This window comes from Micromonospora sp. HNM0581 (assembly GCF_012726175.1).
Taxonomy (GTDB): Bacteria; Actinomycetota; Actinomycetes; order Mycobacteriales; family Micromonosporaceae; genus Micromonospora.
In genome coordinates this window covers 57,672-113,273 of sequence record NZ_JAASAD010000006.1, presented here as the reverse complement: position 1 = coordinate 113,273, position 55,602 = coordinate 57,672, and the positions used below count along the sequence as shown (strand labels likewise).

Sequence of the window (55,602 nt, the reverse complement as noted above, 5' to 3'; positions counted from 1 at the left end):
TGATCGGCGACGACCCGATCCTCGACATCGCCGGCGGGCGCCTCGCCGGGTTGCGCACCATCTGGCTGCAACGCGAGTCGACGTTGTGGCCGGAGGACCAACCAGCACCCGACAACACCGTCGCGACTGTCGCGGACGCCGTCGAAATCCTCCTCCACGCATCGCAACCGGCATGACCAGCCAACCCCTCTCCGATCACGACACACCCGGCGGACATCCGACCACGACAGCGAATAATGCCCTGATGTCACGGCCAACCATCAGGATCCGGCGAGTAACGGACCTGGACCAGTGCATTCAAGCTTTGCAAGCAGTACACGAAACCGATGCATACCCCCTGAACTGGCCGGCAGACCCGCACAACTGGCTCAAGCCACCACGGTTGCTCCAAGCATGGATCGCCGAAGGGGCTCAGGGCGGCGTCGACGGTCACGTCGCGGTCCAACGCCCACACAGCGAAATGCCCCCTCGCCACGTCGAACTTTCCCGGCTCTTCGTCGCCCCGGCCGCCCGCCGCCGTTCACTCGCCAGCGCACTCATCGACCACGTCCGAACCTGGGCCGCTAAGCATGGATACGACCTCACGCTGAACGTCACGGACGAACACCGCTCGGCAGCTGTCGCCTTCTACGAAGCCACCGGCTGGCAGCACACCCACACCACGGACGCGGACTGGACCAACCCCGACGGCAGGCCCGTCAAGCTGCGCCACTACATCCTCACCAGCAGAACGTCCGACCCCGGCAGAGCCCCGCAAACACTGCCAAGCACCAGAACCACAAAGTAGCCCCGGACACTCTCGCCCGACGCCGTCCGGACCTACTCTGCGAGTCGCAGGTCGGTGCCTTGATCATCCGCAACCTGGAACTGGACGCGACAGGGCCGCCCGGGGCATCTCGGACGGCCCCTTCCGACGAAATTTCAGAGCTGACCGACGTCGGTGACCCGTACGACGGCAGTGCCCGCCTCGTCGGAGGCGGCCAGGTCGACCTCGGCGCTGATGCCCCAGTCGTGGTCGCCCTCCGGATCGTCCAGGATCTGCCGCACCGTCCAACGTTCCCGACCCTGCTCGATCATCAGCAGCGCCGGGCCGCGGGCGTCCGGGCCGGTGCCGATGCCGTCGTACGACTCGAAGTAGGGCTCCAGCGCCTCGGCCCACGCGTCGGCCGGCCAACCGGAGTCCGCGTCCAACTCGCCCAGCGTGTGCCACTGCCGCAGTGCGGCCAACTCGACCCGCCGGAACAGGGCGTTGCGCACGAGTACCCGCAACGCCCGCGGGTTGCGGGTCACCGCAGCCGGCCGGTCGTCCAGAGCGGCGGCCACTTCGGGCAGGTCCGTCGGGTTGCGCAGCCGTTCCCACTCGTCGATGAGGCTGGAGTCGACCTGGCGGACCAACTCACCCAGCCACTCGATGAGGTCGACCAGTTCCTCGGTCTTGGCCTCCTCCGGCACTGTCTGCCGCAACGTCTTGTACGCGTCGGCGAGATAGCGCAGCACCAGTCCCTCCGAGCGGGACAGTCCGTAGAACTGCACGTACTCCGTGAAGGTCATCGCCCGCTCGTACATGTCCCGCACCACGGACTTGGGGGAGAGCTGGTGGTCGACCACCCAGGGATGCCCCCGCCGGTACATCTCGTAGGCGTCGTCGAGCAGTTCGGCCAGGGGCTTGGGCCAGGTCACCTCGTCGAGCAGTTCCAGCCGGGCCTCGTACTCGATGCCCTCGGCCTTCATCGCGGCGACCGCCTCGCCGCGGGCCTTGAACTGCTGGGCGGAGAGCACCTGGCGGGGGTCGTCGAGGATCGACTCGATCACCGACAACACGTCCAGGGCATACGCCGGGGACTCGCGGTCCAGCAACTCGATAGTGGCCAGCGCCAGAGGTGACAGCGGCTGGTTGAGCGCGAAGTCGAGTTGCAGGTCGACGGTGAGGCGGACCCGCCGCCCGGTCTCGTCCGGCTCGGGCAGCTCCTCGACCACCCCGCCGGCCCGCAACGCCCGGTAGATCGCGATAGCCCGGCGGATGTGCCGGCGCTGAGCGGCGGCGTCCTCGTGGTTGTCGGTCAGCAGGTGCCGCATGGCCGCGAACGCGTCCCCGGGGCGGCCGATGACGTTGAGCAGCATCGAGTGGCTGACCTGGAAGCTGGAGGTGAGCGGCTCCGGTTCGGCCTCCACCAGCCGGTCGAAGGTGGGCTTGCCCCAGCCGATGGAGCCCTCCGGTGGCTTCTTGCGTACCACCTTGCGTCGCTTCTTCGGGTCGTCACCGGCCTTGGCGAGGGCCTTCTCGTTGTCGATGACGTGTTCGGGTGCCTGCACGACGACCCGGCCGATCGTGTCGAAACCAGCGCGTCCGGCCCGACCGGCGATCTGGTGGAACTCCCGCGCCTTGAGCAGTCGGGTACGTACGCCGTCGTACTTGGACAGCCCGGTGAACAGCACCGTGCGGATGGGCACGTTGATGCCGACGCCGAGGGTGTCGGTGCCACAGATGACCTTCAGCAGTCCGGCCTGGGCGAGGGTCTCCACCAGCCGGCGGTACTTGGGCAGCATCCCGGCGTGGTGTACACCGATGCCGTGCCGGACCAGCCGGGACAGGGTCCTGCCGAAACCTGAGGTGAACCGGAACCCGCCGATCGCAGTCGCGATCGCGTCCTTCTCGGCCCGGGTGCAGACGTTCACGCTCATCAGCGCCTGGGCGCGCTCCAGGGCGGCGGCCTGAGTGAAGTGCACCACGTACACCGGGGCCTGCCTGGTCTCCAGCAGTTCTTCGAGGGTCTCGTGCAGCGGCGTCGTCGCGTACGAGAAGAGCAGCGGGACCGGCCGCTCCGCCGAGCGGACGACGGCGGTCGCCCGGCCGGTACGTCGAGTCAGGTCGTCGACGAACCGGGTGGTGTCGCCGAGGGTGGCTGACATCAGCACGAACTGCGCCTGCGGTAGTTCGATCAGCGGCACCTGCCAGGCCCAGCCCCGATCCGGTTCGGCGTAGAAGTGGAACTCATCCATGATCACTTGGCCGACGTCGGCCCGGCCGCCCTCACGTAACGCCAGGTTGGCCAGGATCTCGGCGGTGCAGCAGATGATCGGGGCGTCGGCGTTGACGCTGGCGTCGCCGGTGAGCATGCCGACGTTCTCGGCGCCGAAGACCTCGCAGAGCGCAAAGAACTTCTCCGACACCAGCGCCTTGATCGGCGCGGTGTAGAAGGTCGTCCGGTCGTCGGCCAGCGCGGCGAAGTGCGCGGCGACGGCGACCAGGCTCTTGCCCGAGCCGGTCGGCGTATTCATGATCACGTTGGCCCCGGAGACGATCTCGATGACCGCCTCGTCCTGATGGGGATAGAGGTTCAGGCCGCGCTCGGACGCCCAACTGGCGAACGCGTCGTAGAGGGTGTCGGGGTCAGCGGTCTTCGGCAGCGCGGCGGTGAGTGTCATGGCCGGTCCATGGTGCCTGGACGAACTGCCCGCACGCCAACCGGGCGGCCGGATCGGACGCTGGGCTCAGCTGTTGGGAAGTGCCCTTCACACACCAGGTGTCAGCGAGGTGCCCTTCTTACCGCTCAGCGGCGGCGGTAGATCAGGTCGGCGATCGGGCGGCCGGCACGCAACGCCCGCCGCTCGAACCGGGTCACCGGCCGGTGATCGGGCCGGGGCGCGTAGCCGTCGTACGCGTTGACCAGGCCCGGGTCGGCGTCCAGGGTCGCTCGCATCGACACGGCGTACTCCGCCCAGTCGGTGGCGCAGTGCAACGTGCCGCCGGCCGCCAACCGGGAACGTAACCTGGCCACGTGCGTCGGCTGGATCAGCCGTCGCTTGTGGTGACGGGACTTCGGCCACGGATCCGGGAAGAAGACATGCACGGCGTCCAGCGACGCGGGCGGCAGCAGTTCCATCAGCTCCACCGCGTCCCCCTCGACGATCCGGACATTGCCCAGCCCACGAAGGTGGACCAGGTCCAGCAGGTTCGCGATTCCCGGGGTGTGCACGTCGACCGCCAGATAATCTCGATCCGGGTCGGCGGCGGCCATGTGAGCGGTCGTGTCGCCCATGCCGGATCCGATCTCGATCACCAGGGGTGCCCGTCGGCCGAACAGGGCGACGTGGTCGAACGGGTCGACGTCGGCGAGGCGCAGCCCGTACCGCGGCCAGAGTTCTTCGAGCGCCGTCACCTGCCGGCCGCTCATCCGGCCGCGACGCGGGTGGTAGGTACGGATCGCCCGCGCCGCACGTGGTGCGGCGACGGCGGGAGTCGGGTCGGTGGGGGTCACAACTCACCGAGCCTACGCGAGCACCCCGCCGGACCGGATGTGATGTACGCCCGGTGGTGGGACCATCATCGGGAGACGGCAGTACCGGGTGCCCGGCGACCGCCCGGCGTACCGGGAGGGGGCAGCGTGTCAACAGTGACCGCCACTCGTGCGGCGCGATTCGCCGCTGCTCTGCGCACCGTCGCGCCGCTGTTCGTGTTCGCCCTGTTCACCCTGTCGCTGACGGCGGTGCCGGCCGGGGCGTCACCCGTTCGGAGCGCCGTCGCGCCGGTCTTCGCCAGGCAACCGACGGGGCAGCCCGGCGCACCGGATACCTCGTCGCAGCCGGGCCCGACCGTGTTCGTGGAGGTATCGCCGAGCATGGTGGAACCGGGCCACCTGGTCGGGCTCCGGGCCAGCTGCCACGACAACTCGGTGGGCGCCATCGTCGTCTCGGACGCGTTCGGCCGGGTCGCCGTGCAGCCGCAGCGCGGGTTGCTGACCGGTACGGCCATGATCAAAGAACGGGTGCTTCCCGGCAACTACCGGGCCAAGCTGGAGTGCCGGGGCGGCGAGACCGCCTCCACCATGATCCAGGTGGTACGCCAGGTGAAGCCCAGCCGTGGGCCGGCAACCGGCTTCGGTGGCGGCGCCCGCGACATCACCGCCAATCTGCTGCTTCCCGGCGGTCTGGCGCTGACCGTCACCGGCATGGTCCTCTGGATCACCGCGACCCGCCGTCGCGGCAGCCCACGGTGAGCCGGCCATGACGATCGCCCGCCCACCCGGCCCGACCGGTAACTCACCCCGGCCCGGCCACCAATCCGACCTGTTCGTGCCGCCGGCCGGCCGCTCCGGCCCGCTGCCACTGTCCACCGATCGGCGGCGCGCACCCAGGAACACCGGAAGAGCAGCCCGAACGGTGCGCTCCGGGCGCAGCCCGTGGTCGTTGCCGCTCGCGGTGCTGCTCGTACTGGCCGGCGTGTTCGCCACCGGTGCCGGGCTCGGGCACACCGTCGGCGGGCCACTCGACTGGACCGCCGTCGCCGGTGGTGAACGCACCACCGGAGCGCCGGTGCCCGCCGGACGTACCGCGGCGAGGCCGGTGAGCCTGTCCATCCCGTCGATCGACGTGTCGGCGTCGGTACGGCCGGTCGGCGACGCACCCGACGGCTCGATCGCCGTGCCACCGCTGAGCCGCCACGAGGAAACCGGGTGGTACGACCGTGGTCCGGTGCCGGGAGACCCGGGGCCGGCGGTCATTGTCGGGCACGTGGACACCAGGAGTGGCCCGTCGGTCTTCTACCACCTGGGGAAAATGAAGGTGGGCGACACCGTCGAGGTTGCTCGGGATGACGACTCGGTGGCCGTCTTCACCGTCGACTCGGTGGAACACTTCCCGAAGGAGCGCCTGCCGGCCGACCGGGTCTACGGCCACGAGGGACCAAGGGGCCTGCGGCTGATCACCTGCGGTGGCGAGTGGCTCGGTGGTGGCACCGGCTACGCCGACAACGTCATCGTCTTCGCCAGCCTCACCACGACCCGCCCTTCCTGACGGACCGGTCGTTGAGGCGGATGCCGGTCGGGCCGCACGGACCTCGGCCCGACCGGAGTCACCGGCACCCCCGTGACCGATGCGCCGTACACGGCGGTGAGGTGGTGACCGGGTAGCCCGTCAGGGGACCCGCTGTACGACCTCGAACTCCAGGAGGGTCGCACCCGTGGCGACCGGTGGCCGCTGCTCGGCGCCGGGCGGGGCGGCGTGCGCGGCGCGGGCCGGACCGGCGGCCCAGTCCTGGTACGCCTGCTCGGTCTCCCACCGGGTGTAGACGAAGTAGCGGTCGTCGCCGGCCACCGGGCGCAGCAGTTCGAAGCCGAGGAAGCCGGGGGAATTCTCCACCGCCCGGGCCCGGGCGGCGAACCGCTTCTCCAACTCCTCGCCGCCACCGGGCGGAACCTCGATCGCGTTGATCTTCACGACTGGCATGGCCTCACCCTAGCCGGGTGGGAGCGGGCGCGGGCCGCGGTTCGAAGTCGACGACGACGGGAGCGTGGTCGGAGGGGCCCTTACCCTTGCGGGCCTCCCGGTCCACGTACGCCGACCGGACAGCGCGGGCCAGCGGGGCCGAAGCGTACACCAGGTCGATGCGCATGCCCTTGTTCTGGTGGAACATGCCAGCCCGGTAGTCCCAGTAGGTGAACGGGTGCGGCCCCTTCATCGCCGTGGGCACCACATCGGTGAGACCGAGATCGCGCAGTGCCGCAAGTGCGGCCCGTTCGGGCGGCGTGACGTGGGTGGAGTTGACGAACAGCGTCGGATCCCACACGTCGTCGTCGGCGGGTGCCACGTTGAAGTCCCCACAGACAGCGAGCGGCGTCGGGTTGGCCAGTTCGGCGTCGAGCACGTCCCGCAGCGCCGCCAACCAGGCCAACTTGTACGCATAGTGGGGGTCGTCGGGCGCGCGGCCGTTCGGTACGTACACCGACCAGACCCGCAGCCCGCCGCAGGTGGCCGAGATCGCCCGGGCCTCCGGTGCGGGGAAGCCGGGCTCGCCGGGGAACCCGACGGTGACGTCGGCGAGCCCGGCCCGGGACAGAATGGCGACCCCGTTCCACCGGCCGTCGCTGTGACTGGCCACCGTGTAACCCAGCTCGCCCACTTCCGCGGCCGGAAAGGCGCCGTCTGGACACTTGGTCTCCTGCAGGCAGACCACGTCCGGCTCGGTGCCGGCCAGCCAGTCGAGCAGCCGGGGCAGGCGGGCCTTCACCGAGTTCACGTTCCACGTCGCCAGGCGCATGATGCCAGCCTGCCCCATCCGGCATCGACCCGCGCGGTAGGCACGCTGCCCGTCAGCGGCCAGTGAACCGGTGCCGGGCCGAACGCCGCCCTTCCCGCGGATCAGGGAGTGTCGTTGTTCGGGCGGGACTGCTCGGCGAGGAACCGTTCCAACTCGGCGCCGAGCTCCTCGGCCGTGGGCAGCGGACCGTTCTCCGTGGCGAGCAGGTTCTTCTCCCCCCGGCCCCGGGCGTACGCGTCGAACTGTTCCTCGAGGGCCTGGACCAGGGTGGTGGCCTCATCGCTCTGGGCGACCTGCCGGTCGATCTCCACCCGTACCACTTCGGCGGCGGAACGCAGCCCGTCGCGGGGCAGGAGCAGCCCGGTGCTGCGGGACACCGACGCCAGCAGCACCTCGGCGGCAGCCGGGTACTCGGCCTGTGCCACGTAGTGCGGCACGTGCGCGGCGAAGCCCAGCGCGTCGCGGCCGGCCTCGCCGAGGCGGAACTCCAACAGGTGACCAACGTTGCCGGGCACCTGCACCCGCTGCAACCACGGTTCGTAGCCGGCGATCAGCTCACGCCGGGTGGCGTGCGCGGTCACGCCGGTCGGCCGGGTGTGCGGCACGGCCATCGGGATCGCGTTGAGCCCGACGGTGAGCCGTACGTCCAGCCGGGCGGCCAGCCCGGTGACAGCGGCGGTGAACCGTTCCCACTGCAGGTCGGGCTCCGGCCCGGTGAGCAGGAGGAAGGGTGTCTCGTCGTCGTCGTGGAGCAGGTGCAGCCCCAACTCCGGGGCGTCGTAACTCTCCCAGTGGTCCTCGACGAAGGTCATCATCGGGCGGCGGGAACGGTAGTCGAAGAGCTGGTCCAGGTCGAACCGGGCGATCGGGCGGGACTCCAGCGATGTCAGCAGCTGCTCGCGGGCGAGTCGGCTCGCGTTGCCGGCGTCGACGAAGCCGGTGAGCGTCTGGATCAGTACCGGCTGACCGAGGTCGGGCAGATCGTCGGTGAGTTCGTAGAGCTCGTGTGGGTCGAGCACCGGTGCGGCCTCCCTGCAGGTGCGTAGCGGGCCACCGGATTGACGGCACCCCGATCGCCAGAACGTACCCGCCATCCTTGTGCATTCCTGTCGCGTCGGTCCGCCCGGCCCGGCGTCACCGTCCCGACGCCCGGCGGTACCCCGTTGCTGCCGCGGGGTACACATGGATGGGCGCCACCGAAAGGAGAGGTGATGAGTGACCCCGTACCCGCAGAGGGCCGACCCGTCGCCCCCGTCCCGCCGCCGGGCGGCCGGGTCGTCGAGGCGCCGCCGGCCACCCTCTGGGACCGGATGCGCCAGGACCCGCAGTACGCTCCCGAACACCTTGCGCTCGAGGCGGTGCGTCGGCTCGGCCCCGAGGCGGCGCAGTGGGCGCAGCGGGTCCGGGCCGAGCAACCCGGGATCAGCGCCGAGACCCTCGCGGAGCAGGCGGTACGCCGGTTCGTCAATCAGGCTCGGCTCTCCGGCGCGGTCTCCGGTGTCGCCGGACTGCCCGGTGCGGTGATCGACGTCGGCGTGCTGGCCTGGACCCAGTCCCGTATGGTCCTGCACGTCGCCGCCGCCTACGGTGCCGACCCGACGCATCCCGACCGCGCCACCGACCTGCTGGTGCTGCAGAGGGTGCACAAGGTCGCGGCGAGCGCCCGAGTGGCGCTGGGGGTGGCGGCCGGACGCGAGCGGGCGGGCGCGCTGTTCGGCGGTGGTGGGCAGGGACAGCTGGGCCGGGTGATGCTGCACCTCGGGGTCAGGCTGGCCCAGATGGCCGGGGTACGCGCGGCGAAACGGCTCTTCGCCAAAGCGGTCCCCGCAGCGGCGATCATCCTCGGCACCTGGGCGAACTCGTCGGCTACCAAGAAGCTGGCCGAGCGTTCCCGGGTGCTCTACCGGAAGCACGCCACCCCCCGGATCCCGTCGCCCCGTCGCCCCGACGACATGGGTGGTCAGTCGGCGTAGCCGGCGGAGCGCCAGGTCACTTCGGCAAGGCGGGACTGACCGGCGGTGTTGGGGTGGAAGTAGTCCAGCCGGTTGACCAGATCCAGATCGAAGCGGACCTGGTGCGCGGCGCCGCCGTCGTAGCGGCAGCGGGAACCGTAGGCCCGGCAGGCCGCTCTCAGCTGACTGTTGTAGGCGGTGATGCGCTCCCGGAAAGCCGCGCGGCGGCTACGGTCGGCCGGAGCGGTCGACGTGGCATCGGCCAGCAGCGCCGGACACACACCCCGCCGCCAGGCGCGCACCGCCCGGGGCTCGTCGTGGCCGACCTCCCAGAGCCGGTACAGGTCAGGGATGCTGACGACCAGAACCCGGGCTTTCGGCCGCCCCTCCCGCAGCACCCGCAACCCTCGGTTGACCTCGGCCCGGAAGTCGGCCACCGGGGTCATCGCGTCGATCGTTGCGCGGCAGGCGTCGTTGGCGCCCACCAGCACCGTCACATAGTCGGCGCGGTCGCGTACCGCCGCTTCCGCCTGACCGGCCAGCGCCGTGGCACGGGCCCCCGCCCGCGCGTGGTTGTGCGCCTTCCCGCGCAGCCCCGGGTTCCGGTCGAGCAGCCGCCGGTAGTGGCTGTCGACCCGCAGCCCGTCCCCCGTGGACCAGGAGTTGCGCTGGCACGAGTTGAGGAAAAGACAGGAACCGAAGCCCGTGGTGATCGAGTCGCCGAGGGCGGCGACGACGCGGGGTGACCCGGGCTGGGTCGTGCCACCCGAAGGGCGCGGTGCCGCGTCCCCACCCGCTTCACAGGCCAACGCGACGAGTGCGAGCAGGCATACGGCGGCGGTGGTCCAGCGTCCAGGCATGATGTCCTAGCCTCACAGCGCAGAGCGACAGCACGGTGACTCTACGCGGGTGAGGTCGGCAGGTCACGCGCTGTCGGGGATGCGGCAGTGCCCTGTCGACTCTCCGGACATCGTGCTAAGAACGCGGCCGTCGGGGCGCGTGCTGCGTACGCCACGGGGCTGGCCGGCCGTGCAGCCACCAGTGCAACGCCCCGGTGATCCGGGGGAGGACCAGATAGGTCATCAGCGGGGTCAGGGTCAACGTCATGACCAGCACCCGCGCCGCAGTCGGCAGCCCCGGCAGGAACTGGCCGGTCAGCAGCGTGGCGGTCAGACTGAGCGGGAAGAACGCCAGCCAGATCGTCACCGCCTGCTTCCAGCGTGGCGGCGACGGTGACACGGCCGGCTCGGCGTCGAGCGGCTCGACGCTCGTCGCTCGCGGTGGGTCGAACCACCCCTCGATTCCGGTCCGCCGCTCGACATGGGTGTGCTCGACGATGCCCTGCGCCGACGTCAACCACCAGTGCCGCTGCGGCGATTCCTCCCAGCGACGCAAAGTGTCCGGGTCGGCGAAACGGTAGAGCATGTGCCATTCACCGGATCCGGGGGCACGGCGAACCCAACCCGCGCCCAGGAAACCCGGAAACACCTCGGCGAGCGCCGTTCCGGCCCGCATCCACGCCACCATCTCGTCGGTACGGGCAGGGTCGGTGCGTCGGGCGACGGCGACGGTCACCGGCTCGGCCTGGCTCACGGTCATACGTCCATGGTCCCCGCCGCCACCGGGAAAGGCAGGGTCCGGCCGGGCCGGTGTAACGCAACGCACGCTGCGACGACGTGGCCGTCAGGAGCTTCGGCGACGGTCCGGGTCCCGTTTGGTCGGGCACGTGGGTCGGGCGGGGCGGGGAAAGCATCCGGGTGACGCTTACCTCTGGCGGGGCGGGGTAGGTGGAGGTGATGACGAGATCACAACCCCGGCGCGCCCGCGGCACGGTCGGTCACGCGTACAGCGCGTTGAACCTGCGGCTGGCGCTGGCCAGCTTCGGGCTCGTCACCATGACCGTTTTCGCGGTGTTGGCGTTTCGTGCCGACGTGGCCTGGTTGGGCGTCGTCTGCGCCGTCCTCGCGTTGATCGCCGTCGTCGACCTGATCATCATCCAACGTCGTCGCGCCGCCCGCCGCCGGGAGGAACCCGGAGCGCGGCACTCACTCTTCGAGTGACGGGAGAAGCCATGATGACCATCGCCACCACCAATCCGGTCAACGGCCAGGTGCTCAAGACGTACGAGGCGATGTCCGACGAACAGGTCGACGATGCGATCGAGCGGACCCACCTGGCGTACCGGCAGCTGCGCGGCACCACGATCGAGCAGCGTGGGCGGTGGCTGACCGCGGCGGCCGACCTGCTGGAGGCGGAGCGGGACGAGACGGCCCGGTTGATGACCACCGAGATGGGCAAGACGCTCGCCGCCGCCAAGGCCGAGGTCACCAAGTGCGCCACCGCCTGCCGCTTCTACGCCGACCGGGCGGCCGGGTTCCTCGCCGACGAGCCGGCCGACGCCGCAGCGGTCGCGGCGACCCGGGCGTTCGTCCGCTACCAACCGATCGGGCCGGTGCTGGCGGTCATGCCGTGGAACTTTCCCCTCTGGCAGGTGCTGCGCTTCGCCGCACCGGCCCTGATGGCCGGCAACACCGGCCTGCTCAAGCACGCGTCCAACGTTCCGCAGACCGCGCTGCTGCTCGAGGGCCTGTTCCGGCGAGCCGGCTTCCCCGAGGGCGCCTTCACCACGTTGCTGGTCGGCTCCGAGGCGGTGGACCGGATCCTGAGCGACCCCCGGGTACGAGCCGCCACGTTGACCGGTAGTGAGGTCGCTGGCCGCTCGATCGCGCAGATCGCCGGTCGGGAGTTGAAGAAGACCGTGCTGGAACTGGGCGGCAGTGACCCGTTCGTGGTGATGCCTTCCGCCGATGTGGAACTGGCGGCCCAGGTGGCCGCCACGGCCCGCTGCCAGAACAACGGCCAGTCCTGCATCGCGGCCAAGCGTTTCATCGTGCACAACGACGTCTACGACGCCTTCGCCGAGGCGTTCGCACACCGGATGGCGGCCCTGCGGCTCGGCGACCCGATGGACGACGACACCGACGTCGGACCGCTGGCCTCCGAGCGGGGCCGCAACGAGATCGACGCGCAGGTGCGTGACGCGGTCGACAAGGGGGCCACCGTGCTCTGCGGCGGGGAGAAGCCGACCGGGGCAGGCTGGTTCTACCCACCGACGGTGGTGACGGACCTCGACCCGGGCATGCGCATGTGGTCGGAGGAGGTGTTCGGCCCGGTGGCCGGGTTGTACCGGGCCGCGTCGTACGAGGAGGCGATCGAGTTGGCCAACGGGACCGCCTTCGGGCTCGGCTCCAACGCCTGGACCCGCGACCCGGAGGAACAGCAGCGGTTCGCCGCCGACCTGGACGCCGGGGCGGTCTTCGTCAACGGGATGACCACGTCCTACCCCGAGCTGCCGTTCGGCGGGGTGAAGAACTCCGGCTACGGCCGGGAACTCTCCGCCCAGGGCATGCGCGAGTTCTGCAACATCAAGACGGTCTGGGTCGGTGAGGGTACGGCCGGCGTCGGTGCCGGCGCCCACTCCGAGTAGTCCCGGCAGAGTCGGCGCGTGGCCGGGCAAGGAAGAGTCTCCTTGCTTACAGCTGTGGCCCGGTGGGTAGTGAAGCGCGGCATGACGGCGATCGCGTTTCACGCTTCCCATGAGCAGATCCACCCGCGTGAGCTGCTGGCGGCGGTGATCCACGCCGAGCAGGTCGGTTTCGATGCCGCCATGTGCTCGGACCACTTCGCACCCTGGAGCGAACGCCAGGGCCACTCCGGCTTCGCCTGGTCCTGGCTCGGGTCGGCGTTGCAGGCCACCGATCTGTCGTTCGGGGTGGTGAACGCTCCCGGGCAGCGTTACCACCCGGCGATCGTCGCGCAGGCGATCGGGACTCTCGCCGCCATGTATCCCGGCCGGTTCTGGGCGGCGCTCGGCTCCGGTGAGGCCGCCAACGAGCACATCACCGGCGATGTGTGGCCACGCAAGGAGATCCGCAACGCCCGGCTTCGTGAGTGCGTCGACGTCATCCGGGCCCTGCTGGCCGGCGAGGAGGTCAGCTACGACGGTCTGGTCCGGGTGGACCGGGCGAAGCTGTGGAGCCGCCCCGAGCAGCAGCCGGCACTCGTCGGCGCCGCGGTGAGCGTCGCCACCGCCCGCTGGTGCGCCGAGTGGGCGGACGGCCTGATCACGGTGAACGCGCCAACCGACCACCTGCGTCGCATGATCGACGCGTATCGGGAGGCCGGGGGGCGCGGGCCGGTGCACCTCCAGGTGCATCTGAGCTGGGCGCCCACCCAGGACGAGGCCGAGGCGACCGCCTACGACCAGTGGCGCAGCAACATCTTCGCCCCGCCGGTCTGTTGGGACCTGGCCACACCGGAGCATTTCGACGTGGTCTCCGCCGACGTGCCGATGAGTCGGCTCGCGGAGGTGGTCAACATCTCTGCCGACCTCGGGCAGCACGTCGGCTGGTTGGAGGAGTACGTCGACCTTGGCTTCGACCAGATCGCGCTCCACCACGTGGGCCAGGACCAACGCCCCTTCCTGGACACCTTCGCCGACCAGGTCCTCCCGAAACTGCGCCCCTGACCGACCCACCCCATCGGCTCGTGTAGACCAGCAGTCGGCGACAGCAGTCGATTGTCACGTTGCCGGCATCTCATGTCGACGTGGACAGGGTGGGTCGGACGGGGCGGGTCAAGAGTTGGCCGGGCCAGGGGGGACGGTCAGGGAGGTTGACCGTGAACGGGTCGGTGGGGGTGAAGCCCTGACGCTGGTAGTAGCGCACCAGAGCGCCATCGTCACCGGCGTAGCAGTCCACCCGTAGCAGCCCGACGCCGCGTTCCCGTGCCAGGTCGGCAGCGTGTGTCAGCAGCTGGCCGCCGAGGCCACGGCCGGCGTACGCCCGGTCGGTGACCAGCAGGTTGACGTACAGCTCCGGTTCGGTCGGGGGCGGGACGTACTCGGTGGCCGTACCCACCACCAACGCGCCGACCGGGCAGTCACCGATCTGGGCCAGCCACAGCCCACCGCTGGTGGCCCACGCGTCGGCCTGGGTGATGCGACGGGCGTCCGTCGAGGCCGGTCGGGTGCCCCACTGTCCGGTCCGGCCCCGCGCGGCCAGCCAGGCGGTCGCGTCGTCGAGCAGTCGCAGAACCTCAGCGGCGTCCATCGGCCCACCGGCGCGTAGCACCACGTCGTCATCGCTCACCGGCTCATGCTGCAACATGCCGGCTGGTAGTGGCCAGGCCCGAAGCGGCAGGACGGTCCGGCCCGGAGGTCTGTCGGATCCGGGCCGGACCGGTCTGTGTTCGTGCCGGCCGGGTGGGGTGCCGGTCGCCGACGGCACCCCACCCGGGCTTCAGGACACGGTGCAGGCCGTGCCGTTGACCGTGACCAGACCGGGCGAGGGGTTCGCGCCGCCGCCGGTGGTGGCGTTGAATCCGAACATCACCGAGGCGCCCGGGTCGATCCGCGAGTTGTACGAGTCGCTCTTCGCGGTCACCGTGGCGCCGGACTGCGTCACCTTGGCCATCCACGCCTCGCGTACCTTGGCGTCGCCGGTGAAGGCGAACCTGGCGGTCCAACCGTTGACCGTGGTGGTGCCGGTGTTGCGGATGTCCACCTGGGCGGTGAAGCCGGTGCCGCCCTGCCACGAGCCGTAGTTGGTGTACGAGACGGTGCAGGTCGGTGGCGGGAGCGCACCGGCGTCGCCCTGGTCGGCCAGGAACGAGGCGATCCAGGCCAGCGCCGAGTTCCAGTTGATCGCGACCTCGTTGGTGGAGTACGAGGCGATGTCGTCGACGTAGCAGAACATCGGCGCGCAGCCGGCGAGCAGCTGCTCCACGAACGGATTTTGGAGCGCGGCGTTCGGCCCCCCGGCGATCGAACCGGCGGGCGGCTTCGGCATCGTCGGGTCGAGTTGGAAGCCGAATATTCGGCTGTGCTGGTTCTGCGCGGTGTGCTCGCCCCATCCGGTCACGTACGAGACGTTCAACGCGTTGCGGCCGAGGATGTAGTCCATCGTCTGTACCGCGCCGTCGCGGTACTTCGCCGCCCCGGTCAGGTCGAACGCGGTGGCCAGCACCACCGCGTTGTTGATGATGGCACCGTTGCCGCCCCAGAAGTAGCTGTTCGGGTCGCCGGGCATGGGCAGCCCGTACGCCTGCCGGCCGATCTCGGTGAGGTAGCTGTCGGCGGCGATCACCACGGAGTCACGGATCCGGGCCCGTTCGGCGGCTGGAAGTCCGTTCGGCACGGTGGCCAGATCGAGGCGACCCAGTGCGGCCACGCTCTGCCAGCCGAAGCCACGGGCGTCGAAGACGTCGCCGGTGTGGTGCGGTGAGGCGGTCAGGTCGGTCAGGTAGGTGCGTTCGCCGGTGGTCAGGTACAGCTCGGCGGCTGCCCAGTAGAACTCGTCGGTGACGTTGGTGTCGTCGTACGGGCCACCGCCGTTACCGGTCGACGGGGCGTACCGGGCCGGGTTGGCCTTGGCCGCCGTGTACGCGGTTTTCGCCGCACCGCCGCAGCGCTGTGCGAACGCCCTGTCGTACGGGGCGAACAGTCGGGCGCACTGGGCGGCGACGGCGGCCAGGTTCAGGGTCGCGGCGGTGGACGGCGGGTGCAGCTCGCGCGGCTCCGGGTCGTCCTCCGGCCGCATCGGCAGGCCGGTCCAGTTCCGGTCGTGGATCTTGTGGTGGGCCATCCCGGCGAGTGGCTTACCGGCCGGCACCTGCATCCGCAGCAGGAACTCCAGCTCCCAGCGGGCTTCGTCGAGGATGTCCGGCACCCCGTTGTCCCGCTCGGGCAGCCGCAGCGTGCCGTCTGCGAGTTCGGCGCCGAAACCGGCGGTGGCGGCGTTCTTGGTCCGTTCGAAGGCGCTCAGCAGCTGGTAGGTGGCGATACCACCGTTGACCACGTACTTGCCGTGGTCACCCGCGTCGTACCAGCCACCGCGTACGTCGAGACGGTAGTCGCAGGCTTCGGCGGCGCAGGGCACGCTGGTGTCGCCCTGGTTGGGGGCGACGTCGAGATGACCGGCGGGGCGGGCGTACTCCTCGCCGACGAGGTCACCGTCGATGGCGATACCGCTGCGCTGGATGTAGAAGAACTGCAGCGCGTCTGACCGGAGCTGGTCGTAGAGCGTGCCGGAGATGTCGAACGGGTGGCTCACCTCGCCGTCCACGGCGAGCGTCAGCCCCTGACCCGGGGTGCGGTACGACGAGAAGTCGACCGAGTGCACGTGTTGCGCCGACGCCTGGTCGACCCCGCGGACAGTGGTGCTGCCGCTGGCCAACACGGCTCCGGAGGCGGAGTGCAACTGCCAGGGCAGTGCTTCGGTGGCCTCGGTGACCACGGTGGCGTTCTTCGGGCCGCCCGGCAGGTAGCCGACCTGGTTCACCCGGACCCTCGGGCCGGTGTCCGGTTCGTACGGCTCGGGTGGTTCGCCGCCGCGCAGCGACACGTTGTCCAGGCAGACGGTGCGTGCCTCGGCACTGCCGCCGATCTGGAAGATCAGCTGGGCGCGACTGTCGTCGTTCGGGGCGACGAAGGTGCGCTCGACGCGCTGTTGGGTGGGCGTCGCGGCAGCGGTGACCGAGTAGTAGCCGGTGTACGGCTCGCTGCCGAGTTGCAGCACCGCGGCGACCGGGTGACCGGGAGCGGAGCTGACGTCGAAGGCGAGGGTGTACTCGGCGCCGGCAACCAGCGGGAGCGCGTCGTGGCCGATCCCGGCGTCCCACGGGTTGGCCAGGCCACCGGCCACGGCGGCGCAGAGCTGGCCGTCGACCACGCCGAGGGTGTTGGTGCCGTAGGAGAACCAGGGCGACGATCCGTCGCTGAAGTCGCCGTTGCGGATCTGTTCGGGTGCGTCGGCCGGAGGGTCGGCGAAAGCGGTGCCGGCGCTGACGCCGACAAGCGCCACGGCGGTCGCTGCGGCGAGCACCGCGAGACGACGTCGGGATGGCGTCACGGGGGAGTCCTTCCGACGAGCGGGACGGAACGGGCGGGGTGGGTGTGACCTGGGAGCGCTCCCAGGTATCGGGCATGTTTCCAGGACAGGCAGGACATGTCAATCGATCGCATCCGATGCATTTTGGTGTTCACCGTCCGTGAGATTTGCCGCGCCACGCCGAGCGGCCCTGATCTCCTAGAGACAACCGAGCCCTACTCCTGGCAGGCTGCGTGCCATGACCCTGAAGCTGCGTTCCGCCGGGACGAGCGACCGTGGGCTGATCCGCAGCGGAAACCAGGACGCGTTGCACTCCGGCACCTGGCTGGTCGCCGTCGCGGACGGCATGGGCGGCATGGCTGCCGGAGACCTGGCCAGCGCCATCGCCGTCGGGGCGATCGCACCACTGGATGTGGAGACGCCGGAGGACGTCCTGGTCGCCGCGTTGCAGAACGGCATTCAACTGGCCACCGACCGGATCCGTCAGGCGGTCGCAGAGGATCCCCAACGGCAGGGGATGGGCACCACGCTGACCGCGCTGCTGTTCGCGCGTACCGGCAGCTGCCTGGCGCTGGCCCACGTGGGTGACTCCCGGGCGTACCTGTTCCGCGACGGTGTGCTCAAGCAGATCACCCGGGACGACACCTTCGTGCAGATGCTCGTCGACCAGGGCCTGATCACCGCCGACCAGGCCGGCAGTCACCCCCGCCGTGCCGTGGTGACCCAGGCGTTGCAGGGCGAGGAGGTCTCCCCGGCGTACGCGACGATGGTGCCCCGGGCCGGCGACCGCTGGCTGCTGTGCAGCGACGGGCTGTCGAACGTGGTACCCGCCGACACCCTGGCCGAGGTGCTGGCCAGCCAGCCGGAACGCGACGCCTGCACGCGGCAGCTCATCGACCTAGCGTTGCAGGGCGGCGGGCCGGACAACATCACCGTCGTGATCGCCGACGTGGTCGACGAACCGTGAGTGTTCAGCCGCTCCGCCCGGTCCGCCGGGTCGGCGTGGCCGCGTTCGGGTCCTCCGGCCAGTGATGGCGCGGATAGCGTCCGCGTAGTTCGGCGCGGACCTGGCGGTAGCCGGAGGCCCAGAACGACGGGAGGTCGGTGGTGACCGCCACCGGCCGACCGGCGGGGGAGAGCAGGTGCAGCAGTACCGGCACCCGACCGCCACCGATCTGGGGCGCCGTGGACCAACCGAAGGTCTCCTGGATCCGCACCGCGAGGACCGGCGCGGCCGGGTCGGCGTAGTCGACCCGGATCCGCGAACCACTGGGCACCGCGATCCGCTCCGGCGCCAGTTCGTCCAGCCGTCCCGCGAGCGGCCAGGGCAGCAGCCGGCGTAACGCGCCGACCACCTCGATGCGGGTCAGGTCGGCCCGGCGGCGGGCGTCTGCCAGCTCCGGCCCGAGCCAGTGCGGTGCGTCGGCCAGCAGCGCCTCGTCGGAGACGTCAGGCCAGTCGCCGTCCAGCGCGTACCGGCAGAACGCCAGCCGTTCGCGCAGTGACCTGGCCGCCGCCGTCCAGGTCAACATGTCCAGTCCGGTCTCGCGTAGTCCGGTCAGCAGGGCGGCGGTCACCTCGTCCCGGTCGGGCCGGGTCACGGGACGGTCGACCAGCCCGATGGCGCCCAACCGCAGCACCTCCCTGGCCACCACGTCCCCATCCGACCAGCCGACCTCCCGTTCGGTACGCAGCAGCGGGCCAGCCGCCGCACGGGCGGTCGCCTCGTCGAGGACGGCAGCCAGCCGGACCCGGGCGGACGGTGCGCCGGGAGCACGGTCGGCCACCGCGACGGCCAACCAGTCGACGCCTACCAGCCCCGACCCGGGTGCCAGCTCCGCCGCGGTCCCACCGCTCATCAGGTACGCCGAACCACCCGGCCGCCTCACCTGTGCCAACCGTTCCGGGTACGCCAACCCGACCAGCAGCCCGGCGGCGAGCTCGTCGGGTAACCATCCCGACCGCGTATCCGCCACCCCGCCGTGCCCTGCCCGCTCGGCGTCTGCCTGGCCCACCGCCCCGCTGTCCGCTCGGTCGTGCGTGTCGCTGCCGGCAGTCCGGTTCGCACACGCCCGGTCCGGCGCCGCGGGTGGCAGGGCGGCACGTAGCCGGCGTACCTCCGCACGCCAGCGGGCGGTGACGGCCCGGTCGGTGCCGGCGCGTAACCGACGCCACGTGGCGCCGAGGTCGTCGCCGGGACCGAAGACGGTCGGCTCGGCGAGCAGCGCCACCACCTGCGCGGCACGGTCGGCGCCGACCCGGTCGGCCCCGTCGAGCAGTGCCCGGGCCAGCCGGGGATGAGCGCCGACGGCGGCGACGGCCCGACCTCGCTCGGTGATCCGTCCGTTCGGGTCGATCGCACCGAGCGCGGTCAGCGTCTCACGGGCAACCGCCATCGCCGCCGCCGGAGGCTGGTCGGGTAGCGCGAGCCCGGTTCCGCCGGGCGTGCCCCAGGCGGCCAGTTCGAGGGCGAACCCGGTCAGGTCGGCGGTGGCGATCTCCGGTTCCGGCTGCGCGGGCAACCGTTCGTGCATCCCCGACGACCAGCAACGGTAGACCTGGCCGGGCGCCTGACGACCGGCCCGGCCGGCGCGTTGGGTCGCCGCCGCGCGGGACACCGGCACGGTGACCAGGGCGCCCAGCCCTCGGGCCAGGTCCAGCCGGGCGACCCGGGACAGGCCCGAGTCCACCACGGTTCGCACGCCGGGCACGGTCAGGCTGCTCTCCGCCACCGCCGTGGCCAACACCACCCGCCGGCGGTCTCCCGCCCGCAGGGCGGCGTCCTGCTCGATGCCGCTCTGACTGCCGTGCAGGCGTAGCACGTCGACGTTGCCGCGCAGGTCGCTGAGCCGCCCGGCCACAGCGGCGATCTCGCCCACGCCGGGCAGGAACACCAGCAGATCGCCTTCCTGCTCGTGAAGGGCCCTCCGTACGGTGTTCGACACGTGGTCGAGCAGTGCCCGGTCCACCGGCCCCGCACCGGGCGGCGCCACGGGCCGGGGCGGCGGCGCCCAGATGCGGGTCACCGGATGCAGCGCCGACGCGGCCCGGACCACAGGAGCCGGCCCGCTGCCGCCGAGCAGAGCGGCGAAGCGGTCCGCCTCCGGGGTCGCCGACATCGCCAGCAGCCACAGCTCCGGCCGTAGGGTCGCCCGGGACTCGATGCTGAAGGCGAGCGCCAGGTCGGCGTCGAGTTGGCGCTCGTGGATCTCGTCGAGCAGCACCGCGTCGACACCGGCCAGCTCGGGGTCGTGGTGCAATCGGCGGACCAGTAACCCGGTGGTGACCACCTCCACCCGGGTACGTGGTCCGGCCCGCCGTTCACCGCGGACCGCATAGCCGACCCGGTCGCCTACCGGCTCGCCGAGCAGCGCCGCCATCCGACGGGCGGCGGCGCGGGCGGCCACTCGACGCGGCTGGGCGACGATCACTCGCCCGGCCACCGCACCGGCCACGGCGAGTGGGGCGAGGCTGGTCTTTCCGGTGCCCGGCGGGGCGACCAGGACCGCGCTGCCGGTCGAGCCCAGCGCCGCCACCAGCTCCGGCAGCACCGGCCGTACCGGCAGGTCGACTGACACCTCGGAGAGCACGGTTCAGTCTCTCAGGGCGAACGACGCTGCCGGGTCCGGCCGGGCGGTGATCGTAGTCGGGGGGCGGGGTGCGCTGGGGTGGGTCAGACGGTGTGCACGCTCGCGACGAAGGCGCACCAGGCGGACGACTCGAAGGTCAGCACTGGCCCGTGGCGGTCCTTGCTGTCCCGGATCGCCACTCCGCGTCCGACGGTGGCCACCTCGACGCAGTTACCGTTGCCCACGCTGCGTGTGCTGGTACGCCACTGCTGTCGGGGCAGGTCGAGCGCGGTCATCGCGATCCCTTCGTCGATACCGACAGTGACCGCGATGCGGCGGTCACGTAAAGTAACGAGAAGCTTCCTTCAGGCGGATCAGGGACGCCGCTGGATCGAGTGCCAGAGTGCACAGCCTCTCGTGCACAAGGCTATACGAGCGCACCTGGTCGACCTCTTCCAGTGCCAGCCCTATCGAGAGATTGTCCAGGTAGACGACGGCCGCGTCGGCCGCGTCGGCGAACGTGAGGATCACGTACGGTGAGTTCATCGCAGGGTGTCCGCCGGCTTCGAAAGGCAGCACCTGGATTGTTACGTTGGGTAGTTGAGCCAGGGCTTCCAGGTGGTCCGTCTGGCCTGCCATGACGGCGCGATTGCTGACAGGGCGTAACAGTATCGCCTCGTTGATTACCACCGACAGCTCCACCGGTGAGTCCCCGCGCAGTACCTCCTGTCGCCGTAGCCGGGCAGCCACCTTGCGGTCCAGGTCTTCCTCGCCGGCGGTCAGCCGGTAGACCTCGCGGGCGTACGCCTCGGTCTGCAGCAGGCCGGGTACGGCTTCGGCCTCGTACGTGCGCAGCGTGGCGGCCTCGGCTTCCAGCCCGACGTAGAACTCGAACCATTCCGGGAGGACGTCGCTGTAGTGCTGCCACCAGCCCCGTTGCTGGGCGCCCCGGGCGATCTCGATGAGCGCTTCGGCGTCGCTGCCGGTGACCTGGTACAGCGCGAGGGCTGCCCGGACATCACGCGGCTTGATGCCGATCTGCGCGTTTTCGATGCGCGACAGGTTGCTCTTTGACATGTCCAGCTGCCGGGCGGCGACATCCAAGGTCATTCCGGCGCGTTCGCGCAGGTGGCGTAGTTCCCGGGCGATGCGGCGGCGTCGAACGGTGGGGCTCACGGTCACCCTCCGAGTCTGTCACGCGAAAAGGTGCAGGTCGCTTCACCACGGAGTGCAACTGGCGAAAACGGGAGTTGCATCGCCGTCGAGGCCGGTGCATCATGTGCCGGTTAGCGATCACTGTGGACAGCCGGCCCGGGAGGACGTGTGCTCACCGCCGACGAGTTCTTTCTGATCGCGCACAACGACACCCGGGGCCGGGCGAAGCTGCACCCCGCGGCGACCGGCCTCGGCCTGGCCGGCGGGCTGCTCGGCGAGTTGATCCTGCATGGACACATCACGGTGTCCGCCGGTCAGGTCGGTGTGCTGGACCGTCGGCCACCGGCTGACGCGTTGGCGCACACCGTGCTGGACCAACTGGTGGGGGAGGCGCAGCACCAGTCGGTGCGTACCTGGCTCAGCTTTCTCGCCCAGACGGCGGTGACCGCGGTGGGTGAGCGACTGTCCCGGGCAGGTGTGCTGCGCCGGCAGGAGAGCCGACGGCTGCTGCGGACCAGCGTGACCTACCAGCCGATCGATCTCAACACCGTGGCCTGGCCAGCCACCCGCCTACGGGCACTGCTGGAGCGGGTCGAGCCACCCAGCGTGCCCGACGCGACGCTGCTCGGGCTGGTCGCCGCCGCCGGCCTGACCCGGGAGGTGCTGTGGAGCGCCGGTCCGCGCGCACACCACCGGCTCAGTCTGATCATCCCGGCCCTGCCGGATCCGCTCAAGGAACTCGTGGCGCACACCGAGGCAGCCGTAGGCGCGGCAGTGCTGCGCGGCGCCCCCTGACCCGGTACACCCCTTCCCTTCACACCGGAGCGGTACATGTCCTCGACAGCGACAACCGAACGACCGAGCAACGTCTCCGAGGCGCTCGCTCGTGGTCGGCTCGGTGTCCCCTCAGTGATCTTCTTCGTTCTCTCGGCGGCGGCACCGCTGACCGTGGTCGCCGGTGTGGTCACCACCGGCTATGGCGTCATCGGCGTGCTCGGTATCCCGCTGGCCTTCCTGGTGGTGGCAGCAGTACTCGCCGTGTTCTCCGTCGGCTACGTGGCGATGGCCCGTCGGATGGCCAACGCCGGGGCCTTCTACGCGTACGTGGCCCGTGGGCTGGGGCGCCCGGCCGGTGTGGGGACGGCCTGGGTGGCGCTCATCGCCTACAACGCCCTCCAGATCGGGCTCTACGGCACCATCGGCGCGGCGGCGGCACCGGTGTTGGACCGGCTGTTCGGCATCACGCCACAGTGGTGGATCGTCGCTCTGGTGGCGTGGGCGCTGGTGGGCATGCTCGGGCTGCTCCGGGTGGACATCAACGGTATGGTGCTGGCCGCGCTGCTCTGCGCCGAGATCGCCATCATCGTGCTGTTCGATCTGGGTCAGCTGGGTAACCCAGCCGGGGGGGACGTGAGTTTCGCCGCGTTCGCGCCGGAGAACTTCTTCGTGCCGGGGCTCGGCGCGGTGCTGGTGCTGGCGATCCTCGGCTTCGTCGGCTTCGAGGCGGCGGTGGTCTTCAGCGAGGAGAGCAAGGACCCGAAGCGTACGGTGCCGTTGGCGACCTACCTGTCCGTGGCGATCATCGCGGTGGTCTACGCGCTCTCCTCGTGGAGCATGACGGTGGCGGTCGGACCGGACCGGATCGTCGAGGAGGCGGGCACCCAGAGCATCGAACTGATCTTCAACCTGGCCGGTTCGCACCTGGGCGACACCGTCCTGACGATCGGACAGGCACTCTTCCTGACCTCGGTTCTGGCGGCGATGATCTCGTTCCACAACACCACCGCGCGCTACACCTTCGCCTTGGGTCGGGAGCGGGTGCTGCCCGCGGCGTTCGGCCGCACGTCGCCGGTCACCGGTGCACCCCAGGCCGCCTCGCTCGCGCAGAGCGTGCTCGGCCTGCTGGTGATCATCCTCTACGCGGTGAACGGCTGGGATCCGGTTCTACAGCTGTTCTTCTGGCTCGGTACCAGTGGTGGTTTCGGCGTGCTCTTGATGATCGCCACCACCGCGGTGGCGATCATCGCGTACTTCGCTCGGAATGGCGAGCAGGAGACGTTGTGGCGGCGGTTGATCGCGCCGGGCGTGGCCGCAGTCGCGCTGGTCGCGATCATCGTCCTGGCGGTGCAGAACTTCGCCGACCTGCTCGGGGTGGAGTCGGACTCGCCGTTACGCTGGGTGATCCCGGCTGCCTATCCGGTGGCAGCTCTTCTCGGCGGCTTGTGGGGACTGTCGCTGCGGCGGCGGCGTCCCGACACGTACGTCCGGATCGGTCTGGGCGCGGAGAGCGCCGCGGTCGTCGTGGCCGCCCCGTCGTCGGTCACCGCGCCGGCTCCGACGGCAAAGGCGCGGCGATGAGCCGGCCAGCGGTCGGTCGACTCGGCGTCGGCGACGTCAGCTGGGTCGCCGCACGGATCGCCGAGGCGTTCATGGTGCTGGACCAGCCCCGCTGGCTGGTGCCGGACGAGGCCAAGCGGGAGACGGTGCTGACCGCAAACTTCGAAATCATCGTTGACCACGCCACCCGCCACGGGCTGGTGTTCGGCACCGAGGACCGCGTCGGGGTGGCCGTCTGGCTTCCGTCGATCGGTGAACCACTGCCGCCGCCGGAGGACTACGACACGCGGCTGGCCTCGGCGTGCGGGGAGTGGACCCCGAAATTCGTCCACTTGGACGAGTTGTTCGCCGCCAATCATCCGCACGCCGATCATCACCACCTGGCGCTCCTGGCCGTGCGTCCGGATCGGCAGGGCCGGGGTGTCGGCACGGCGCTGCTGCGTCACCATCACACCTGGCTGGACGCCAACGGCGTACCGGCGTACCTGGAAGCGAGCAGCGAAACCAGCCGTGACCTGTACGCGCGGCACGGCTACCGGGTCGCAGAGCCGTTCCGGCTGCCCGACGGCACGCCGTTCTGGCCGATGTGGCGGGAACCAGTCGTCGCCTGAGGTGACGCGACGACGATGGTGGCCGGGTCCGACGGACCCGGCCACCATCGTCACCCCCTCTAGTACGTCCCGTCGAGCTGCCCCCGCAGCTTCGTCAGTGCCCGGGCCAGCAGCCGGGACACGTGCATCTGCGACACGCCGATCTGATCCGCGATCTGTGACTGGGTCAGGTTGCCGTAGAACCGCAGCGTCAGGATCTTCTGCTCGCGTTCGTCGAGCGTGGCTAGCGCCGGACCCAACGCCACCCGCAGCTCAGCCAGTTCGAACTCGTTGTCCTCGCCGCCGAGCATGTCGCCCAGTTCGGTCGCGCGGTCACCGTCACCGGTCGGGGTGGACAGCGACACCGCGTTGTACGCACGGGCGCCTTCCAGGCCCTCCAGCACCTCTTCCTCGGTGAGCTTGAGGTGCGCGGCGATGTCGGCGACGGTCGGGGAGCGGCCCAGGGACTGCAACAGGGAGCTGTTGGCGTCGGAGATGGCCAGCCGCAGCTCCTGCAACCGGCGGGGCACCCGGATGTCCCACGTCCGGTCGCGGAAGTGCCGCTTCAGCTCGCCGATGATGGTGGGGATCGCGTAGCCGGCGAAGTCCACCCCACGGGAGGGGTCGAACTTGTCGATGGCCTTGATGAGCCCGACGGCCGCGGTCTGCGCGAGATCGTCGGTGGGCTCGCCGCGACCGCTGTAACGGTGGGCGAGGTGGTTGGCGAGCGGCAGCCAGGCTTCGATCGCCCGGTCGCGCAGTGCGGCCCGGGAGGGGTGCCCGGCCGGCAGTGCGGCCATGGCGTTCAACAGCTCGGCGGCGCTGTCGGTGAGCGCCCGCGGGTCGAGCTTCGGGGTCGTGGTCGCCGGGGTGGTCGCCGATTCGGTGATCGTTGACGCGGTCATGGTGGTCCTCCCTGCACCTCGTCCGCGGATATAGACGTGACGCTTTGGTTGAAGCCGTTTGTACGTTCGGGAGTCACCTTAGCCCGATCGTCTCCAGAAAATCTAGCCGAAAGGACGATGTACTTATGCGAATTTCAACCATGAAGGCGACGAAAACGGACACCGTGTGTGGGTGGAGTGGGTCGAAGAGGTTTCGATCACGGTCCGGGGTAGCCGATCAGATGGATCGCGGATGCCCGTCCGTACCTGCCGCCAGGGCTGGACGGGGTCGGCAGCCGACGAACGTACGAGGTGCGCTGCCAGCGACAAGAGGAGTGTCACTTATCCGTCGTTGTCCTGTGGACGACGCTGGACCTAGCGTCACGGGTAGATCCCCGACCCGGAGGCACCGTGTTCGACCTTGCCGTTCCTCACCTCGTCGTCGACAGCCGGACGCTGTACTTCAGCTGGCTACCGGCAGACCCGGACGCGGTGGCGGCGCTGGTCCCCGCGGGGCTGCGGCCCCACCCGGACCGCGAGGTCTTCATGAACCAGTACGTGGTGGACGACGAGAGCCAGACCTCCGGCTTCGGTTCCTACTCCCTGACCTACCTGGGCGTCACACTCGTCGGCATGGAAGCCCCGGACGGCGTGACCCCGGGCGGCTGGTGGACCCACTACGTCACCTGCAACGAACAGGTACGCGGCTACGCCCGGGACAGGGGTGCACCGGCACTGCCCGGCCACACCAGCATCACGGAGCGTGTGGGTACGCTCGTCACCGAGACGAGCATCGACGGCCACCAGGTGATCCGGGCTCGGGTGCGGGTCGGCGACACCGGTCACGTCGTGCACAACGGCCACCACCGCTACCTGACCGAGTTGCGTGGACAACTGGTGAGCAGCGTCTACCCGGTGATCGCGGAGCCGACCAGCTCGTTCGAGATCGAGTCGGTCGAGTTCCTCGATCCGGTCCACCCGGTGTACGCGTTGCGCCCGGAGAACCCGCTCACCATCGCCTGGGGTTACTACTCGCCGCGTGCCTCGTTCGCGTACCCCGGTGGGTTGACGGTGCTCGGCGAACTGGAACCGAGCTACCAGGTGCCCGACCGTCGGGCCCGCAACGGTCTGCCGTCAGGGTCGTAGACCAGGCGGTACGCGGGCAGCGCCCAGGCCCGGGTCCACCAGGGCAGACGTCGGGCGCGGTGCGGTCGCAGCCGACCGGGTGGGCGGGGACCCACCTGTCCGCTGTCGTACCAGCGTTGCAACGCCTCGGCGGTGGCGGTGATCGCGGCGACCGCGTCGTCAGGATCGATCAGGTCGGCGTCGTCGGCGCCGGCAGGGTCACGGTCCAGGTGCTCGCGGAGCAGGCGTAGCCGCAGCTCCCGGGCGAACCGTCGTGCCCCGTCACCCCGCCCGGCCGGATCACGCGGGTGTCGTTCGTCGGCGGAGCCGTCCAGCACCGCGCAGGACAGCTCGCTGTCGTGCGTCCAGGACCGTCGGTTGAAGTTGTCGCTGCCGACGCAGGCCCACACGTCATCGACCACGCACACCTTCGCGTGCACGTAAACCGGAGTGCCGGCGTGGTTCTCCGCGTCGAAGACGTGTACCCGACCCGCCGCGGCCTGCTCGCACAGGGCCAGTGCCTGCTCGCGACCGACCGTGTTCGGTGGCAGCGCCAACCGCCCGTCCACGTCGGGGTGGCGCGGCACCACCGCGACGAGGTGTAGCTCGGGATTGTCGCGTAACGCCGCCGCGAACAACTCGGCCACCTCGGTGGACCAGAGGTACTGGTCCTCCAGGTAGATCAGCCGGCGGGCGCGGCGTACCGCCTTGGTGTAGCCGCGGGCCACGGTGCGTTCGCCGTCGGGGGCGAACGCGTACCGGGGCCGGACCGCCGGGTAGGTGCGCAACACCTGGACGTGGTGCGGACCGCAGGGCGGCGGATCAGCCGGCTTGTCCGGCAGCGGCCCGGGAGTGAGGTCCGCCCCGCGCAGCCGGTCGCGCAGATAGGCCAGCGGGTTCTCCGAGTCCAGCGGCATCGGGTCGGTCCACCGCTCGCGGAACGTGGTGTCCAGCGCACCCACCACCGGCCCGCGCAACGCGACCTGCACGTCGTGCCAGGGCGGATGGTCACCGTACGGGGCGGCCATCCGTACCGCCTGCGGGTCACCGTGGTGCGCGTCGTCGTCGCGACGGCTGTGACACAGGTCGATTCCGCCGACGAAGGCGATGTCCTGCTCGGGGGTCGCCGGGCGGCGCAGCACCACGAGCTTCTGGTGGTGTGATCCACCTCGCCGGACCCGTTGGTCGAGCAGCACCTCGCCACCGGCGGCCGAGATCGCCTCGCTGAGGTTGCGGTTCTCCTGGTGGCTGTAGGACAGCACGTCGAGGTGCGAGCGCCAGATCAACCCCTTGACCACCACACCACGCTGCGCGGCGCTGGCGAAGAGCTGGGCGATCGTCGGGCCGTCCGGACGGAGGCGTTCGTCCGGGTCGCCCCGCCAGTCGGCGAAAAAGAGGTGATCACCGTCGCCGAGCTGCTCGACCTCGGTGACCAGGCGGTCGAAGTACGCGGCACCGTGAATCAGCGGCTCGGCGAGGTTTCCGCTGGTCCAGACCGGCAACTCAGAGACCGGGTTGGCGCGTTCCGGTGCGGTGAGGAACCAGTCCTGCAGCGGCATGCTCCCGCCCTCGGAGAGGTCGTTCACGCCCTCACTTTACGAACCCGTGGTCGGGCTCGCACGCCGGTGGGCTCCGGCTGTCGGCGACCGACCCCACCCCGAGCAGCGAGGAGCCGAAGGATGTCCGGCGAGCCGACGAACTCCACGACCGAGCACCGCGAGCAGGCGGTGGAGGGCGAGCGGGGGGCGCTGTTGACGGTACTGGTCATGGTCCTGCTCGGCGTGGCCGGCATCTTCGCCGTCTCGTGAGCTGTACGGGCGCGGCTCCCCTCGCCCTCGAGCCCGCTGGGCGCGGTGGTGAGCAGGCGGACCGGCCGGAAGCCGGTGGACTCGTCGAGCCGGGGCAGGACGAGGACGTTCTCGACGGTGATGGCGGGCATCGGGGCTCTGCCGCCCGTGGTCGCGGGGTCGCCACGGCGGCTGTCGTACGGCTCAGCGGGTGGACCTGACCGGGCGGCCCATCGGCGGCGGGACCGCCCGGTCACCGGCGAGGTCAGCCCGCAGTGCGTGGTGCCCGGCCGCCCAGGTTCAGTCGGGCCAGCAGCTGACGGGCCTGGTCGGCGACGTCTGCCTCCACGGTCACCGCGTACCGGTTCGCCCGCAGGGAACTCGCGGACGTGAAGTCACGCTGCCCGCCGGTCATCGCGTGCGCCACGGCGCCGAAGACGGCACCCCAGAGCGCACCGATGACAAGGCCGGCGAGAATCACCGCCACCCAGTTCCCGACGGTGAAGATGCCGAACAGCAGACCGATGAACAAACCGATCCAGGCTCCGGTGCCGGCCCCGACAAGCGCCGCACGGGCGGTGGTCATCCGACCCAGCACGGTCTCCACCAGGGTCAGGTCGGTACCGACGATAGCGGCGCGTTCCACCGGGAACCGGTTGTCGGCGAGGTGGTCCACCACCCGCTGGGCGGTCGGATAGTCGGCGAATGCGCCGATCGTCACCGTCGGCGGGCCGGCCGGTGGGCCGTGGCCGTCCCCACTGGGCGCGGCGGTACGGCCGCCTGGGCCCGATGGGAGGGTGCCGCCGCCGGTCACTCCTGGCTGCCAGGCCGAGGGGTTCGACTGTGTGGTCATGGTCGCCTCCTTCGTCGTCGGTCGCCTACCCCACCTCGGCGGGGCGGTAACACCCCGGTGGCGTCCGGCTCACCGGCCGACGCCACGGGCATGGCGCTGGCAGCGGTCTGAGGCGGGACAGGGACGGACCCGCGGTCACGCCGGTACGGCGTGACCGCGGGTCCGTGGTTTGGACGGGTTATCAGGCGCAGGCGGTGCCGTTCAGGCGGTAACCGGTCGGTGCGGGCAGGCTGCCGCCGGTGTAGGTGCCCTGGAAACCGACGCTCAGCGTACCGCCGCTGGGCAGGCTGCCGTTCCAGGCCGCACTGCGGACGGTGACCTGGTTGCCGGTCTGGCTCCAGTCGCCATTCCACCCGTTGCTCAGCCGAACACCGGAGGCGACCGTGAAGGTGAGGGTCCAGCCGTCGAGTGCCGCGCCACGGTTGGTCACCCGGATCTCGGCGGTGAAACCGCCGGTCCACGTGTTCGGGGCGAACGTCACCGAGCAGCCACCGCCGGGCGGGTTGCTCGTCGGTGGAGTGGTGGTGGGCGGAGTGGTGGTCGGTGGCGTGGTGGTCGGTGGGGTGGTGGTCGGTGGGGTGGTGGTCGGTACCGGACCAGCGGCAACGGCCAGGTCGTACGCCCGCTGGGGCACGAACTGTCCCGCCGCCGCGATGCAACCGTCCGCCTCGCCCGGCAGCTTCACCCAGAGGAAAGCGTCGATGGCGGAATCGCCGGTGGAGGTGGTGCTCGGAGTGCCGATCGCACGCCCCGGCGGGTCGCACCACTCGGCGCCAGCGGGGCCGTTGCCGTTGCGGCTGGTGTCGACGACGGCCTTGAGCCGGGAGATGCCGGTGGCAGCGATCACCGACTTGGCGTACGAAACCTCGTCGGCGGTACGCCGGTAGTTCGACACGTTCACCGAGATGCCGTCGGCGCTGGTGGCGATGCCTGAGGCGGTCAACCGGGCAGCGGCCTCGCCGGGGGCCAGCCATCCGCCGTGGCCGATGTCGAAGTAGACCCTCGCCGCGGACGAGCCGGCCTTGAGCGCCTTGCCGGCGTACGCCATCGAGGCTCGCACCTCGGCCTGCTGGCTGGCACTCATGCAGTTGGTCATGATGGGGAGCACATCGGGCTCCAGGATGATGGTCGCCGGGCGACCACCGAGACCGGCGGCGACCTGGTCCACCCACTGTCGGTAGGTGGCGTGGTCGGGTGCGCCCCCGCCACTGTGGTTGCTGCAGTCGCGGTTGGGGATGTTGTAGACCACCAGGATCGGGATCTTGCCGGCGGCGGCAGCGGCCGTGACCAGGGCGCTGACCTCGGAGCGTACCGACGAGGTGTTGGTGGTGGTGAACCAGCGGCCCTGCGGGACGTTGGCGATCCGGTCACGGATCACCGCCGCCCGGGAGTCGCCGGGGTTCGCCGCGACCCAGCGGGCGGCGGCCGTGGCGGGGTCGACGTAGAAGGCGGAGTCGGCGGCTGCGGCGGACGTGGGGCGCAGCGCGCCCACGCCGATGCTGCCGGCGACGGTCAGTGCCGTCGCCACGGCGCCGACCAGAGCGAACGTGCTTCGTTGTCTCATGGTCTGCTCCTCGTACCCATCGAAGAAAGTGCGTGGAAGCGCTCCCACATGTCCGACAAGGTACGGGCCCGTTGCCGACTTGTGAAGTCCTTCCGCGAAGAAAGCGGCGACGCCACCGCGTGACGATGGCCGGCGAGCGATCTCGCCGTTTACGATCATGGGATGCGGGATGGTGTGGTCGTGGTCGGCGCCGGCATCGCCGGTGTGGCATGCGCCCGGGAACTGTCGAGCGCCGGCATACCGGTCCAGGTCCGGGAGCGCGGGCGGGTGGTCGGCGGCCGGATGGCCAGCCGGCGGTTCGACGGACGACCCGCCGACCTCGGCGCGGCCTACCTGACAGTCAGCGATCCCGAGTTCGCCGAGGTGGTGCGCGGCTGGCAGGCGGCCGGACTGGCCCGGGAATGGACCGACACCTTCGTCGCGTACGACGGCGAGTCCTGCCGCGAGATCCCGGGGCCGATGCGGTGGGCGGCACCACGTGGGCTGCGTTCCCTGGCGGAGCAGCTCGGTCGGGACCTGCCCGTGGAGACCGACCGTGCGGTCGGCGGCGTCGGGCCGGGACCGACAGTGGACGGCGAAGCGTACGCGGCTGTGGTGCTGGCGATGCCCGGGCCGCAGGCCGCGTCGCTGCTCCACCCGGAACTCGTCGCGGCCACCGAATCCGTCGAACAGCAACGCTGGTCGCCGACACTGGCGGCGATGCTGCGGTTCCCGAGCCGACGATGGACCGACTTTCGGGGCGCGTTCGTCAACTCCCACCCGCTGCTCAGTCTGGTCTGTGACGACGGCGACCGGCGTGGTGACCGCGCCGCGGTCCTGGTCGCGCACACCACCGACGCGTACGCGGCCCGGCACCTGGCCCGACCCACCGCAGCCGGGCCGGAGATCGAGGCGGCCGTACGCGACCTGCTCGCCCTGCCGGACCGCGCGGAGCACGTCCACGTCCACCGTTGGACGTACGCCAAGCCGGCCGGGGGCGACACCCCGGTGACCAGCTTCCACCTCGACGCCGACGGGATCGGGCTGGCCGGGGACGCGTTCGGGGAACCCCGGGTGCAGACGGCCTGGCGATCCGGCCGCGATCTCGGCCGGGCCCTCGCCCGCCGACTTGCCTGACGCCAGACAGGCACCACCACGCCCGTCCGACAGGAAGCTCAGCCGACGACGGCCGGGGAACGTGTCGGCGAGCCCGCTGCCCGGGTGCGCTCGCCGGAGCCGTCCAGCATCCGCATGACCGGGGTCGCCGCGACGCCGTGCACCACCACGGAGACGATCACCACCAGGGCGGTGGTGGCCCAGACGAGATCCGCCTGCGGGAAATCCGCCTTCGTGGTGGCGTACGCCAGGTAGTAGAACGAGCCGATACCCCGGATGCCGAAGGCCGCGATCACCCAGTGCTCCGCGGGACGTCCGGGTGCGCCGCGTAACGCCAGCCACCCGGCCAGCGGCCGGACCACGAAAACCAGGGCCAGGCCGACGAGCGCGGCGGGCCAGGTCAACGGAGCCAGCAGCCCACCGATCACCGCACCGCCGAGCAACAGCAACATCAGCACGGTGAGCAGCCGTTCCACCTGCTCGGCGAAATCGTGCAGCACCGCGTGATACTTGTGGTTACGCTCCGCTGCCCGAATCGTGCGGGCAGCCACGAAGACCGCCAGGAAACCGTAGCCGCCGGCCACCTCCACCAGCCCGTACGTCAGGAAGGTGGCGGCCAACGCCAGGAACCCCTCGGCGTGCCGGGCCAGCCGCAGCTCGCTCGGCGCCCGGAAGAAGAGTTTGCCGAGCAGCCAACCGATCAGGAGCCCACCGGCCAGCCCGACCGCCAGCTTGTAGAACAGCTCGACGGTGACCCAGCGGGCCAGCCAGTCGCCGGGGGCGAGTCCGGAGCCCGCGATCGCGACCGCCGCGTAGACGAACGGGAACGCCAGACCGTCGTTCAACCCCGCCTCCGAGGTGAGCGCGAAGCGCACCTCGTCCTCGGAGTCCGACTCGGCGGAGGGCTCACCGACCTGGACATCGGAGGCGAGTACCGGATCGGTCGGCGCGAGCGCCGCGGCGAGCAGCAACGCGGTGGCCGGCACCAGGCCCGCCCACCACCACCCGAGCAGAGCGACAGCGGCGATACACAGCGGCATGGCCACGGCGAGCAGCCGCCACGTCGACGACCAACGTGCCCAACTCAACGGTCGATCGATCTTCAAACCGGCCCCCATCAACGCGACGATCACGCAGATCTCGGTGAGATGGGTGGCAAGGTCCCGATGTGTGAGGGGGTCCGGCACGGGTAGGTCGGTGGGTAGCACGTAGATCAGCATGCCGAGCCCGAGGAAGGCCAGCGGCATGGACAGCGGCCGCTGCTCCACCAGACGAGGCAGGATGCCGGCGAGCAGTGCCGCCACACCCAGCACCGCGAACGCAACGTCGATCGTCTCCACCGCACCGCCTCTCGCCACGCCCGCAGCACGCGGACAGGTGGCGCACAACGTGCCCCGGCTGGGGTGCCGCTAATCGCAGTAATCCGCCACCACGTGACGGCAGGTCGGCCGGAACCCGACCGCCAGCGGTAGCGGCGCCCGGCCGGACGCTCAGGCCGGGGGGAGCAGGATCTCGAACCAGACGGTCGAGCCACGCACCGTAGGGTCGGTACCCCAGGCGTCGCTCAGCTCCTCGATCAACCCCAACCCGCGCCCCCGGCTGCTGAGGGTCTCCGTGCGGGCCCGGGTCACCGTGCCCCGCGAGCCCGAGTCGGCCACCGACACGAGCAGACGCTCGGGGCTGAGGTCGATCTCCACCCGAGCTGCGGTACCCGCATGCAGCAGCGCGTTCGTGGTCAGCTCGCTCGTGCAGAGCACCGCCGCGCCGACCACCGAATCCGTCACCTCCCACTCGGTGAGTTGGGCGGTCATCCAGTGCCGGACCCGGCTCGGAGCGGTCGGCTCGGCGGGCACCTCCATCCGGGCCGACCGGCTCGGACGCACCGCGTACTCGACGGCGAGCACGGCCACGTCGTCGTCCGTCGCCCCGGGAACAGCCGCCGAAGCCACCGCGCACAACGCCCTCGGGTCGCCGCTCGGTGCACCGGCCACCGACTCCGCCAGGCGGGCCAGCCCGTCCGACAGGCCGTGCCGACGTCGCTCCACCACACCGTCGCTGAACAGCAACAGCGTGTCGCCGGGGACGAACGCGACGGTGCGCGTCGCCGCCCGGTAGCCGACCCCCAGCGGGGCCCCCGAGGGCACGTCGACGTACTCGGCCTTCGGCTCACCGGTCGGCGAACAGCGCCGGACCAGTGGCGCGGGATGACCGGCGCTCGCCAGCTTCAGCTCCGCCCGACCGACGTCGATGACGCCGAACGTCACGGTGACGAACAGCTCGAACGTGCCGGCCTCGGCGCCCAGGCTGCCCACCAGGCGGTCGAGCCCGGCGAGCACCTGGTCCGGGCGGGGATCGTTGAGCGCCAGCGCCCGCAGCGCAGCGCGCACCTGGCCCATCCGCGCGGCGGCCTGCACATCGTGCCCGGCCACATCGCCGAGGACCACGCCCAGGTCCCCGGTGGGCAGCACGAACGCGTCGTAGAAGTCGCCGCCCGCGGCGTTGCCGTCGACCCCCGGGTCGTAGCGCGCGGCGATCCGCAGGCGAGGCAGGACCGGCAGGTTTTCCGGCAGCATGCTTCGTTGCAGCAGTTGGGCGGTGCCGTGTTGGGTCTCGAACCGTCGGGCCCGCTCGGTGGCCTGCCCGATCAACTCGGCCGAGGCTGCCAGCAGGGCACGCTCCGCGGCCGACCACTGATGCGCCGAGCGGTAGCCGACCGTCAGCGCTCCCCGGACCACCGAGGCCCGCAGCGGCACCGCGGCCAGGGCGCGGATCTTCTGGTCGTGCCGGTCGGCTGCGATCTCGTGCAGCGGCTGGCCGTCGTCGGTGAAGGTGGCCTGGCCGGTGCGGGCGCTGACCACGGCCGGGGCGGACCAGCCCGCCGGGCCGCGTCGCCACAACGGAGGGAGCCGTTCGTCCGCCTCGTCCACCAACTCGCCCCGAACCCGCCGGACCATCCGCCATCCGGTTGCGCCGCCCCCGTCGTCCACCGCGAAAGAGACCCGATCGGCGTCGAACGAGGTGATCGCATAACGCAGCGCGACCCGGGCCACGTCGTCCAGGGTGAGGGTGCCGGAAAGCGCTGCGGCGAAGTCGCTGAGGCCCTGCAGCTGCCGGGTCGCCGGGCTGGTCTCGGCCACCACGGACAGCACACCGACGATCCGGCCGTGGCTGTCCCGAACGGGCGAGCAGGCACGGGTGTAGACGGGCTGGTCGAGCGAGCCGGAGGGCGGGTGCAACGGGAGCGGGATCTCCCGGTCCAGGGCGGGTACACCGGTGCGGTAGGTCTGTTCGACGATGTCACCGACACCGGGGCGCTGCCACACCTCGGCGAAGACCTCGGCGGGGGGCCGTCCCATGGCGTCGGGATGCCGGTCGCCGATGAGGTCGGCGTACGCGTCGTTGTAGAGCAGCAGCAGGTCCGTCCCGAGGTGCAGGGCCATCGGCGCCGGGGAGGCGAGCACGACCTCGACTGTCGCGCGGACGGCGGCATCCCACGACTCGTACGGGCCGAGCGCCGTGTCACCCCATCGGGGATGGCTGGCGACGGCTGGCGGGCCCGGCACGGCCGGGCCCGCCAGAGGGCCTGCTGGCGTGGGGACTCGCCCGACCGTTCCTGGCATGACCGCAGCCTAGTCCGCCCGCTCGACCCGCGTTCCCGATCATCGGCGCGGTGCGCAGGACCGGGATGTCAGAGCAGGTCAGAGCCGATCCGATGGGATCTGTCCCAAAAATGGGGGCGTTCGGAGCGGCGTGCCGGCCAGGGGAAGGGGTAAGCGCGCCGGGCAATCCATGCGACAGGAGGGACGTCATGCCGGAAACCCTCGCGGCCGGGCAGGTCAACATCGGTGACGCCGCGGCCGACATGTGGAGGTCGGTGCTGCTGTTCGTGCCCCGGGCCATCGCGTTCATCGCGATCCTCGTGGTCGGATGGCTCATCGCCAGAGCCGTGCTCAAGGTCGTCGACACGGCCCTGGAACGGGTGGGATTCGACCGTGCGGTCGAACGGGGCGGCATCAAACGTGCCCTGGAGCGGACGCGGTACGACGCCAGCGACATCCTGGCGCGGCTCGCGTACTACGCGGTGCTGCTGTTCACCCTCCAGTTCGCCTTCGGCGTCTGGGGACCGAACGCGATCAGCGACCTGATCGCCGGCGTGGTGGCGTGGTTGCCCCGCGCGTTCATCGCGATCGTCATCGTGGTGGTGGCCGCCGCCATCGCCAACGCGGTGCGGGACATCGTCACCGGGGCACTCGGCGGGCTGTCCTACGGGCGGTTCCTCGCCGACGTGACGGCGATCTTCATCCTCGCCCTCGGTGTCATCGCGGCGCTCAACCAGGTGGGCATCGCCACCACGGTCACCCAGCCCGTGCTGATCGCGGTGCTGGCCACGGTGGCCGGCATCCTGGTCGTCGGCGTCGGTGGTGGCCTGGTGCGGCCGATGCAGAACCGCTGGGAAGGCTGGCTCACCAGAGCGGCCGAGGAGTCACGGGCCATCCGTGAGCAGCGGCAGGGAGCCGAGGCCGGCCGTGGGGACATGCAGCGGCAGATGGCCGACCGGACCGGTGCCACGCAGCCGGCCTCCCGGGGACCGGAGTCGTCGATGGCGGGCGGTCGGGGTACCCACCAGTCCGGCAGCGTCAGCGACGAGACCCAGCAGTTTCGTCCGTGACGACTGCCCGGCCGCGTTGCCGGAAACGGGTGTCCGCCGGACGGCGGGCACCCGTTCCCCCTCACCAGGACGCAGGCTGCGGGGTCGGCGTGTCCAGCGCGGCCGTCAGGGCGCAGACCGCGAGCAGGCGCAGCGTCACCCAGTCCGCCTCCGTCCAGTCGATCGGGGCGGGGGCCACTCGCCAACCGTGGTCCTCGGCGGCGGCACACATGCCGTCGGCGTAGCCGGCGAGGGCTGCCTCGCTCAACGGCCGTCGATCCGCGCCCAGGCTGTCCCGCACCGCCGCGGCGTGCTGGTCGACGGCAGCGAGCAGCCCCGGCCGGGCGGCGGCTGCGGCGAGTCCGTCGAGCCCCACGGCGTTGGCTAGCGTCACCAGACTGGACCGCGCCCGGTCGACGGCGGTGGGGGAGAGGACCCGGTTCGACGGCACGCGCATGGAGAACGAATGTAGCCAACCGGCACCGCCGAGACCTCGGTCGCCCGGATGGTCCCGGCACCCCGACGGCTGCCGGTCGGGTGTCCGCGAGGATCGAGTCGGGCGCGGCGCTACTCGGAGGACGCGTTCGCCGGGCGTCGTCGCGCGGAGTCGTCTGCGATGATCACGGTCGCCACCATCAGCGCGACGCAGAGGCTGAACAGCCACGAGCTGTCGTCGACGAGCCTCGCGGAGACGGGTGCCTGCACGGCGGCGAGGAGAAAACCGAGCCACGCCAGGCGACGCTGACGGGTGGAGAGGAAGCCCTGATGCATTCCGAAAGTCTTGCGCGCGACAAGGCCGTTGCCGTCAGCCGAACGGCCGATTCTGCCTGAGCTGTCCGAATTCGCCGCCCGTTCGGCTGACATCCGACGTGCACCGGCGGGTACGGCGGACCGTGGCGGTGGCCCAACCCGCACCCGTCGGTGACGTCAGAGTGTGTCCGGGCCGGTACGTCCCGTCGTGGAGGGGCGGTAGGCGCGGTCCGGGTCGGTGGCTCCACGGCCGGTGCCGGGCATCTCGCCACCCCGGTCAGCCGCCTCGGGGCCGTGCCCGAAGGCGGCTTCCTCTCCGGCGTCGTTGCCTGTCACGTCGTCGGCCTGCCCGTCGAGGGTGGACCGGGCCACCGCCCGATCCAGCTCCTCGAGTGGGATCTTCTCCTCGTCGCGCCACACCCTGTCGTCGGTCATGGCATCGCGGTACCCCCGCCCCGTCGTCGCAAACGACAGGTTCGGGTCGGCCGTGGCGCCGGGCCGGAACCGGGGAAGACGTCTGCGGGCCTCCGAGGTGCACCTCGGAGGCCCGCAGACGGTCACGTCGCGAGGTATCAGGGTTGCGGGCGGTCGACCTTACCGCGCCACGCGCCGGTCTCCTGGCCGCGTCGCTCGATGAACGTCTTGAACCGTTGCAGGTCACCCTTGGCCCGACGGTCGACCACGCCGAGCTTGTCGCCGGCCTGCTCGATCACCCCGTGCGGGTCGAACTCCAGCTGTAGGCTGACCCGGCTGCTGTTCTCGTCCAGCCGGTGGAAGGTGACCACCCCGGAGTGCTGGGTGCCGCCGGTCGACCGCCACGCCACCCGCTCGTCGGGCAGCTGCTCGGTGATCTCCGCGTCGAACTCACGCTTGACCCCGGCGATCTCGACGGTCCAGTGGGTCATCGTGTCGGAGAGCTGACGAATCTCCTGCACACCCTCCATGAACTGCGGAAACTCCTCGAACTGGGTCCACTGGTCGTACGCCGTCCGAACCGGTACGGCCACGTCGACATGCTCCGTTACGCCACTCATCAGATTTCCTTCCCTGCACCTGTAGGGGGTGTGCGGACCGGTCGGTCCGGCTACCAGCGCGTCGTCTCGTTCGGATGGCCGAGCGCCGCCCACACCTCGGACACCGTCTGGTACCGGGTGCTCTCAGGTAGGCGTTCCAACGCGGCCACCACGTCGTCGGGGGCCTCGTTCGCCTGTGCGTCCGCGAGCAGTGCGGCCCGGTCACCGGGTAGGGCGTTCATCGAGATGAACCGTCCCAGCCGGCTGCGGGCCTCGACATCCTCGGAGGTCATGCCCTGGGGAGTACCGCTGCGCAGGTCACCGGCCGGTGCCGTGGTCGGCTCCGGCTGGTCCTCTCCCGCGGGCTCCGGGACACGGAACTCGTCGACCCGCGAGCCGCCGGCCCCCGGCCCCTGCACGAGACCGCTGACCTCCTGGCTCATCTGCTCGTCGACCCTCGGTGAGTGCTTGCTGCTGCCGCGATCCATGCCTTCTGCGCTACCCGGGGGGACGGGGGGTAAACCGGTGAGCGGTCACGCACCCGCCGGCGACCGGGGCGGCAGCACCGGCTCGTCCGTGTCCTCGTGGCCGGACTGCAGCAGCCGTCCCCGTTGCAGTTCGGCGTTGATCTGCACACCGAGCATCAGCGCGGAGTTCGACAGGTAGAGCCACACCAGGAATGCGATCACCGCACCGAGGCTGCCGTACGTCGTGTTGTAGGAGCCGAAGTTCGCCACGTACAGCCCGAAACCGAAGGAGCCGAGCGCCCAGGTGACCAGAGCCGTCACCCCGCCCGGGGTGAGCCAGCGGAAACGTGGCTGGCGCACGTTCGGTGCGACCCAGAACAGCAGGGACATCAACAGCATCGCGATCAACGCCAGCGCCGGCCACTTGGCCACGGCCCACGCGGTACGGGCGGCGCCGCCCGCACCCACCAGGTCACCGACCGCGTCGGCGACCGGACCGCTGACGATCAGGCCGGCGGCCACCGTGGCGAGCAGCACCAGCGACAGGGCAGCCAGTCCGATCTGTGTCGGGCGCAACTGCCACACCGGCCGCCCCTCGACCACGCCGTAGATCGCGTTCGAGGCCCGGGTGAACGAGGCGATGAAGTTCGAGGCCGACCAGAGCGCACCGAGCAGACCGAAGCTGAGCAGCACTCCTGCGGAACTGTTCTGGTCCACCACCTCGCGGACGACGCCGACGAAACCCTCGTTGGCCACCACCGCGCCGGCACCCACGTCGCGGGCCAGGTCGAGCACCGTGTCGACGGTGCGTTCGCCGTCGGAGACGAGACCGACGAGGGCCACCACGACGACGGTGGAGGGGAACAGCGCCAGCACCCCGTAGTAGGTGAGGGCGGCGGCCCAGTCGGTGCAGTTGTCCCGCAGATAGTTGCGTCCGGCCCGGACCAGAACGCCACGCCAGGTCCGCCAGCGCAGCTGACGGATGCCCGGCAGCTGCGCCACCGGCGGTTCGGTCGACGGGGCGTCGGGGTCGGTCGTCGTCATCACGCTCCCTGAGGCTCTGCGGGCAGGTGCGGCTCGTGGATGGCCCCGCCGTACCCGACACGGTCCGGCGGCAAACTCCGCAGTGTTTGCGGTGGCGCTGTCCGGGTACACCGGTCCGAATAGCTCGCACACGGAGGAGGATCGACATGCCCGGGCGCGAGGTACTGCCCAGCACGCTGCGGCGCTCCCCGAAGAAGGCCCAGCGTACCTGGGAGAAGACGCACGACTCCGCGGTCGAGACCTACGGCGAGGGTGAACGGGCACACCGCACCGCGTTCGCCGCCGTCAAACACGATTTCGAGAAGGTCGGTGACCACTGGGAGCCGAAGGGTCGCAAGGGCCCCAGTGACGAGCAGGCCGCCGGCGGTGGACCGGCCCGGCGGGCGCCGACCGCCGGCGGAGTGGACGCGAACGCCACGAAGGAGCACCTCATGCGGGTGGCCCGCGAACTGGACGTGCCGGGACGGTCAGGCATGACCAAGTCGGAACTGGTCACGGCCATCCAGAAGGCGAACGACCGACAGACCCGCAAGGCCCGGGGCGGCTGACGCCGTCCCGATGGGGTACGTGACCGGCGTGCGGACCGGGCCGCGAAAGGACGCGCGGTCCGTGCGCCGGTTCACCAGTGGCCGCCACCGGGCGCCTGGATGTGCACCGCCTTGGTGGCGGTGAACTCGTCGAGCAGTTCCGGGCCGTAGCCGAAGCCCTGGCCACTGCCCCGGCGTGGGTGCGCGGCGCCGGCCGGCGCGCCACCGAAAACCGCGTTCACCTTCACCGTGCCCACCGGCAGCTCCCGCCAGGCCCGTTGGGCGTGGCTCATCGACCCGGTCAGCACGGTCGCCGCCAGCCCGTACGGTGAGTCGGCCGCACACCGCAGCGCCTCGGAGAACGAGTCGACCACGACCACGGCGGCGACCGGGCCGAAGGTCTCCTCGCGGATCAACGCCGAGTCGTGCCGGCAGTGGTCGATCACGGTCGCCGGGTAGAAGGCACCCGGTCCCTCCGGCAGGGTTCCGCCGACGCGCAGCCGGGCGCCGTCGGCCACCGCCGCGATCACCTGCCCGTGGACCTGATCGCGGTGGCGTCGGTCGACGAGCGGTCCGAGATCGGTCTCCGGATCCCGTCCCGGTCCGACGCGCAGCGCGGCGGCCCGCTCGACGAGTGCGGCCACGAAGTCCTCGGCGACGTCCCGGTGGGCGTAGATCCGCTCCACCGCGACGCAGATCTGACCCGCGTTGGCGAAAGCGCCCAGGGCGGCCTCACCGGCGGCCCAGACCGGGTCGACGTCGGCGTCGACGATCAACGCGTCGCTGCCTCCGTTCTCCAGGAGGACCTTCGCTCCGGTACCGGCCGCTGCCGTGGAGATCGCCCGGCCGGCGGCGCTGGACCCCACGTGCGCCACCATGTCCACCTCGGCGGCGGCCAGCGCCGCCCCGGTGGTCTGGTCGCCGCTGAGCAGCGACAGCACCCCTGCGGGTAGGGCGGTGTCGAACGCTCGGGCCAACAGCCATCCGGTCGCCGGGGTGCGCTCGCTGGGCTTGTGCAGCACCACGTTCCCGGTGACCAGGGCGGCGCCGAGCAGCCCGCACGCCACGGCGACCGGGTCGTTCCACGGTGTTATTGCGGCCACCACGCCGCGTGGCTGCGGGGTCATGAAGTCGATCGCGGCGGGATCGCCGTGCAGGGTACGGCCGCCCCGGGCCGGCGCGAGTTCGGCGTACTGCCGCAGGGTGGCGACACCCGCCTCGACGCCACCCCGGGCGTCCGCGAGTGGCTTGCCCATCTCCGCGGTCGTCGCGTGCGCCAGGTCATCGGCGGCCCCGGTGACCGCGTCGGCGATCCGGTGCAGCGTCGCGGCCCGCTCCGCCGGGGCTGTCGCGGCCCACTCGGACGCCGCCCCCCGCGCCGCCGCCACCGCCTTGTCGACCTCGTCGGCCGTGGCCACCGGAGCACTTGTCACCGGGCGGCCGTCAGCCGGATCGCGCACCGTCAACTCGCCGGCCTCTCCGCCGGCACCCCAGACCCCACCGATGAGCTGCGTGACCGTGTACATGGCGCGCTGGATGCCCGGGTCCGGGCCCGGCAAACGTTTCGTCGACCCGTCCCGGGGTAGCGGCCGCGGTCAGGGCTCGATGTTGCGGTGCCGGGTGCGAAGCTTGAAGGGCATCAGAGCGCTCTCGATCTTGGTGGCGGTGGTCATCTTCGAGTCGCCGTCGCGTCGCTCCTCGAAACGGATCGGCACCTCCAGGATGGTGTGCCCCAACCTGGTGGCCAGGTAGTGCATCTCGACCTGGAAGCTGTAGCCGTTGGACTGCACCCGTTCCAACCCGATGTCGCGCAGCGCGTCCGCCCGCCAGATTTTGAAACCGGCGGTGAGGTCACGGATCCGTACGCGCAGCAGCGTGTGCACGTACAGGTTCGCCCAGCCGCTGAGCGCCCTGCGGTAGAGCGGCCAGTTCTCGTCGAGTTCGCCGCCGGGCACGTATCGCGACCCGATGACCACGCCGGCCTGAGTGGACAACAGCGCACCGAGCATGCCCGGCAACGCCTCCGGCGGGTGGGACAGGTCGGCGTCCATCTGCGCCACGTACTCGGCCCCGCCGTCGAGGGCCCGGCCGATCCCGTCCACGTACGCCCGGCCCAGGCCCTCCTTGCCCGGCCGGTGCACGACCTGCACCCTCTCCGGATGCTCGATCGCGAGCTTGTCCGCGACCTCACCGGTACCGTCGGGCGAGTTGTCGTCGGCGACCAGTACCTTCAGCCCGGCCAGTGGCAGCGCGAGGAGACGCTCCACCAGCAGCGGCAGGTTGCCCGCCTCGTTGTAGGTCGGTACCACGACGGTCAGGCGGACGTCCCGCCACGGCGAGGGCAACTGGACGGGTTCGATCATGGGGGACATCCTCGGTATGCGGACAGCTTACCTGTGAGCGTAGCTACTTGTCCCTTCCGAGGTGAAATGGCTCCCCGGCGTCGTACCCTGATCGCTTTCTGCCCGCCTGCCCACCGTTCGGTACCTCACCGGCGGTCTCGGCCGACGAGGCGCTCGGGTTAGCTTCTCCGGCACGGCGGGTAACGCCAGACCCGGGTGGCGTGCGGCTGCCGCGGTGCAGGCGTCCAGCCGCGTGGTGGGTGACGTTTACGCACCGGGGCGCCGGGAACCCGCCGCCCGTGCGACAGGACCCTGGGAAGCCGGAACAGTGCAGGTCAGCAGGGGCGCTGGCCGACGCCGGCGGGCCCTTGTGTCGCCCGTCCCTGTTCGACGCGGTCCTGCTCGACCGCGACGGCACCCTGATCGAGGACGTGCCGTACAACCCGGATCCCGACAAGGTGCGTCCGATGCCTGGTGCCCGTACGGCGTTGGACCGGTTGCGGGCGGCCGGACTGAAACTCGCCGTGGTGACCAACCAGTCCGGACTGGCGCGGGGGCTCATCACCGCACGGCAACTGCACCTGGTCAACCACCGGATCGAGGTCCTGCTCGGCCCGTTCGACTGCTGGCAGGTGTGTCCGCACGACGACGGGGACCACTGCGGGTGCCGCAAGCCACGGCCGGGTCTGGTGCACGCCGCCGCCCGGAGCCTCGGCACCGTGCCGGCCCGCTGCGCCCTGATCGGTGACATCGGTCGCGACGTCACGGCGGCGCTGGCCGCCGGTGCTACCGGCATCCTGGTCCCGACCCCGGTGACCCGCGCCGAGGAGGTGGCGGCGGCCCCGTGGGTGGCCGCCGACCTGTCCTCGGCGGTCGCGGAGATCCTTCGACGCCAGACGGCGCTGAGCCCGACGTCGGGGGCGGCGCATCGGTCGGCTGCCCGGCGAACCGGCGCGCGACGTCGCGATGGCGCCCGCACGGTGCTCGTGGCACGGTCGGATTCGGCGGGGGACGTGCTGGTGACCGGACCGGGAATCCGGGCGGTCGCCGCAGGTGCTGACCGGGTGGTGCTGCTCTGCGGTCCGCGGGGCCGAGCCGCCGCCGACCTGCTGCCCGGCGTCGACGAGGTGATCGAGCACCGGCTGCCCTGGATCGATCCGGCCCCGGCGCCGGTAGACCCGCGGGAAATGTCCCTCCTGACCACCCGACTGTCGGCGGTGGCCGCTGACGAGGCCGTCATCTTCACCTCCTTCCACCAGTCGCCGCTGCCCCTGGCGCTGCTGCTGCGGATGGCCGGGGTCACCCGGATCGCGGCGATCAGCGACGACTACCCGGGCAGCCTGCTGGACGTGCGGCACCGGGTGCCGACAGGTGTGCCGGAAGCCGAGCGGGCCCTCTCCCTGGCCGCCGCCGCCGGCTACGTGCTCGGTGCGGGCGACGAACCGGACCTGCGGCTACGCCCCGTCCCGCCACCCCCGCCCGAAGCCGGTGAACCGGGGTACGTGGTGCTGCATCCCGGCTCGGCGGCACCGGCCCGGGGTTGCCCGCCAGAGCTGGCCGAGCGGATCGCCGCCGCGCTGAGCGCCACCGGATACCGGGTGGTGGTCACCGGCGGCCCGCTCGAACGGGACCTCACCGCACGGGTCGCCGGACGGCACTGCCGGGACCTCGGAGGTCGGACCGGCCTGGTCGGGCTGGCCGCGATCGTGGCCGGAGCCGGCGCGGTGGTGGTCGGCAACACCGGACCGGCGCACCTGGCCGCCGCGTACGGCGTGCCGGTGGTGAGTCTCTTCGCTCCCACCGTCCCCTTCGGTCAGTGGGGGCCGTGGCGGGTGCCCACGGTACGTCTCGGTGACGCGACCGCGGCCTGCCGGGACACCCGGGCCGCGCGGTGTCCGGTGCCCGGCCACCCCTGTCTCAGCGACATCGAGCCAACTGCCGTCCTCGACGCGTTGCGGCTGCTGGGTGTACCGCCGGACCGGGCACCGGGCGCTCCGACCGGGCCTGGGTGCTCATCCGAGGTGGTCACCGCCGGCGGTGGAGGTGGCCGATGAACATCCTGCTCTGGCACGTGCACGGGTCCTGGACCACCTCGTTCGTGCACGGTAGGCACCGTTACCTGATCCCGACCACCCCGGATCGGGGACCGTACGGGCTGGGTCGCGCCCGGACGTACACCTGGCCGGACAGCGCTGCGGAAGTCGACCCGGAGCAGCTGCGCACCGCCGACGTCGACGTGGTGATCCTGCAACGCCCGGAGGAACTCGACCTGGCCGAGCAGTGGCTGGGTCGCCGGCCCGGCCGGGACCTACCGGCCGTCTATGTGGAACACAACACGCCGAAGGACGGTCAGGTCCCCGACAGCCGGCATCCGATGGCCGACCGGGACGATCTCCTCGTCGCCCATGTGACCGCGTTCAACGAGCTGTTCTGGGACACCGGTACGACCCGCACCACGGTCGTCGACCACGGCATCGTGGCGCCGACGCCGACCTGGACCGGTGAACTGAGCCGACTGGCCGTCGTGATCAACGAACCGGTACGCCGGTGGCGGGTCACCGGCACCGACTTGCTCCCCAGGTTCGCCGAGATCGCCCCACTCGACGTCTTCGGCATGAAGGTGGCCGGGCTGGCCGAGCACCTCGGTCTGCCGACCGACCGGTTGACCAGCCACGACGACGTGCCCCAGCACCGGATGCACGCCGAGTTGGCGCGTCGTCGGGCGTACCTGCACCTGTGCCGGTGGACGTCACTCGGGTTGAGTCTGATCGAGGCGATGGCCATGGGCATGCCGGTGGTGGCGTTGGCCACCACTGAAGCGGTGACGGCGGTACCACCGGGTGCCGGTGCACTCTCCACCCGGGTCGACACCCTGCTGGAGGCCGCCGCCCGCTTCGTCGCCGACCCGCTGCGGGCCCGCACGGCCGGCGTCGAGGCCCGCACGGCCGCTGCCGAACGCTACGGCCTCGACCGTTTCCTCACCGACTGGGACCGGCTGCTGGAGGAGGAAGTATGCGGATAGCGATGATCTCGGAGCATGCCAGCCCGCTCGCCATCCTGGGCGGTGCGGACGCCGGCGGCCAGAACACGCACGTCGCGGAACTCTCCGCCGCGCTGGTCGCCGCCGGGCACGACGTTCGGGTCTACACCCGCCGCGACGCGGTGGACCTGCCGGTGACGGTACGCAGCCCGGACGGCTACGACGTGGTGCACGTGCCGGCGGGGCCGGCCGAGCCGGTGGCCAAGGACGGTCTGCTGCCGCACATGGGCCCGTTCGGCGCCTGGCTGATCGACCGGTGGCGGGGAGGTGACTGGGCTCCCGAGGTGGTCCACGCACACTTTTGGATGAGCGGGTTGGCCGCGCTGGACGCCGGCCGGGAGACCGGGGTGCCGGTGGTGCAGACGTACCACGCGCTCGGCACGGTGAAGCGTCGGCACCAGGGGGTGCAGGACACCAGTCCGGCCCGGCGGATCGCCTACGAGCGTCACCTGGGACGTTCGGTGGACCGGGTGATCGCGCAGTGCCGCGACGAGGTGGGCGAGCTGGTCCGGATGGGGGTGCCCCGGTCGGCGATGACGGTCGTCCCGTCCGGGGTCAACCTGGAGACCTTCGCTCCGCTGGGGCTGGCCACCGAACGCGAGCCCGGGCGAACCCGCATCCTCACGGTGGGTCGACTGGTGGAGCGCAAGGGTTTCCAGACGGTGGTACGTGCGATGGAGCACGTACCGGAGGCCGAGTGTGTGGTGGTCGGTGGTCCACCGGCCGGTCTGTTGGAGACCGACCCGTACGCGCGGCGGCTGCGGGCGCTCGCCGGCAGCTGCGGCGTCGCCGAGCGGGTCCGGCTGGTCGGTGCGGTGCCCCGGGAGGAGATGGGCCGCTGGTACCGCTCGGCGGACGTCCTGGTCGCCGCGCCCTGGTACGAGCCGTTCGGGCTGACCCCGCTGGAGGCGATGGCGTGCGGGGTGCCGGTGGTGGCCACGGCTGTCGGCGGTCTGCGGGACACGGTGGTCGACGGTGTGACCGGGGACCTGGTGCCGGCGCGGGATCCGCGTGCGTTGGGTGCTGCGCTGCGGGCGCTGCTCGACGATCGCATCCGCCGGTTCGCGTACGCGGGCGCGGCGCGGGCCCGGGCGCGTCGGCACTACTCGTGGGCGGTCACCGCCCAGCGCCTCGTCGAGGTCTACGACGAGGTGGCCACGGTGCACCGACCGACCCGGGTGGTGGCCTGATGAGTCTGCTCGACACGCACCTGGCCCACCTGACCGAGGCGCTGCCCTCGTTCCGGCGCTGGGAGCCGCTGCTCGCCCGCTGGGGCGTGGCGCTGGCCGGACGGCTGACCGCCGGCGGTCGGCTGCTCGTGGCTGGTAACGGTGGCAGTGCCGCCGAGGCGCAACACCTGACCGCCGAGCTGGTCGGCAAGCTCCACGACGACCGTCGGCCACTGTCGGCCATCGCGCTGCACGCCGAGACTTCGGCGTTGACCGCGATCGGCAACGACTACGGCTACGAGGAGGTGTTCGCCCGGCAGGTACGCGCGCACGGCCGCCCCGACGACGTGCTGTTGCTGCTGTCCACGAGCGGCGCCAGCGGCAACCTGCTCGCCGCCGCGCAGGCTGGCCGGGACGCTGGCCTGTGTTGCTGGGCCTTCACCGGACCGTTGCCCAACCTGCTCGCCGAGGCGTGTCACGAGGCGCTCGCGGTGGACTCCTCGGACAGCCAGGTGGTCCAGGAGCTGCACCTCGTCGCCAGCCATCTGCTGTGTGAGTACGTGGAGCAGACGATGGCGGATCAGCTGACGCCGGTGACCGGTGCGGTGCGGGCGGGTGTCGAGGTGGTGCTGGACGGCGGTGCCGTCCGGCCGGTGCAGGCGTGAGGAGGCAAGCGTGACGGGACCCGTGGTGGTGGTCGGCGACACCCTGCTCGACCGGGACGTCGAGGGTGTGGTCAACCGGCTCTGTCCGGACTCGCCGGTTCCGGTTCTCGACGAGATCGCGAACCTGGATCGGCCCGGCGGTGCGGGGCTCGCCGCCGTCTTCGCCGCCGCACAGGGGGCCGAGGTGGTGTTGGTGACCGCGTTGGCCGACGATGCCGGTGGCGCTCGGCTGGGTGTGCTGCTCGCCGCCGCCGGGGTGCAGGTGTATCCGCTGCGACTGACCGGCGCGACTGCGGAGAAGATCCGGCTGAGGTCCGCCGGGCGGGTGCTGCTGCGGCATGACCGGGGCGGGGGTGTGGGGGAGCTGGGGGAGCCGGCCGAGGCGGTGCTGCGTGTGCTGGAGCGGGCAGCTGTGGTGCTGGTCAGTGACTACGGTCGGGCGGTGGCGCGGCAGCCGGCGCTGCGGGCGGCCCTGGCCTCGATCCGGGCCCCGCTGGTCTGGGATCCCCATCCCCGGGGTCCCGCCGCGGTACCCGGGGCGAACCTGGTCACCCCGAACGAGGCGGAGGTGCGGGAGCTGACGGAGGCGCCGGTCGGCGTGACCCGGTTGGCCACCGCAGCCGAGGGGGCGCAGCAGCTTCGGCAGCGGTGGCGGGCCGGGGCGGTCGCGGTGACGCTCGGTGCCGATGGTGCGCTGCTCAGCCACTCCGGGGCGACGCCGTTGATGGTGCCCGCTCCGGTGGCTGCCGAGGGGGACACGTGTGGCGCGGGCGATCGGTTCGCCGTCGCTGCCGGCCTCGCTCTGGCCCGTGGCGCGCTGGTCTCCGAGGCGGTGCAGGAGGCGGTGGCGGAGGCATCGGCGTACGTGGCGGACGGTGGTGTGGCGACGGCGCTGCCGGTGCCGGTGCGGCGCGCCCCGCAGGCGGTGCACGCCGCGGTTGCCGGTGATCGGGTCGGGGTTGCCGCGTCGGCAGCCGTGGTCGCCCGGGTCCGCGCTGCCGGGGGTACGGTCGTCGCCACCGGTGGCTGTTTCGACCTGCTGCACGCCGGCCATGTGGCGACGTTGCAGGCTGCCCGGCAGCTCGGCGACTGCCTGATCGTGTGCCTCAACTCCGATGCCAGTGTCACCGGCCTAAAGGGACCGGACCGGCCGGTGATGCGCCAGGACGACCGAAGTCGTCTGTTGGCCGCGTTGAGCTGCGTCGACGCGGTAATGATCTTCGACGAGCCGGCACCGGAAGCGGCGCTGTCCTGGCTGCGCCCGGACGTCTGGGTTAAGGGCGGGGACTACGCCACCGGCGGTCGTGACGGCGACGACCTGCCGGAGGCGGAGATCCTGCGCCGGTGGGGCGGTCACACGGTGGTGGTGCCCTACCTGGACGGGCGCTCAACCACCGAGATGATCGCCGCGACGGTCACCCGGCCGGAGGTCGTCCGGTGAGCGTTAGGAGTGAGCCGGTGTTGCGAGCCCCGCAGTCGCGAACGAGGGTTGTCCGGTGAGCGCGCCGGCCACCGGACGGACGGTGCTGGTCACCGGCGGCTCCAGCGGACTGGGCGCGGCGGTGGTGGCGGCGGTGGCTGCCGCCGGTGGTCGGCCGCTGGTGCTGGATCGGCAGGCGCCGGCCGACGGGGTGCCCTGGGCGGAGTGCGACCTGGCCGACACCCGCAGCGCCGAGGCGGCCACCCGCGAGTTGGCCGGACGCGTGGGCGGGCTGGACGCGGTGGTCACCGCCGCCGGCATCGACGTACCCGGTCGGCTCGCCGACGTGCCCGGTGCGACCTGGGACCGGATCGTCGCCGTCGACCTGCTGGCGACCGCCGCGGTGATCCGGGCCGCGCTGCCGTTCCTGACCGAGTCCCGGGGCACCGTTGTGACGGTGGCCTCCACCCTCGGCATCAAGGCGGTAAGCGACGCGACGGCGTACTGCGCGGCGAAGTTCGGGGTGGTCGGCTTCACCCGGGCGCTCGCCGCCGAACTGGCCGGCACGGTCGGTGTCACGCTGCTCATCCCGGGCGGGATGCGGACGGCCTTCTTCGACGAGCGTGACCCGCAGTACCGGCCGGGAGCGGACGCGATCCTCAACGATCCGGCCGACACCGCCGCCGCGATCATGTTCGCCCTGTCCCAGCCGGCCGGTTGCGCGATCCGCGAGATGGTCGTCTGCGCCGATCAGGAGACGTCGTACCCGTGATCCTGGCGCTGCGCGCCCTCGGCGTCGGTGATCTCGCCACGGCGGTCCCGGCGTTGCGGGCGTTGCGCGCGGCCTACCCGGACCAGCAGTTGGTGCTCGCCGCGCCGGCCTGGCTGGGGCCACTGGTCGAGCTGGTCGGCGGGGTGGACCGGGTACTGCCCACCGCCGGCCTGGACCGGCTGGACCGGCCCGCCGGGCGGGTGGAGGTGGCGGTCAACCTGCACGGCCGGGGCCCTCGGTCGCACCGGCTGCTGGCCGCCGTCCGACCTGGCCGGATGCTCGCCTTCGCCAACGTCGAGGCGTCGCACGCCGACGGGCCGGAGTGGGACGACGACGAGCACGAGGTGTCGCGCTGGTGCCGGCTGCTGCGCGGGTACGGGATTCCGGCCGACCCGGCCGACCTGGACCTGCGGCGACCGGGCCCGGTGGCGGCGGCCAGCGGGGTCACGGTGCTGCATGCCGGTTCGAAGGAGCCGGCCAAGCGCTGGCCGGCCGGCCGGTACGTGACCCTGGCCCGGGAGCTGACCGTACGGGGGCACCGGGTGGTGTTGACCGGCAGCGCCGCGGAGCGGGCCGTGGTGGCTCGCATCGCGTACCAGGCCGGGTTGCCTGCCGCTGCGGTGCTGGCCGGCCGCACGGACCTGGCCCAACTCGCCGCTCTGATCGCCGGTGCGCGTCTGGTGGTCAGCGGGGACACCGGGGTGGCGCATCTGGCCACCGGCTACCGCACCCCGTCGGTGGTGCTGTTCGGCCCGGTTCCGCCGGCGCGGTGGGGCCCGCCGCCGGAGCGTCGGCGGCACCGGGCACTCTGGGTCGGCGCGCGGGCCTGGTCGGAGTGGAACGGGGCAGGTCACCATCCCACGATGGTCGCCCTCGGTGTGGACGAGGTTCTGACCGCGGTCGACGAGGTGGAGCGGGCGGTGCGGGTGGATCGTGCGGTTGCGGCGTAGCGATCCGGGTCGGCCGGGTTACCGGCGACGTCGGCGGGGCCGGGGCTGGTCGTTCGTGGACCCGCACGGCGAGCCGGTACACGACCCCGACGAACTGGCCCGGCTGCGCGCCCTTGTCATCCCGCCGGCCTGGCGGGATGTGTGGATCTCACCGCACGCCAATGGGCACATCCAGGCCATCGGTGTCGACGCGGCCGGGCGTAAGCAGTACCTCTACCACCCGCTGTGGCGGCAGCGGCAGGACGAGGCCAAGTTCGACCATGTGTTGGAGGTGGCGGGCCGGCTGCCGCTGCTGCGTGAGCGGGTCGGCAACGACCTGAGAGCACGCGGGCTGCGCCGGGAGCGGGTGCTGGCGACGGTGGCCAGACTGCTCGACATGGGCGCCTTCCGGGTGGGCAGCGACCAGTACGCCTCGGGCGAGGACCCGACCTTCGGGGTGGCGACCCTGCGTCCCGAACACGCTCGGCTCCGGCGTGGTTGTGTGCTGTTCGAGTTCCCGGCCAAGGGCGGCATCCAACAGGTACGGCTGATCTCCGATCCGCAGTTGTGTCGGGTACTCACCGATCTGCGTCGGCGGCGACGGGCGACCGACCGGTTGTTCGGTTACTGGGACGGCCGGCAGTGGCGGGACGTACGCGCCGACGAGGTGAACGACTACCTGCGTGAGGTCAGCGGTGGTGAGATGACCGCTAAGGACTTCCGTACCTGGCATGCGACGGTTCGGGCGGCGACGGAGCTTGCCTCGGTGGCCTCCGTCCGGTCGGTCACGGCTCGCCGCCGGGCGGTGGCGGCGGTGATGCGGCAGGTGGCGGAGCTGCTCGGGAACACTCCCACGGTGGCCCGTGCCTCGTACGTGGATCCGCGGGTGGTGGATCTGTTCCATGACGGTGTGGTCGTCGCGGTGACCGAGGCGACCTCTCCGGAGCAGGCCGAGCAGGCGGTGCTGAACCTGCTGGCGCGGACCTGACCGGGCGGCCCGACGGCGAGCGCATCCTGCCCGGACCCTGCTCGCTCTCGCCGTGCTCCTCACCGCCCGACTCTTCCGCCGCCGAATCGCCTGACTTTCGGGTCAGTCGTTGAGGACCTGGGAGAGGCGGTCACGGAAGCGGCGCTCGGAGGGACTGACCTCGGTACCGCCGAGGCCGAGCACACCGCCGGAGCTGGCCGCGCCGACGACCTGCTCGGCGATCTCCACCAGCCAGTGCCGGTACGCGCCAGCCTCTCCCTCGTCCACCTTGGCCGCCAACAGCGCCGACGCCTCCTTGGCCCGGCCCAGCACGTCCTCGGCGTAGCCGCGCGGGTCCGGCGGCTCGATGACCGGCATCTCCTCACCGGCCTCCGGGTCGCCGACCCGGGTGACGATCTCACCGGCCACGGCGGCCACCAGCGGGCTGGCCGACTCCCGCCCGCCGGAGATGGTCTCAAGTCCGGCGGCGCCCTCGGCCATCGTCGCCCTGGTGCCGTCGGACTCGGCGGCGCTCGCTGCGGTGAGCACCGACTGTGGCAGGCCGACCAGCAGCCCCCACTCCTCGTCGGAGAAACCGAAACCGGTGTACGCCGGCTCTTCGATCACGACCCGCCCCTCCCGCTCGTCGTGCACGTCCTCGTCAGCCGCACCGCCAGTGCGGCCGGCTCAGGTTAGTCCAGGGTGAGTAGGCCCTGTTCGGACACCACGCTCACCGACAGCGTCTTGTACCCGACCTCGTCAAACAGAACCGTCATACGGTCCTCCTCGTAGCTGAGCACCAGGCCGGAGCCCCACTCGGCGTGCCGTACCTGGCTGTGCACCGGGAACGGGCCCACCGAACCGTCGTCGGGCATGCTGGTGCCGGCGTGGCAGTTGTCGCAGTGCCCGCAGATGTCGGTCATCTGTTCACCGAAGTAGGCGAGCAGTGTCTGCCCCCGGCAGGCGCTGGTCTCCGCGAAGGCGCGCATCATGTCGGTACGCGACCGGGTCAGGCTCTGCTGCCGTTCCGCCTCGGCAAGCGCGGCTGCCGCCGCGTCGACCGGGGCGGGGGCGTAGCGGGGTGCGCTGACGCGCTGGCCGGCGGCCTGTTGCGCGGCGCCCACCTGTTCCAGCAGGGCGAGATGCTGCCCGAGTTTGCGTGGGCCGAGCCTGGTCACCTCGCGTAGTTCCTTGCGGGTGGTGGGTGCCCGGCGCAGCAACGCGGCCAGGTCACGCAGCTCGGTGGTATCGGGCAGGCCGCCGCTGAAGAAGCGTTGTAGACCTACGTCCTCGGCCTGCCACAGCAGCAGCACCCGGGCCGGTTGGCCGTCGCGGCCGGCCCGGCCGATCTCCTGGAAGTAGCTGTCCGGCGAGTCGGGCAGCGCCATGTGCACCACCCAGGCGATGTTGGGCTTGTCGATGCCCATGCCGAAGGCCGAGGTCGCGACCATGATCGGTACCTGGTCGGCGAGGAATGCCTCGTGCAGCCGGGCACGGGCGTTGGCCGCCATCCCGCCGTGGTAGTACTGCGCGGGGAAGCCTGCCCCGGTCAGCCGGTCGGCGAGGTCCTCAGCGGCGCGGCGGGTGGGCACGTAGATGATGCCGGGTCGCTCGTCCTCGCGCAGCAGGGCGATCAGCCGCCGCCACCGGTAGTCTTCGGTAGGGCAGTGGGCGACCTCGAGGAACAGGTTGGGCCGGTCCAGGCCGGAGACCACGATCTCGGGCTCGCGTAGTCGTAGCCGGTCGACGATGTCGTCGCGTACCGGTGGCGAGGCGGTTGCGGTGAGCGCGACCACCGGTGGTCGGCCGATGCCTTCGATGAGCTGCCCCAGCGCCAGGTAGTCCGGGCGGAAGTCGTGACCCCAGGCGGATATGCAGTGCGCCTCGTCGATCGCCACCAGGGCCGGCTTGAGGTCCCGGACCTCGGCCAGCCGGTCGGGGTTGGCCAACTGTTCCGGGGTGATGAAGAGGAACTCGGCCCGCCCGTCACGGATCTCGGCGATCGCCTCGGCCTGCTGGGCCGCCGTTTCGTCCGAGCTGATGCGGACCGCCCGCAGTTCCGAGCGCTGTCGTTCGTTGAGCGCGGCGATCTGGTCCTGCTGGAGCGCCAGCAGTGGTGAGATCACCACGGTCGGGCCGGGGATCAGGCTGGCCGGGATCTGGTAGATCGCGGACTTGCCGGCGCCGGTGGGTAGCACGACAAGCGCGTCGCGGCGGCGCATCACGGCCCGCATCGCGGCCAACTGGTTGGGCCGTAGAGCGGTCCAACCGAACAGGCTGCGCGCGGCGCGGCGCAGCGACGTCGAGTGTGTGGTCAGCTTCATCGAAGGCCGCAGGTACCCGGCAGGTTCCGCACCGAAACCCCGGGGGATCGGCGTCACCGGGCGGCCGTGCCCGCCCCGCCCTCGCCCCCGGTGCCCGTCGACCGGAGGTTCAGCGGCGGAACATCGCGCGGATGGCGATCAGCATGAGTATGCCCCCCACGACCAGGCCGAGTAGACGTACGCCGGGAATGTCGGCCGGGCTTGTCGCGTCGGCCAGCAGCATGGGGTCCATACCCGCACTGTCGCGGGGGTGGCGCCCCACGGCAACTGTAAGGTTTATTGACTATTGAGTGGCGCGGTGTGACCATGTCTGCACCGCCAGCCGGCGGGAGTCCACGGCGGAACACGCGGGGGTACAGCGCCGAATGAGCGATCGAATCGTGCGCAACGGCAACCTGGCGGCCCTGGCGACCGCGGTCCTGCAGCCCGGTTTCGTCGGCACCGTCCCACCCGCCTGGATCTGCCGCTGGCTCGGTGACGGGCTCGGCTCGGTGGTGCTGTTCGGTCGTAACGTCGTCGACCCCGGGCAGGTCGCCGCGCTGACCGCCGCGCTGCGCGCCGAGCGGTCGGACGTGATCGTCGCCATTGACGAGGAGGCCGGCGACGTCACCCGCATCGAGTCGGGGCGGGGTAGTTCCCGTCCGGGCAACCTGGCACTCGGCGCGATCGACGACCCCGTGCTCACCGAGGAGGTGGCCCGGGACCTCGGCGTGGAACTCGCCGCTGCCGGAGTCACCCTCAACTACGCGCCGGACGTCGACGTCAACTCCAACCCGGACAACCCGATCATCGGAGTCCGGTCCTTCGGCGCCGACCCGTCGCTCGTCGCGCGGCACGCCACCGCCTGGGTACGTGGCCTGCAGTCGGCAGGTGTCGCCGCCTGTGCGAAACACTTCCCAGGCCACGGTGACACCCGAGTCGACTCGCACCACGACCTGCCCCGCATCGACGCCGACCGCGTCCGGCTGCACACCGTCGAACTGGCCCCGTTCCGGGCCGCCGTGGCGGCGGGCGTCCAGGCGGTGATGACCGGACACCTGCTGGTACCGGCCCTTGATCCCGATTTGCCGGCCACCCTGAGCGGTCGGGTCCTGGGTGGGCTGCTGCGGGAGGAGATGGGCTTCGACGGGGTGGTGGTGACCGACGCGGTCGAGATGGGCGCGGTAGCCGGCCGCTACGGTCTCGCCGGTGCGGCGGTGCGTGCCCTGGCCGCCGGTGCGGACGCGATCTGCGTGGGCGGCGAGCACGCCGACGAGGAGACGGCCCGCCAGCTGCGCGACGCCATCGTCGACGCGGTCGTCGACGGCGAGCTGCCCGAGGAGCGGCTCACCGAGGCGGCCAAGCGGGTCGGTCAACTCGCCGACTGGACGGCGACCGCCCGCACCTGCCGGACGTACCCGCCGGGCACCCCTGGCGCCGCGGCCGGCGGCTCGGCCGTCGGACTCGTCGCGGCGCGACGTGCCGTCCGGGTCACCACCGGCGACGCCGCCCCCTCGTTGCCGCTGACCCGCCCGGCGCACGTCGTGGAGTTCCAGCCGCCGCACCACGTAGCGATCGGATCGGAGACTCCCTGGGGAGTGGCGGTGCCGTTGGCCGCCCTCGTTCCGGGTACCACGAGCGTCAGGTACGCCGAGAACTCGGTGCCGAGCGATCCGGCCGCGGACGCCGCCGGTCGGCCGCTGGTGCTGG

At 71.4% G+C, this 55,602-nt stretch carries 55 protein-coding genes and 1 pseudogene (2 of these 56 running past the window's edge); 26 read left to right on the top strand and 30 right to left on the bottom strand.

What is annotated here, in order from left to right; translation table 11 throughout:
• Positions 1-176: the end of an HAD family hydrolase gene (locus tag HCA58_RS23485; RefSeq protein WP_240955931.1), read on the top strand. The gene continues 490 nt to the left of window position 1, outside the view; only the last 176 of its 666 coding nucleotides appear in the window; its start codon lies off the left edge, out of view; it ends in the stop codon at positions 174-176.
• 68 nt (positions 177-244) lie between these two features.
• Positions 245-787 (top strand): GNAT family N-acetyltransferase, encoded by a 543-nt coding sequence (locus tag HCA58_RS10440; RefSeq protein ID WP_169597689.1) that lies wholly within the window; start codon positions 245-247, stop codon positions 785-787.
• A 134-nt stretch (positions 788-921) separates the two neighbouring features.
• Here HCA58_RS10440 and HCA58_RS10435 read toward each other — a convergent pair whose 3' ends face one another.
• Both HCA58_RS10435 and trmB read right to left on the bottom strand, forming a co-directional pair.
• Positions 922-3,426 (bottom strand): DEAD/DEAH box helicase, encoded by a 2,505-nt coding sequence (locus HCA58_RS10435; protein ID WP_169597579.1) that lies wholly within the window; start codon positions 3,424-3,426, stop codon positions 922-924.
• Positions 3,427-3,551: 125 nt separating this feature from the next.
• Positions 3,552-4,175, bottom strand: coding sequence for a tRNA (guanosine(46)-N7)-methyltransferase TrmB (gene trmB / locus HCA58_RS10430; RefSeq protein ID WP_240955976.1), 624 nt, complete (start codon positions 4,173-4,175; stop codon positions 3,552-3,554).
• A 219-nt stretch (positions 4,176-4,394) separates the two neighbouring features.
• Between trmB and HCA58_RS10425 the strand changes: the two genes are divergently transcribed.
• Both HCA58_RS10425 and HCA58_RS10420 read left to right on the top strand, forming a co-directional pair.
• Positions 4,395-4,997 (top strand): hypothetical protein, encoded by a 603-nt coding sequence (locus HCA58_RS10425; protein WP_346775945.1) that lies wholly within the window; start codon positions 4,395-4,397, stop codon positions 4,995-4,997.
• 7 nt (positions 4,998-5,004) lie between these two features.
• Positions 5,005-5,793 (top strand): class F sortase, encoded by a 789-nt coding sequence (locus tag HCA58_RS10420; RefSeq protein ID WP_169597576.1) that lies wholly within the window; start codon positions 5,005-5,007, stop codon positions 5,791-5,793.
• Positions 5,794-5,913: 120 nt separating this feature from the next.
• On the opposite strand, the gene HCA58_RS10415 is transcribed toward HCA58_RS10420, so the two are convergent.
• The 3 genes from HCA58_RS10415 to HCA58_RS10405 all read right to left on the bottom strand — a co-directional run bounded on the left by HCA58_RS10415 (position 5,914) and on the right by HCA58_RS10405 (position 8,055).
• A complete protein-coding gene (locus HCA58_RS10415; protein ID WP_169597575.1) occupies positions 5,914-6,225 on the bottom strand; it encodes an antibiotic biosynthesis monooxygenase in 312 nt (103 codons plus the stop codon).
• Between the two features lie 4 nt (positions 6,226-6,229).
• Complete coding sequence (locus HCA58_RS10410) at positions 6,230-7,036, bottom strand: exodeoxyribonuclease III (RefSeq protein ID WP_169597574.1); 807 nt, start codon at positions 7,034-7,036, stop codon at positions 6,230-6,232.
• Between the two features lie 101 nt (positions 7,037-7,137).
• The gene (locus HCA58_RS10405; protein WP_169597573.1) at positions 7,138-8,055 is read right to left on the bottom strand and encodes a PAC2 family protein; all 918 of its coding nucleotides are present in this window, start codon (positions 8,053-8,055) and stop codon (positions 7,138-7,140) included.
• A 192-nt stretch (positions 8,056-8,247) separates the two neighbouring features.
• Between HCA58_RS10405 and HCA58_RS10400 the strand changes: the two genes are divergently transcribed.
• Positions 8,248-9,009, top strand: a complete 762-nt coding sequence (locus HCA58_RS10400) for an EcsC family protein (RefSeq protein ID WP_169597572.1) — start codon at positions 8,248-8,250, stop codon at positions 9,007-9,009.
• Here HCA58_RS10400 and HCA58_RS10395 read toward each other — a convergent pair.
• Together HCA58_RS10395 and HCA58_RS10390 are read right to left on the bottom strand one after the other, a co-directional pair.
• Positions 8,997-9,848 (bottom strand): GDSL-type esterase/lipase family protein, encoded by an 852-nt coding sequence (locus HCA58_RS10395; protein WP_169597571.1) that lies wholly within the window; start codon positions 9,846-9,848, stop codon positions 8,997-8,999. The two genes, HCA58_RS10400 and HCA58_RS10395, sit on opposite strands and share 13 nt — an antisense overlap.
• A gap of 115 nt (positions 9,849-9,963) precedes the next feature.
• Positions 9,964-10,587, bottom strand: coding sequence for an antibiotic biosynthesis monooxygenase (locus HCA58_RS10390; protein ID WP_169597570.1), 624 nt, complete (start codon positions 10,585-10,587; stop codon positions 9,964-9,966).
• Between the two features lie 197 nt (positions 10,588-10,784).
• On the opposite strand from HCA58_RS10390, the gene HCA58_RS10385 reads away from it, so the two are divergent.
• The 3 genes from HCA58_RS10385 to HCA58_RS10375 all read left to right on the top strand — a co-directional run bounded on the left by HCA58_RS10385 (position 10,785) and on the right by HCA58_RS10375 (position 13,516).
• Complete coding sequence (locus HCA58_RS10385; RefSeq protein ID WP_169597569.1) at positions 10,785-11,048, top strand: DUF6343 family protein; 264 nt, start codon at positions 10,785-10,787, stop codon at positions 11,046-11,048.
• Positions 11,049-11,062: 14 nt separating this feature from the next.
• Positions 11,063-12,475, top strand: a complete 1,413-nt coding sequence (locus tag HCA58_RS10380; RefSeq protein WP_169597688.1) for an NADP-dependent succinic semialdehyde dehydrogenase — start codon at positions 11,063-11,065, stop codon at positions 12,473-12,475.
• Positions 12,476-12,556: 81 nt separating this feature from the next.
• Positions 12,557-13,516, top strand: a complete 960-nt coding sequence (locus HCA58_RS10375) for a TIGR03885 family FMN-dependent LLM class oxidoreductase (RefSeq protein ID WP_169597568.1) — start codon at positions 12,557-12,559, stop codon at positions 13,514-13,516.
• Positions 13,517-13,586: 70 nt separating this feature from the next.
• Here the strand turns inward: HCA58_RS10375 and HCA58_RS10370 are convergent, their stop codons facing one another.
• Both HCA58_RS10370 and HCA58_RS10365 read right to left on the bottom strand, forming a co-directional pair.
• Positions 13,587-14,138 carry a GNAT family N-acetyltransferase gene (locus HCA58_RS10370; protein ID WP_346775944.1) on the bottom strand — a complete coding sequence of 184 codons (552 nt, stop codon included), beginning with the start codon at positions 14,136-14,138 and terminating at the stop codon, positions 13,587-13,589.
• A gap of 150 nt (positions 14,139-14,288) precedes the next feature.
• A complete protein-coding gene (locus tag HCA58_RS10365; protein WP_169597566.1) occupies positions 14,289-16,898 on the bottom strand; it encodes a glycoside hydrolase family 9 protein in 2,610 nt (869 codons plus the stop codon).
• Positions 16,899-17,115: 217 nt separating this feature from the next.
• On the opposite strand from HCA58_RS10365, the gene HCA58_RS10360 reads away from it, so the two are divergent.
• Positions 17,116-17,844, top strand: coding sequence for a protein phosphatase 2C domain-containing protein (locus HCA58_RS10360; protein WP_169597565.1), 729 nt, complete (start codon positions 17,116-17,118; stop codon positions 17,842-17,844).
• A 4-nt stretch (positions 17,845-17,848) separates the two neighbouring features.
• Here HCA58_RS10360 and hrpB read toward each other — a convergent pair whose 3' ends face one another.
• The 3 genes from hrpB to HCA58_RS10345 all read right to left on the bottom strand — a co-directional run bounded on the left by hrpB (position 17,849) and on the right by HCA58_RS10345 (position 21,628).
• Positions 17,849-20,467: an ATP-dependent helicase HrpB gene (gene hrpB, locus HCA58_RS10355; RefSeq protein WP_169597564.1), complete on the bottom strand. Its 2,619-nt coding sequence runs from the start codon at positions 20,465-20,467 to the stop codon at positions 17,849-17,851.
• A gap of 83 nt (positions 20,468-20,550) precedes the next feature.
• On the bottom strand, positions 20,551-20,742 hold the full coding sequence (locus HCA58_RS10350; protein ID WP_169597563.1) for a DUF397 domain-containing protein: 192 nt from the start codon (positions 20,740-20,742) through the stop codon (positions 20,551-20,553).
• Between the two features lie 43 nt (positions 20,743-20,785).
• Positions 20,786-21,628: a Scr1 family TA system antitoxin-like transcriptional regulator gene (locus tag HCA58_RS10345; protein WP_169597562.1), complete on the bottom strand. Its 843-nt coding sequence runs from the start codon at positions 21,626-21,628 to the stop codon at positions 20,786-20,788.
• A gap of 141 nt (positions 21,629-21,769) precedes the next feature.
• Between HCA58_RS10345 and HCA58_RS10340 the strand changes: the two genes are divergently transcribed.
• From HCA58_RS10340 to HCA58_RS10330, 3 genes are read left to right on the top strand one after another with little or no spacing between them, the layout of a single operon-like run.
• Positions 21,770-22,396 (top strand): GPP34 family phosphoprotein, encoded by a 627-nt coding sequence (locus HCA58_RS10340; protein WP_169597561.1) that lies wholly within the window; start codon positions 21,770-21,772, stop codon positions 22,394-22,396.
• Between the two features lie 36 nt (positions 22,397-22,432).
• Positions 22,433-23,959, top strand: coding sequence for an APC family permease (locus HCA58_RS10335; RefSeq protein ID WP_169597560.1), 1,527 nt, complete (start codon positions 22,433-22,435; stop codon positions 23,957-23,959).
• Entirely contained in the window at positions 23,956-24,549 is a 594-nt protein-coding gene (locus HCA58_RS10330) for a GNAT family N-acetyltransferase (RefSeq protein WP_169597559.1), read from the top strand. The genes HCA58_RS10335 and HCA58_RS10330 overlap by 4 nt, the downstream gene beginning before the upstream one ends.
• Before the next feature lie 59 nt (positions 24,550-24,608).
• On the opposite strand, the gene HCA58_RS10325 is transcribed toward HCA58_RS10330, so the two are convergent.
• Positions 24,609-25,433 (bottom strand): SigB/SigF/SigG family RNA polymerase sigma factor, encoded by an 825-nt coding sequence (locus tag HCA58_RS10325; protein WP_169597558.1) that lies wholly within the window; start codon positions 25,431-25,433, stop codon positions 24,609-24,611.
• A 390-nt stretch (positions 25,434-25,823) separates the two neighbouring features.
• Between HCA58_RS10325 and HCA58_RS10320 the strand changes: the two genes are divergently transcribed.
• On the top strand, positions 25,824-26,558 hold the full coding sequence (locus HCA58_RS10320; RefSeq protein WP_169597557.1) for a hypothetical protein: 735 nt from the start codon (positions 25,824-25,826) through the stop codon (positions 26,556-26,558).
• Here the strand turns inward: HCA58_RS10320 and HCA58_RS10315 are convergent.
• Positions 26,507-28,096, bottom strand: a complete 1,590-nt coding sequence (locus HCA58_RS10315; protein WP_169597687.1) for a phospholipase D-like domain-containing protein — start codon at positions 28,094-28,096, stop codon at positions 26,507-26,509. The two genes, HCA58_RS10320 and HCA58_RS10315, sit on opposite strands and share 52 nt — an antisense overlap.
• A gap of 120 nt (positions 28,097-28,216) precedes the next feature.
• On the opposite strand from HCA58_RS10315, the gene HCA58_RS23880 reads away from it, so the two are divergent.
• Positions 28,217-28,345 (top strand): hypothetical protein, encoded by a 129-nt coding sequence (locus HCA58_RS23880; RefSeq protein ID WP_277351236.1) that lies wholly within the window; start codon positions 28,217-28,219, stop codon positions 28,343-28,345.
• Between the two features lie 17 nt (positions 28,346-28,362).
• Here the strand turns inward: HCA58_RS23880 and HCA58_RS23480 are convergent.
• The 3 genes and pseudogenes from HCA58_RS23480 to HCA58_RS10300 all read right to left on the bottom strand — a co-directional run.
• A pseudogene (locus tag HCA58_RS23480) lies at positions 28,363-28,476 on the bottom strand (pirin family protein); the annotation flags it as partial.
• A gap of 113 nt (positions 28,477-28,589) precedes the next feature.
• Positions 28,590-29,177, bottom strand: a complete 588-nt coding sequence (locus tag HCA58_RS10305) for a general stress protein (RefSeq protein WP_169597556.1) — start codon at positions 29,175-29,177, stop codon at positions 28,590-28,592.
• Positions 29,178-29,358: 181 nt separating this feature from the next.
• Positions 29,359-30,741, bottom strand: a complete 1,383-nt coding sequence (locus tag HCA58_RS10300; RefSeq protein ID WP_169597555.1) for a glycoside hydrolase family 6 protein — start codon at positions 30,739-30,741, stop codon at positions 29,359-29,361.
• 174 nt (positions 30,742-30,915) lie between these two features.
• On the opposite strand from HCA58_RS10300, the gene HCA58_RS10295 reads away from it, so the two are divergent.
• The gene (locus HCA58_RS10295; RefSeq protein WP_169597686.1) at positions 30,916-31,857 is read left to right on the top strand and encodes an FAD-dependent oxidoreductase; all 942 of its coding nucleotides are present in this window, start codon (positions 30,916-30,918) and stop codon (positions 31,855-31,857) included.
• A gap of 38 nt (positions 31,858-31,895) precedes the next feature.
• On the opposite strand, the gene HCA58_RS10290 is transcribed toward HCA58_RS10295, so the two are convergent.
• Together HCA58_RS10290 and HCA58_RS10285 are read right to left on the bottom strand one after the other, a co-directional pair.
• Positions 31,896-33,176, bottom strand: a complete 1,281-nt coding sequence (locus HCA58_RS10290; protein WP_169597554.1) for a cation:proton antiporter — start codon at positions 33,174-33,176, stop codon at positions 31,896-31,898.
• A gap of 150 nt (positions 33,177-33,326) precedes the next feature.
• Positions 33,327-35,456, bottom strand: coding sequence for a SpoIIE family protein phosphatase (locus HCA58_RS10285; protein ID WP_169597553.1), 2,130 nt, complete (start codon positions 35,454-35,456; stop codon positions 33,327-33,329).
• Positions 35,457-35,644: 188 nt separating this feature from the next.
• Here HCA58_RS10285 and HCA58_RS10280 point away from each other — a divergent pair, with 188 nt between their 5' ends.
• The gene (locus HCA58_RS10280; RefSeq protein ID WP_169597552.1) at positions 35,645-36,505 is read left to right on the top strand and encodes a hypothetical protein; all 861 of its coding nucleotides are present in this window, start codon (positions 35,645-35,647) and stop codon (positions 36,503-36,505) included.
• Positions 36,506-36,566: 61 nt separating this feature from the next.
• Here HCA58_RS10280 and HCA58_RS10275 read toward each other — a convergent pair whose 3' ends face one another.
• From HCA58_RS10275 to HCA58_RS10250, 6 genes are all read right to left on the bottom strand, one after another.
• Entirely contained in the window at positions 36,567-36,941 is a 375-nt protein-coding gene (locus HCA58_RS10275; RefSeq protein WP_169597551.1) for a DUF6401 family natural product biosynthesis protein, read from the bottom strand.
• Between the two features lie 110 nt (positions 36,942-37,051).
• Positions 37,052-37,255: a hypothetical protein gene (locus tag HCA58_RS10270; RefSeq protein WP_169597550.1), complete on the bottom strand. Its 204-nt coding sequence runs from the start codon at positions 37,253-37,255 to the stop codon at positions 37,052-37,054.
• Positions 37,256-37,411: 156 nt separating this feature from the next.
• Positions 37,412-37,669 carry a hypothetical protein gene (locus HCA58_RS10265; RefSeq protein ID WP_169597549.1) on the bottom strand — a complete coding sequence of 86 codons (258 nt, stop codon included), beginning with the start codon at positions 37,667-37,669 and terminating at the stop codon, positions 37,412-37,414.
• A 137-nt stretch (positions 37,670-37,806) separates the two neighbouring features.
• Positions 37,807-38,268 carry an SRPBCC family protein gene (locus HCA58_RS10260; RefSeq protein WP_169597548.1) on the bottom strand — a complete coding sequence of 154 codons (462 nt, stop codon included), beginning with the start codon at positions 38,266-38,268 and terminating at the stop codon, positions 37,807-37,809.
• A 50-nt stretch (positions 38,269-38,318) separates the two neighbouring features.
• Positions 38,319-38,735, bottom strand: a complete 417-nt coding sequence (locus HCA58_RS10255; protein WP_169597547.1) for a DUF2795 domain-containing protein — start codon at positions 38,733-38,735, stop codon at positions 38,319-38,321.
• 45 nt (positions 38,736-38,780) lie between these two features.
• A complete protein-coding gene (locus HCA58_RS10250; RefSeq protein WP_169597546.1) occupies positions 38,781-39,758 on the bottom strand; it encodes a YihY/virulence factor BrkB family protein in 978 nt (325 codons plus the stop codon).
• 146 nt (positions 39,759-39,904) lie between these two features.
• On the opposite strand from HCA58_RS10250, the gene HCA58_RS10245 reads away from it, so the two are divergent.
• Positions 39,905-40,306 carry a ChaB family protein gene (locus tag HCA58_RS10245; RefSeq protein WP_169597545.1) on the top strand — a complete coding sequence of 134 codons (402 nt, stop codon included), beginning with the start codon at positions 39,905-39,907 and terminating at the stop codon, positions 40,304-40,306.
• 71 nt (positions 40,307-40,377) lie between these two features.
• Here HCA58_RS10245 and HCA58_RS10240 read toward each other — a convergent pair whose 3' ends face one another.
• Positions 40,378-41,811: an aldehyde dehydrogenase family protein gene (locus HCA58_RS10240; protein WP_169597544.1), complete on the bottom strand. Its 1,434-nt coding sequence runs from the start codon at positions 41,809-41,811 to the stop codon at positions 40,378-40,380.
• A gap of 69 nt (positions 41,812-41,880) precedes the next feature.
• Positions 41,881-42,648, bottom strand: a complete 768-nt coding sequence (locus HCA58_RS10235; RefSeq protein WP_169597543.1) for a polyprenol monophosphomannose synthase — start codon at positions 42,646-42,648, stop codon at positions 41,881-41,883.
• Positions 42,649-42,995: 347 nt separating this feature from the next.
• On the opposite strand from HCA58_RS10235, the gene HCA58_RS10230 reads away from it, so the two are divergent.
• The 8 genes from HCA58_RS10230 to HCA58_RS10195 are packed head-to-tail and all read left to right on the top strand — an operon-like array spanning position 42,996 to position 51,610.
• A complete protein-coding gene (locus HCA58_RS10230) occupies positions 42,996-44,681 on the top strand; it encodes an HAD-IIIA family hydrolase (RefSeq protein WP_240955928.1) in 1,686 nt (561 codons plus the stop codon).
• Positions 44,678-45,649: a glycosyltransferase gene (locus tag HCA58_RS10225; RefSeq protein ID WP_169597541.1), complete on the top strand. Its 972-nt coding sequence runs from the start codon at positions 44,678-44,680 to the stop codon at positions 45,647-45,649. The genes HCA58_RS10230 and HCA58_RS10225 overlap by 4 nt, the downstream gene beginning before the upstream one ends.
• Positions 45,640-46,857 (top strand): glycosyltransferase, encoded by a 1,218-nt coding sequence (locus HCA58_RS10220; protein WP_169597540.1) that lies wholly within the window; start codon positions 45,640-45,642, stop codon positions 46,855-46,857. Before HCA58_RS10225 ends, HCA58_RS10220 begins: the two co-directional genes overlap by 10 nt.
• Complete coding sequence (locus tag HCA58_RS10215; RefSeq protein ID WP_169597539.1) at positions 46,857-47,501, top strand: SIS domain-containing protein; 645 nt, start codon at positions 46,857-46,859, stop codon at positions 47,499-47,501. Before HCA58_RS10220 ends, HCA58_RS10215 begins: the two co-directional genes overlap by 1 nt.
• Before the next feature lie 10 nt (positions 47,502-47,511).
• The gene (locus HCA58_RS10210; RefSeq protein WP_169597538.1) at positions 47,512-48,942 is read left to right on the top strand and encodes a PfkB family carbohydrate kinase; all 1,431 of its coding nucleotides are present in this window, start codon (positions 47,512-47,514) and stop codon (positions 48,940-48,942) included.
• A 55-nt stretch (positions 48,943-48,997) separates the two neighbouring features.
• Entirely contained in the window at positions 48,998-49,693 is a 696-nt protein-coding gene (locus HCA58_RS10205) for an SDR family oxidoreductase (RefSeq protein ID WP_169597537.1), read from the top strand.
• Positions 49,690-50,643, top strand: coding sequence for a glycosyltransferase family 9 protein (locus HCA58_RS10200; protein WP_169597536.1), 954 nt, complete (start codon positions 49,690-49,692; stop codon positions 50,641-50,643). The genes HCA58_RS10205 and HCA58_RS10200 overlap by 4 nt, the downstream gene beginning before the upstream one ends.
• Positions 50,627-51,610 carry a DNA topoisomerase IB gene (locus HCA58_RS10195; RefSeq protein WP_169597535.1) on the top strand — a complete coding sequence of 328 codons (984 nt, stop codon included), beginning with the start codon at positions 50,627-50,629 and terminating at the stop codon, positions 51,608-51,610. The genes HCA58_RS10200 and HCA58_RS10195 overlap by 17 nt, the downstream gene beginning before the upstream one ends.
• A gap of 102 nt (positions 51,611-51,712) precedes the next feature.
• On the opposite strand, the gene HCA58_RS10190 is transcribed toward HCA58_RS10195, so the two are convergent.
• From HCA58_RS10190 to HCA58_RS23875, 3 genes are all read right to left on the bottom strand, one after another.
• A complete protein-coding gene (locus HCA58_RS10190; protein ID WP_169597534.1) occupies positions 51,713-52,216 on the bottom strand; it encodes a hypothetical protein in 504 nt (167 codons plus the stop codon).
• A gap of 65 nt (positions 52,217-52,281) precedes the next feature.
• Positions 52,282-53,913, bottom strand: coding sequence for a RecQ family ATP-dependent DNA helicase (locus HCA58_RS10185; RefSeq protein ID WP_169597533.1), 1,632 nt, complete (start codon positions 53,911-53,913; stop codon positions 52,282-52,284).
• Positions 53,914-54,022: 109 nt separating this feature from the next.
• Positions 54,023-54,145 carry a hypothetical protein gene (locus HCA58_RS23875; RefSeq protein WP_277351235.1) on the bottom strand — a complete coding sequence of 41 codons (123 nt, stop codon included), beginning with the start codon at positions 54,143-54,145 and terminating at the stop codon, positions 54,023-54,025.
• A 133-nt stretch (positions 54,146-54,278) separates the two neighbouring features.
• Between HCA58_RS23875 and HCA58_RS10180 the strand changes: the two genes are divergently transcribed.
• A protein-coding gene (locus tag HCA58_RS10180) for a glycoside hydrolase family 3 N-terminal domain-containing protein (RefSeq protein ID WP_169597532.1) crosses the window boundary here: on the top strand, positions 54,279-55,602 show its 5' portion. Its footprint extends 206 nt past the window's final position; the window shows 1,324 of its 1,530 coding nt (coding positions 1-1,324); its start codon is at positions 54,279-54,281; its stop codon lies beyond the right edge, outside the window.

Excerpts from the sequence above, each read along its gene's own strand:
- HCA58_RS10440 (WP_169597689.1), top strand. The coding sequence starts at position 245 with ATGTCACGGCCAACCATCAGGATCCGGCGAGTAACGGACCTGGACCAG.
- HCA58_RS10435 (WP_169597579.1), bottom strand. The coding sequence starts at position 3,426 with ATGACACTCACCGCCGCGCTGCCGAAGACCGCTGACCCCGACACCCTC.
- trmB (WP_240955976.1), bottom strand. The coding sequence starts at position 4,175 with ATGAGCGGCCGGCAGGTGACGGCGCTCGAAGAACTCTGGCCGCGGTAC.
- HCA58_RS10420 (WP_169597576.1), top strand. The coding sequence starts at position 5,005 with ATGACGATCGCCCGCCCACCCGGCCCGACCGGTAACTCACCCCGGCCC.
- HCA58_RS10415 (WP_169597575.1), bottom strand. The coding sequence starts at position 6,225 with ATGCCAGTCGTGAAGATCAACGCGATCGAGGTTCCGCCCGGTGGCGGC.
- HCA58_RS10410 (WP_169597574.1), bottom strand. The coding sequence starts at position 7,036 with ATGCGCCTGGCGACGTGGAACGTGAACTCGGTGAAGGCCCGCCTGCCC.
- HCA58_RS10400 (WP_169597572.1), top strand. The coding sequence starts at position 8,248 with ATGAGTGACCCCGTACCCGCAGAGGGCCGACCCGTCGCCCCCGTCCCG.
- HCA58_RS10395 (WP_169597571.1), bottom strand. The coding sequence starts at position 9,848 with ATGCCTGGACGCTGGACCACCGCCGCCGTATGCCTGCTCGCACTCGTC.
- HCA58_RS10390 (WP_169597570.1), bottom strand. The coding sequence starts at position 10,587 with ATGACCGTGAGCCAGGCCGAGCCGGTGACCGTCGCCGTCGCCCGACGC.
- HCA58_RS10385 (WP_169597569.1), top strand. The coding sequence starts at position 10,785 with ATGACGAGATCACAACCCCGGCGCGCCCGCGGCACGGTCGGTCACGCG.
- HCA58_RS10380 (WP_169597688.1), top strand. The coding sequence starts at position 11,063 with ATGACCATCGCCACCACCAATCCGGTCAACGGCCAGGTGCTCAAGACG.
- HCA58_RS10375 (WP_169597568.1), top strand. The coding sequence starts at position 12,557 with ATGACGGCGATCGCGTTTCACGCTTCCCATGAGCAGATCCACCCGCGT.
- HCA58_RS10360 (WP_169597565.1), top strand. The coding sequence starts at position 17,116 with ATGACCCTGAAGCTGCGTTCCGCCGGGACGAGCGACCGTGGGCTGATC.
- HCA58_RS10350 (WP_169597563.1), bottom strand. The coding sequence starts at position 20,742 with ATGACCGCGCTCGACCTGCCCCGACAGCAGTGGCGTACCAGCACACGC.
- HCA58_RS10335 (WP_169597560.1), top strand. The coding sequence starts at position 22,433 with ATGTCCTCGACAGCGACAACCGAACGACCGAGCAACGTCTCCGAGGCG.
- HCA58_RS10330 (WP_169597559.1), top strand. The coding sequence starts at position 23,956 with ATGAGCCGGCCAGCGGTCGGTCGACTCGGCGTCGGCGACGTCAGCTGG.
- HCA58_RS10325 (WP_169597558.1), bottom strand. The coding sequence starts at position 25,433 with ATGACCGCGTCAACGATCACCGAATCGGCGACCACCCCGGCGACCACG.
- HCA58_RS10315 (WP_169597687.1), bottom strand. The coding sequence starts at position 28,096 with ATGCCGCTGCAGGACTGGTTCCTCACCGCACCGGAACGCGCCAACCCG.
- HCA58_RS23880 (WP_277351236.1), top strand. The coding sequence starts at position 28,217 with ATGTCCGGCGAGCCGACGAACTCCACGACCGAGCACCGCGAGCAGGCG.
- HCA58_RS10305 (WP_169597556.1), bottom strand. The coding sequence starts at position 29,177 with ATGACCACACAGTCGAACCCCTCGGCCTGGCAGCCAGGAGTGACCGGC.
- HCA58_RS10300 (WP_169597555.1), bottom strand. The coding sequence starts at position 30,741 with ATGAGACAACGAAGCACGTTCGCTCTGGTCGGCGCCGTGGCGACGGCA.
- HCA58_RS10285 (WP_169597553.1), bottom strand. The coding sequence starts at position 35,456 with ATGCCAGGAACGGTCGGGCGAGTCCCCACGCCAGCAGGCCCTCTGGCG.
- HCA58_RS10280 (WP_169597552.1), top strand. The coding sequence starts at position 35,645 with ATGCCGGAAACCCTCGCGGCCGGGCAGGTCAACATCGGTGACGCCGCG.
- HCA58_RS10275 (WP_169597551.1), bottom strand. The coding sequence starts at position 36,941 with ATGCGCGTGCCGTCGAACCGGGTCCTCTCCCCCACCGCCGTCGACCGG.
- HCA58_RS10270 (WP_169597550.1), bottom strand. The coding sequence starts at position 37,255 with ATGCATCAGGGCTTCCTCTCCACCCGTCAGCGTCGCCTGGCGTGGCTC.
- HCA58_RS10265 (WP_169597549.1), bottom strand. The coding sequence starts at position 37,669 with ATGACCGACGACAGGGTGTGGCGCGACGAGGAGAAGATCCCACTCGAG.
- HCA58_RS10260 (WP_169597548.1), bottom strand. The coding sequence starts at position 38,268 with ATGAGTGGCGTAACGGAGCATGTCGACGTGGCCGTACCGGTTCGGACG.
- HCA58_RS10255 (WP_169597547.1), bottom strand. The coding sequence starts at position 38,735 with ATGGATCGCGGCAGCAGCAAGCACTCACCGAGGGTCGACGAGCAGATG.
- HCA58_RS10250 (WP_169597546.1), bottom strand. The coding sequence starts at position 39,758 with ATGACGACGACCGACCCCGACGCCCCGTCGACCGAACCGCCGGTGGCG.
- HCA58_RS10245 (WP_169597545.1), top strand. The coding sequence starts at position 39,905 with ATGCCCGGGCGCGAGGTACTGCCCAGCACGCTGCGGCGCTCCCCGAAG.
- HCA58_RS10240 (WP_169597544.1), bottom strand. The coding sequence starts at position 41,811 with ATGTACACGGTCACGCAGCTCATCGGTGGGGTCTGGGGTGCCGGCGGA.
- HCA58_RS10235 (WP_169597543.1), bottom strand. The coding sequence starts at position 42,648 with ATGATCGAACCCGTCCAGTTGCCCTCGCCGTGGCGGGACGTCCGCCTG.
- HCA58_RS10225 (WP_169597541.1), top strand. The coding sequence starts at position 44,678 with ATGAACATCCTGCTCTGGCACGTGCACGGGTCCTGGACCACCTCGTTC.
- HCA58_RS10220 (WP_169597540.1), top strand. The coding sequence starts at position 45,640 with ATGCGGATAGCGATGATCTCGGAGCATGCCAGCCCGCTCGCCATCCTG.
- HCA58_RS10215 (WP_169597539.1), top strand. The coding sequence starts at position 46,857 with ATGAGTCTGCTCGACACGCACCTGGCCCACCTGACCGAGGCGCTGCCC.
- HCA58_RS10185 (WP_169597533.1), bottom strand. The coding sequence starts at position 53,913 with ATGAAGCTGACCACACACTCGACGTCGCTGCGCCGCGCCGCGCGCAGC.
- HCA58_RS23875 (WP_277351235.1), bottom strand. The coding sequence starts at position 54,145 with ATGGACCCCATGCTGCTGGCCGACGCGACAAGCCCGGCCGACATTCCC.